Here is a 57,671-nt window from a genome sequence, read left to right as displayed (position 1 = left end):
TCTCGAAGAAGCTGCTCTGCCTCATTTACATCTGCCACATAAATACGCTTCTGTCCCTCGCCGCTTATATTCACGATCACAGAACCTGTTGGAACCTCACTGTTCTGATGGATCGTGGCACTGGTCACCTTTCCGTCTGTCACTGCCTGCTCCAGCTGTCCATAAGTATAATCACTCTGGACAGCTACCTGATTGTTCAGATACAGGTAACCTGCGATCAAAGCTACGATCAGGACAAGATACAAGCCAATTCTGCCTGACTGCTTATTCACTTGTATAATTCTCCTTTCATTCGAACTCTACCACTCCGATGTATGGCAGATTTCTGTATTTCTGGGCATAGTCAAGACCATAGCCCACAACAAACTCATCTGGAATATTGAAGCAGCAATAATCCACATCAACCCCTTTTACCACTCTGCGGTCCGGTTTGTCCAACAAGGTGCAAAGTCTCACGCTGTTTGGATTACGTCTCTTCAGAACATCCAGCAGATAGCTTAAGGTTCTTCCGGAATCAATAATATCCTCCACAACAAGAACTTCTTTATCTTCAAGAGGCTGATCCAGATCCTTGACGATCTTTACAACTCCGCTTGATTTGGTGTCATCTCCATAACTGGAAACAGACATGAAATCAAGAGTTACCGGCACTGTGATTCTCTTGGCAAGCTCACACATGAAAAATACTCCGCCCTTAAGAACGCAGATCATGTGGATTTCTTTTCCCTTGTACTCTTCGCTGATCTGGGCTGCTACTTCGCAGATACGCTTCTCCACAGTCTCCTCATCCAGTAAAACTCTGATTTTTTCACTCATGATTATCTTTTCCTCCTTGGTATTGTATTTCCAATATTCTCCTGGTTCTGGGAGCTATTTTATAATTCTCATTTATTCTGCCTCCCACCACCCACAAAACCTCAGAGCCGGTACATAGAAGCAAGATGCTGTCTCTTTCCTCTGATGGGATCTTCTCATCTATAAAATAACGGTTCAGCTTCTTGCTGCTCCCTTTGTCATCTACAATGAGAAAATCTCCCGGCTGTCTGGTCCGGATGGACAGTTCCTGTTTTATTTTATCATAATCCAGCCATTTCGTATACTTTTTTTCTTCAATCTTCTGGCCTTCATTAGAAAATATTTTCAGATAAAAAACATTATCTGTAAAAAGTACCTGTTCACAAGCAGTTTCCAGCTCCTTTTTACTCAACTGGACACTTTTTTGCAGTGCATTCCTCTCCTGATTTTTTTCAGCTTTCACTGGATCGTACTCTTTTGGACTCAGATTTCTATCTGACATTCCCAGTAATTGTCTTTCTCCCAGTAAAATTCCTCCATAAGTTCGAAGCGCCGCCAGATCATAAGGCAGATTGATCCGTCGTCCTACCTGAAGCTTCAGAAGGCTCTCCACACTTTTTACATGAGCAGCTGTAAAATCCTTACGTTTCCCAGCCAGCTCTTCAAAAACCTGAAGCACTCCGTAAGAAGCTATGGCAGGCTCATCCCGCCAGAATGCTTCTGACAGGAAAATTCCCCGCTCCCTGTTTTCCCCATACTTTTTCACAAGGCGTTCTCCCTGACGGGACAAATACTCCTCTGCCTGACTAACAAGACTGGCCGTCTCCGCCATATGGCGGACAGCAGAAGCATTCACCTGTTCTTCCAGAATAGGCAATATCTGATGTCTGATCTTATTTCTTGTATAATCATCTGTAAGATTGGTACTGTCTGTTACATAGGGAATCTGTTCTTTTATTAAATAATTGACAATTTCCTGTTTATTTAAACACAAAATGGGCCGAATAATTTCATCCCGCACCGGCAAAATAGAAGCCAGACCTTTCAGCCCCGTTCCTCTGCAAAGATTGTGGAGCAAAGTTTCCGCCACATCATTTTCATTGTGGGCCAGAGCAATACGGATCCGTAATTTTCCTTCTCTGGCGGCAGAGACTCTTCCCCCACCCTGGAGGTCAGCCGTTTCTGATTTTCCAAAATAATCAGCTTCTGCCCTGGAAAACGCATCCTGTCTGACTTTTCTTCCTGTCTCTTCCAGTCCCATTTTCCATTTCTTTGCAAGCTCCGGTACCGGGTAATGATAGGATAAAAAAGGAATCGTCCATTTTTCGCAGGTCTCTCTTACTACTCTTTCATCCCGGTCAGCTTCCTCGCCGCGGATTCCATGATGCACATGTACCGCACACAGCGAAAAAGTTGCTTCAGCCTGATATCTTTTTAACATTTCCAGCATAGCCATGGAGTCTCCTCCTCCGGAAACTCCGGCAAGGACCACATCCCCATCCACTACCATGCCATGTTCTTTCATATATGCTTTCACTTTCTGATACATACTAGCTCTGCCTCTGATACGTTACTGATTCTTTCGTGAACCGTAACAATATTACTTCTTTCAAACATATTCATATGCTCATATGATTCCATATCTGTTTTTTACTCAAAAATAATCATTCTATTTCTTCCACATTCCAGCTACAAGAACCGTCATATCATCCCTGGCGCAGTAATCGCTGTATCCCAGCACCCGCTCCAGAATCCCCCGGCTCATCTCCTTGGGAGTCTCTTCATGGATATCCATAATGATTTCTTTCATGGTCTCCTCCTCCCGCATGGCAGGCAGCGCATCCAAGACGCCATCTGTCATCATGATCAGATAATCCCCGTGATACAGCTTCCTTGAAGATGTTTCAAAATCCACCTGCTGTATCAGCCCTGCCGCCAGACTCTCTGAAGAAATGGCCTCCACCCAGTGATCCCTTTTGATAAAAGTGGCGGAAGCCCCCGCTTTCAGGAAGTTACAGATTCCCGTATATAAATCCACTGCGCAGATGTCCACTGTTGAAAAAATCCCTTCCTGTCCCTTCATCACAAGAGCAGAGTTCACCATTTTCGCCGCCGTCTCCTGGGTAAAACCGGATTCCAGAAATTGTTCCAGAAGTTCTACCACTTCCTCGCTTTCCCGGCATGCCTCCACCCCGGAGCCCATTCCATCGGAAAGACACATTACAAAACGGCCTGCCTCTTCCTGTCTGCAAATATAATTGTCTCCGGAAACCTTCTCCATTTCCTTGGTCAGCTTTGCCACTCCGTAAAGTACCTGATAACTTACATCCTCCACAAAATGAACCGTATGGTATTCTCCATTTACAATTCTTCTTCCTCCTGCTGCCGCCATGGGAGTTCCGAATTCCTGAGACAAAAGCTGTGCCACCTCATTAACAGAAATGCACTGCCCGCTTCTGGCACGCATGGTAAGAAAAATCTCACGTCTTCCTTCCACCTTATCCATCACCCAGACCTGCTTCACCACAATATGACGCTTCCTGAGAATCTTCTGCAATTCCGTCATAAGCTGAGGATCCGCAATGGAAATGTCGTACAGGTCTTCTGCCACCATATCCATGATTCTGGACATCTCCTGGAGTTGCTGTGCCACGGCAAGGCGGCTTTCGATCATCCGGTTGTCCCATATCAGCTTCTGCCGCTCCCTCATATAAGAGTTACCAAGTGTCTCATAATACTGGGAAAAACGACTGCATACACTCATCCAGTCGCTTTTTGTCTCCTGTATTTTCTCCTGATTTCCCTCCTCCATGGAACGAATCATCCGCTCGCTTCCTCTGTACATTTCCTGCGACTGGGTGCCCCAGCAGATTTCCCGCTGATAACAGTGGCTGCATATCTCATCACAGGTCTCCCTTATGATTCCATCCACCTGGCCGTTGCTTAAATAGTCTTTTCGGTAGGGTAATCCATAAAAGCTGTCTGCAAGCTTCCGAAAAGAAGCCGCATACCGCTCCACCTTCTCCTTCTGGGGATTTTTCTCTTCGGCCGGCTGCTCTGCCTTAAGGAAACTTCTTCCCCTGAAAAAAACTTTTGCCATGTCCCGCAGCACCAGCAGCACACTGATCACGAGCATGGCAATTATCCATTCCTGCATATTCTCCCCTCCCCTTTACAGCCTTACAGTGCCAGAGCCTGTTTGAAAAAGCATTCCCGCAAGCTGCACGCCCCACTGTTCATGTAGTCTTTAACTGCTGCCCTTGTTTTTGCAAAGGAATGCTGCATTCACATCATCTTCGGCAGCACCTTATGCCTATTATAGGGGACAGGTATGAAAATATATGTCAAACAAAGACGACCATATTGAAAAATATATCGTCAGAAACTTCCAAACTTCGTTTTTCCCAGAACCTTACTTCTCCTCCTGAAAAATAATCTCATTCTCCTTCACAAGACCCAGCTTCTCTCTGGCGGCCTGCTCTGCGTACTCATCCGTGAGCATATACTGCTTCAGATCTTCAATCTCCTGAGTGCGCGCCTGCTCTTCCTCAATCTGCTGGCTTAATGCCTCTGCCCTGGTCTCATAGCCGGCAAGAGATTCCTTAAGGTCCCGGCTCTGTGCCATAAGCGTCAGAATCAGAATCAGAACGATCAGAGAAATACCGAACATCCCGAGATGATTATACCCTATTGTCTTTTTTCTTCGTTTTTTCCCTGATTTTCCCAAACTTCCTGCCTCTTCTCATCTGCAAACGATTTCTGGTACTATTTTTGTACTGATTTGCAGATTGCTTAACTAAAATTTTACAACGTTTACAAAAAAATAGCAACCAATTTATATATTTTTTTGAAGTTTTTTTTACGAATCTGACAGGAACCTCCAGGATTATATAACAAATTTTTTCAAATAAAGGTTTTATTGTCAGATATGTAAGAAATGCCCCTGATATAATTCCCAAAAACAGAAAACTACGCAGGATTCCCTGGTTGATCCGGTAAATTCCTGCAAATACCAGAAGTCCTGCGCACACCCAATAAAGAAGGTCCAAAATCCCTCCTGCTGCCGGACTGCAGAAAATGAGTCTTCTTATTTCCTGAAGCAGGCTGTAGCAAAGGATCAGCACCGCACCCCCTGCAAAAGCCCGGACGAAAAGCCAGATCTCATTGTAGATATATATGCTCATAGCTTAACGGAACAGCCTTGTAAATAATGGTTCTTCTTTTCGTGGGGAATCTTTAGACAAATAGACAAGAGAATCCACATGTCCGGCAAGAGCAGCTTCTCCTTTTTCCAGGTTTAGTCCTTTTACATGAAGCCCGCTGCCGCGAATCTGCAGCTTCCCGTCAGCAGTCTGAAGAAGGATTTCCTTTTCATCAAAAGAAATCACATCCTTCACACCTGTGACAGATGCTTCTTTCCTGTTATCCAGTATCAGCTTATGGGAAATGTTCACAACCTTTTCTTCCAAATCCCTCTCTCCCAAATATGTGGGTTCACAGATAATCTATGAAATTTTCTTTAAAATTAGAACCTGCTTAAGTAATACTGTTTCCTTCGTTCACAAAACTCTTAAACATACCTGTACAGATTCTCAACTTCTTCCTTCTTCACAGTCTCTTTCACATCCAGCACTTCCACCTTCACATTGCGGCTTCCAAACTGAATCTCAATAGTATCTCCTGTCTTCACCTGGACAGAAGCCTTGGCCGGCTTATCATTTACAAGCACTCTTCCTGCATCACATGCCTCATTTGCCACAGTTCTTCTCTTAATAAGGCGGGATACTTTCAAAAATTTATCTAATCTCATAATACTCTCCTATATCAGAGCGTGTTTAAAAAAGGAGGAACTATAAAGTTCCTCCTGTAAAAGCTTACGCGATTATGCGTTTACCATATCTTTTAAAGCTTTACCAGCTTTAAATTTCGGAGCCTTGGAAGCTTCGATCTTCATGGTCTCACCAGTCTGAGGATTTCTTCCCTCTCTGGCAGCTCTCTCGCTGACTTCAAATGTACCAAAGCCAACTAACTGAACTTTCTCACCTTTTTTCAGTTCTTCTGATACAACGTCGATGAATGATTTTAAAACAGCTTCAACGTCCTTCTTGGACAGATTGGTTTCTTTCGCCATAGCTGCTACTAATTCAGTCTTATTCATGGTGTTTCCTCCTCTAAAGATTCTTCTATCTATATATATACCTTTTGCCCTGTATTGTCAAGGTTTTTGCGCTAGAAAGGGGATTTTCTGCGCTAGAAAGGGGATTTTCCAAAGCAATTTTCAGGGAAATCCCCCCATATTTTCTTCTGGGCAATTACCTTTTCCAGCTTTTCTGTATTCTTACCGGAAATCCATGCTTTGTTATGAGAAAAGTAGTAATTTGCCAGTTTCCAGTATTTTTCCGGATATGTGAAACGGATTTGCAGGTTTTCCCATTCTTCCGAAGAAATAGGACGTATTTTGTCATATTGCTCCAGCATCCGTCTGGCCAGAAATACATCCCAGTTATATTTTTCCAGGATTTTTCGCATAAAACAATACAAGTCGCTGATCTGCACATCAAAGCTGAAGTGACCAAAATTTGTCACAGCAGCCTGATTTTTACAAAGAAGAACATTGTGCTGGTTATATTCGCCATGACATAGAAGCCCCTCTTCGCCCGCCTTGTCCCTTAGTTTTTCATAGTCCGACTTTACAAGCATTTCCAGTGCTTTTTCCCCTTTTTCCAGAAACCACTGTACACTGCCCAGAAATTCCTTTTCAAATCTGGCACTGGCACCTTTCTGGCGGATAAATTTACGGATCTTGCGGATTTCCTGATTATGCCTTGCATACTCATCTGCAAGGGAACGCGCCATGTAGGCTTTTTCCACAGGCATATTCATAAATTTATGTACCCTTGCCAGAATCTGCACACTTCTTATAATATCTTCCCTGGACTTGGTGTCACACTCTCTGCCTTCATACCAGTTCTGAAGGGTATAGGGAATATTATCCTTATCTCTGGTAACCAAAGAGCCTTCCTGATTTTCAATAAAAGTATCAACCAGACAGCCTTCCTGGGAAAGTTTTTTTAACACTTCCTGCTGAAAAAGCAGTTTTTTTTCGGAGCCGTGAAACTCTCTGAGGAGCAGAATTCCCTGTTCTGTACGACATACCAATGCTCCCCGGGTCCTGGACGAAGATTTCACTTCAATTCCATACTGGGTCAGGGTGCTAAGACCATAATCATACAATAAAAATCCCCCCGTCACTCACATATGCCAAATGTCTTCAGATACCTTCTATCTTATGAGTGGGAGGGATATGTTATTCTAAAGAAGTTTTTTATCGGCTGCAAAAGCAAGGGAAAGAAGTGCTTCTTTCTTGTTCAGTTCCGGATTCTCCAGAACAGCATCCAAAAGCTCATGGAGCACACTTCCCATTTCTTTTCCAGGCTTCATTCCGGCTGCGATCAGGTCACTGCCAGTAATTGCAAGACCTTTCATGGAAACACATTCGCCTTTTTCCATAATTTCTTCCCAGGTCATTCGAACTCCGGCCTGACGGGCAGCTTTTTCTTCCCCACGGTAATCACTTTTCGCTTTGTTATCCGCATACTGGACTTCCATCCACATGGGAAAAAGGTCTTCCCCAACTACATTGATGGCTTTCCGCACCTCAGCCGGTGCCGGAGTCGGGCGCAGATCATGCCAGCGGATCAGACGGCTCACTCTGGAAATGGTGTCATTGTCAAACTTCAGACGGCGCAAAATTTCCTTGGACATTTTTTCTCCCACAGAAGCATGTGTTTTGAAATGATCCCTGCCATTTTCGTCTGTTTTTCGTACAACAGGTTTGGCAATGTCGTGAAGGAGCATGGTCAGCCTTAGCACCTTATCCTCCCTCACATACAAAAGGCTGTGGAGAATGTGTTCTCCCACATTATAGCAGTGGTGTGGAGTGTTCTGAGGTGTCTCCATACAGCGGTCAAATTCCGGCAGAAATTCACTGGTAACTCCTGCTTCATAGGCAATCCGCAGATAATCCGGATGAGGGGACACCAGAAGTTTTACAAGTTCCACCTGGATCCGCTCTGCGCTTACATGTTTTAAATTTGGTGCAAGCACAGAAAGAACTTTTCTGGTCTCTTCTTCCAGGGAAAAGCCAAGCTGCGCAGAAAAACGTACAGCACGCATAATGCGAAGAGCGTCTTCTGTAAAACGCTCCAGAGGATCACCAACACAGCGGATCACCTTGTTTTCCAGGTCTTTCTGCCCTTCAAAAAGGTCCACCAGCCCTTTCCTGGGATTGTAGGCCATGGCGTTGATGGTAAAATCCCGACGCTTCAAATCTTCTTCCAAGCAGGCCGTAAAGGTTACTTCTTTCGGGTGACGGCCATCTTCATACTCGCCATCCACCCGGTAGGTGGTAACCTCGAATCCCTCTTTTTCAAGCAGCACTGTTACGGTTCCGTGAGCGATTCCTGTATCTACGGTTCTGTGAAACAGGGCTTTGACCTGCTCTGGCTTGGCTGAGGTTGTGATGTCCCAGTCATTTGGAGTTCTTCCAAGAAGGGCATCGCGGACACAGCCACCTACTGCATAGGCCTCATAACCAGCTTTTTCCAGAATATTTATAATTATTTCAACTTTTTGTGGAATTTCAAATACCATCTTTATCACCTGCCTCTAATTTAAAACAAAATTTCTCCTCATACACTTCTCTGCCCTGAAAAACAAAGCGGGGCAAAATAATTTTGCCCCTTTTTGACTACTGATTGCAAAATAAACAGCAATCCCTTTTGTTATTAATAAGCACGTCCCCAGTATACCATTTTCTTGGCAGGTTTTCCACAGCATACACAGACATCGCTTAAATGTTCCTGCTCAAACGGCATACATCTGGATGTTGCCTGAACGTCTTCTTTGATCTTATCTTCGCACTCACGGTTGCCGCACCACATAGCTTTTACAAAACCAGGTTTTGTGTTGATGGTCTCCTTGAATTCTTCGTAGTTTGTTGCTACATAGGTGTGAGCATCTCTGTGAGCTCTTGCACGCTCCAGCATTTCCTTCTGCATTGTGTCCAGAACTTCCTGAACCTTAGCAGCAAGTTCTTCGAACTTCACAATATATTTCTCTCTGGTATCTCTTCGGCAGATAACAGCCTGTCCGCTCTCGATGTCCTTCGGACCGCACTCGATTCTTACCGGAATACCACGCATTTCCTGCTCTGCGAATTTGAATCCCGGGCTCTTGTCTGTAACGTCTGCTTTTACACGGATTCCAGCTGCTTTCAAAATCTGTGTCAGCTCCTCTGTTTTCTCCAGAACGCCCTCTTTTCTCTGCTGGATCGGGATTACAACAGCCTGGACCGGAGCAATTCTTGGTGGAAGAACAAGTCCGCTGTTGTCTCCATGAACCATGATCAGCGCGCCGATCATACGTGTTGTCATTCCCCAGGATGTCTGGTGTACATACTGAAGCTGGTTGTTTTTATCTGTGTACTGGATGCCGAATGCTCTTGCAAATCCATCGCCAAAGTTATGGCTGGTTCCAGACTGAAGTGCTTTTCCATCATGCATCAGAGACTCGATTGTGTAAGTAGCCTCTGCACCCGCAAATTTCTCTTTCTCTGTCTTCTGACCTTTAATAACCGGGATTGCAAGTACTTCCTCGCAGAAGTCTGCATACAGGTTCAGCATCTGGATGGTACGTTCTTTTGCTTCCTCAGCTGTAGCGTGGGCAGTATGTCCTTCCTGCCATAAAAACTCACGGGAACGAAGGAACGGACGGGTTGTTTTCTCCCAGCGAACTACTGAGCACCACTGATTATATACTTTCGGAAGATCTCTGTGGGACTGGATCTCTTTCTGATAAAAATCACAGAACAGAGTCTCGGATGTAGGACGTACGCAAAGGCGCTCCTGAAGAGGATCAAGTCCGCCGTGTGTTACCCATGCAACTTCCGGTGCAAATCCCTCTACGTGATCCTTCTCTTTGTCCAGAAGGGATTCCGGAATGAACATTGGCATGTATACATTCTCTACGCCTGTCTCTTTGAATCTGCGGTCAAGCTCTTTCTGGATATTCTCCCAGATTGCATATCCTGCTGGTTTGATTGCCATACATCCCTTTACACTTGTATAGCCGCAAAGTTCCGCTTTTTTTACAACATCGGTATACCACTGTGCAAAATCCACATCCATGGATGTGATAGCTTCTACCATTTTCTTTTCTTTTGCCATGATTTTTCTCCTTTTTGATTTTCTAATATTTAAACGCCAGGGAAATCTGGTAAATTCCATGTATTATTTGAAAAACACATAAAAAAAGACCTTCCATCCCTGCAAAAGGGACCGAAAGGCTTCGGCGGTACCACCCTGATTAACACTGGAAATGACTGCTCCACTGCTCACTCAATTATCCTGATAACGTAGGACAGACGCCGCACTTCAATTGTGCGGAGCTCTGAGGCCGGTTCCATGACTTGCGCACAAAATCCTCACACCATTGCCTGTCGGCCTGGATTTCTCTCTGAGATTGCTCCTCATGTACTATTCTCTTCATTGCCACTTCATTTATTTAATTTGCTCGTTAAGTCTTGTTTATTTTATGCGAAATTTTCCCATATGTCAAGTGGCGAAACAGAAAATACCCAGACAAAAAACAGCCAGAGGTTACTGTTCACTCCGTTCACAGTAACAGCCAGAGTTACCATCCACCGCATCTGTTTTGTCCGGGTACTTTTTTATTACTTCAATGTAAACAAGCTCTCTATTACATCTTTTTTCTCAAACTGGTTGTTATATTCCAGGATATTGTAATCCGTCATCAGTTTTTTGTAATCATCCGGAAGCGCATCATTTGCATACCAGTTTCCATCTTTGTCGCAAACAGCACCAACTCCGATGATTGGAAGCTGCTCTTTCAGATTCATAAGGAACTGGTTGTAGCCTGGCATTTCAAGACCAGCCAGCTGAAGCATATAGCTTCCCAGATAATTAGCACTGAAATCTTCCTCTACTGTCTCAGATGGATAATTTGTCCAGATTACATAGGGAGTTGTATAGGACTGCTGGCTTTCAACAAGTCCCAGGCTCTGCCTGTTGCCGCCTAAAAGTTTCGCCATAAATTCTTCTTCAATCTTAGGCCAGTGATCCCCAAACATAACAATCATGGTAGGCTCATCTACTTTTTCAAAGTACTCCAGCAATTCCTTAAATGCTGAATCAGATTCTCTTGCCAACGATAAATACGTTTCAGCCAGAGGATACTCTGTATCATATCCAAGCTTTACAGTAGGTTCAAATCCAGCTCTGTCTTCTACTGTATAACCGCCATGATTCTGCATGGTTACACAGAATGTAAATAATTTTTCATCCGCATCCTTCTCTTCATAAAGGCTGATGATCTTTTCAAATGTTGCTTTGTCACTTACATAATTTCGAAGAAGCTCTCTGTGTTCATCTCCCCAGTTCTCCAGGCTGATAAATTCATCAAATCCCATGCATGGATAAACAGAGGCCCGGTTCCAGTTATGAGCCTTGTTGGGATGCATGGCAATTGTGTAATATCCCTGGGATTTCAGGATATCTGCCAGACCATACTCCGGATCCCGCACATAAAGCTGATAAGGAACACTTCCGGATGGCAAAAAGCTCATACTGTTTCCTGTAAGAGCCTCGTATTCAGAACGGGCAGTTCCGGCTCCGAATGTAGGTACATGAAGCTGTCCATGTTTTACATTTTTGTTAAGGCTTCTTATGTATGGCAAAATTTCTACATTTGACTTTATTTTCCCTACACTTTCAAAATCTGTAAGACTTTCATTCATAATCAGGATAATATTTTTCGGTGTTACTGTTTCAGAAGTATCTGCAGCTGTATTATCAACACTTTCTTCAGACTCACCCTTGTCTGTCTCTGAAACAATATTTTCCCCATCTTCAATTTCCTGTGCCAGTTCTACGGTTTTTCCAACAGAATAGCCTTCTGGCTGCTCGATATAAAAATACTTGATTTCCTTAACAAGAGAGGAAATGTAGCCCTGTTCTTTATAAATACGGTTAATCTGCCATAAAGTAACAGCGTCAAGCTTCTGGAGGATAGGTCTTATAGTAAAACATAATGTAATCACGATCACAGCCAGTACACTAAACCGGGCAGCTGTATTCTTTCTGCTCTTTTTTCCAAGCTCCAGTTTCTGGAATTTCAGTACAAACTCACCAAATACCAGGGCATAGATCAGTGGAATTCCAAGCATCAGTTTGATTTTGAAGCTATATTCTCCAACAACTTCTGCTGCCGTTCCCATTCCTACAATGTCAAGAAGCTGGAATGGTTCTCCACGGAATTCCATTACATAATAGTTTACCATTGCAAGGATTATAAAAAGGTAACACAACGTAGAAGAAGCAATATTGATTTTCCTGAATAAAATAATAAGTATTATAAAAAATATTGCATAAATAATAAGATTCAGTGTCAAATAAGGCTGCTCCATCAGTAATGACATCTTAACCAGGCCTTTAAATGTTGACACTGCCTTATTCTTATATCCCGACACCCAGGTGACCATCTGGACAAGCATAAATACAATTCCAGGAGTTACCAGCAGCAATATGACATCTGCTATTCTCAAAAAAGTGGTATTTTTTATTGCACTGCAGATTTTCTCTCCCCAGAACAGAAGAACAAGAAACAAAATATTTCCTGTAACAATTAGTAATATTTTAATGATTGTTCCTTTATATATACGATTTTCTTCGTTAATAAAAGTATATACCAACAATCCATCTATAAGCAGAAGCAAAGCAATGTTCAGAATGATTCCCAGTATCTTTTTCCATCTGTCATTCTTCGCTCTGCCCATATTCAAATCTGTATTTTCTTTCGTATTTTTCACAACAAACCTCTTTAACTTACACCGTCAGCGAAATCTCGCGTCCGGTTCTCTTGTATTGATAATAGCGTACACCGGCGGAGTCCAGCATTCTCTTGGAAGCAAGGACTGACGGAGTGCTTGCATATTTGTCACAATCATAGACCAGAGTCTTGATTCCTGCCTGGATGATTGCCTTGGCACACTCATTGCATGGAAAAAGGGTCACATACATTTTCGCTCCCTCAAGGCTCCCTCCACGGTAGTTTAAAATTGCATTGAGCTCGCTATGGGTCACATACAGATATTTGGTATCCAGAGGCTCCCCCTCTCTTGCCCAGGGAAATTCATCATCGGAACAGCCTTTTGGGAAACCATTATATCCCATGGAAAGAATTTTATTATCGTCGCTGACAATACACGCTCCTACCTGTGAATTGGGATCCTTGGAGCGCATACCGGAAAGCATGGCAACTCCCATGAAATATTCGTCCCAGGTAAGGTAACCTTCTCTTTTGTGGTTCAGATCTGATGCAGCACTTACAGGCGCGATCTGTATATTCCCGGTGTTTTTCTGATTTGTGTTCTCCATAGAAGAGCTCTCCTTCCTATTCCGTCTCGATCTGAGCAATTCGGCGAATATGTCTCTCATCTCCTGAAAATGGTGTATTCAGGAAAGTATCCACAATCTTAACTGCAAGTCCAGGTCCAACTACACGTCCTCCAAGCGCAAGGATGTTTGCGTCATTGTGAAGTCTGGTTGCTTCAGCAGTAAAGCAGTCTGTACATACTGCTGCACGAATTCCCTTAATTTTGTTTGCAGTGATAGAAATACCAATACCTGTTCCGCATACAAGGATTCCAAGCTCACACTCTCCGTCCAGAATCCCATGTGCAACTTTCTTTGCATAGATCGGATAGTCTGTGGACTCTGTGCTGTAGCAGCCGTAATCCTTATACTCAATATTCTTTTCTTCCAGATATTTGATAATCTCCTGTTTCAGTTCAAATCCGCCATGATCACTACCTAATGCTACTCTCATTGTTCTTCTCTCCTTATATTGATTATTTTGTGACCGGCTGCTTTTAGAAGCCGGTTCATAATTGCCTGTCCCATTTTGGGGGTATAAAAAGCTTCGGAATAAATTTTGCTTACCTGGCACTGATCGAATTCACGCAACACCTCATAAAGGTTATGAGCAATGGTTTCCTCTGCCTCTCTGCTTCCAATACACTTCACAGTTCCACAGGGATATCTGGAAATAGTCTCTTCTGTGGCAATAATCCCCGCCTGAAGTCCATTTGCCTGATCTTCCTTTACAAACTGATTAATGGCATTTATTACTTCTTCTGTGGGGCCCTCCACAATTGCAAGATCTGCTTTCGGTGCATAATGCCGATATTTCATTCCCGGCGCCTTGGGATGAACTTTACTATCAGGCTTTATAAGACCTTTGTCCATTCTCACATCACCAAGAACCTCCTGGAGCATTTCCAGTGAAATATAACCGGGTCTTAAAACCACCGGCACGTCCTCGGTAAAATCTACAATCGTTGATTCCAGGCCAATTCCCACAGGACCTCCATCAATGATCATCTCAATGGCATCCCCTAAGTCCTCCTCAACATGCTGTGCTGTAGTCGGGCTTGGCCGTCCGGAAGTATTTGCACTTGGCGCTGCCACGTATCCCCCTGCCTGCAAAATAAGCTCCGCTGCAATGGGATCACTTGGAAAACGCACAGCTACACTGTTGAGACCACCAGTTGTCTCCAATGGAACCAGGTCTGATTTCTCAAAAATCATAGTCAGGGGACCAGGCCAGAATTTCTCTGCCAGTATCTTCGCCTTCTCCGGTACTTCCTTTACAATTGGAACCAGCGCATTTAAATCTGCAATATGAACGATCAACGGGTTATCCGAAGGACGTCCCTTGGCTGCATATATCTTCTTCGAAGCCATAGGATCCAGTGCATTTCCTCCAAGACCGTAAACAGTTTCTGTAGGGAATGCCACCAGTCCTCCCTGTTTCAATATCTCTCCGCCTCTGGCAAGTGCCGCATGGTCGATAGCATCTGCCGTCATAGCTACAATTTCTGCTTTCATTTTAGTCCAGCTTTCTATTAATTTTTCAGTATTCTTTAATATAACACCTGTTTAAAAACCTTGTCAATCCACCTTAACAATATAAGTGCCGGAATCTTCATCCATAAATACAATTTCTCCAAGTGACTGAAGAAGTGCATTATTCAGGCTGTCCTCATATTTTTCTCTTTCTTTAGAGCCCACAAAGATATAGGAAACACCATATTCCGTAAGAAGAGCTCTTACCTGGGTCTCATCCTGTGAAGTATAAATACTCATAATATCTGCCTGTTTCCGGTTCAGATCATCTGTATCATTCCTCCAGAGCCATTCGTGTACATACCAGCCAAGAATTGTTGGAAGACCTGTAGCTGCAGAAACACGCTCATAACCGCTGTAGCTGTCACCGTTTGCCTCCAGCACTACCGGAGCCCCTTTAATATTCTCCTTTAGCCATTGGATTGCAGACACATCCTCTGAAAAATCCGTATCCAGATAGCCCAGAGCATAAAGCCCCTGATAGCCTGACGGATTCAAAACCTTTCCAAACCAGGAATCCACACTTTTTCCAAAATATCCTACCGTCCAGATCAGGAAAAACAGACAGATTCCGGAAATGATCTTAAATACTTTCTGTCTGCTAACAGCCAGAAGTCTGTAAATTCCATATCCCATAGTCAGTGCAAACATAATATATGCCTGATAAGTAAGCTTGAACATAGTGTTTGCCCTGGCATTTCCATTTTCATAAATATCACGCACGTAAACAAATTCCGGGATTACCACCAGACCAATAGCGCAAAGTCCCATAATAATGGCAAAAAGATCTGCCGTGCGGATAGCTTTCATAAGACGGTACAGGCTCTTGTGCTCCATCCCCCGCAGCTTTTCCCAGAGAATAGAAATTACAAATGTAATGGTAAGAACTGCCGGAAGTCCCCAGAGAACCAGCAGCTGGTAGAAATAGGAATGGTACTTGGCAATTCCTATTCCATCCACCATAGTGTCAAACTGTAAGGTAAATGGCAGGATCACAAGATAGGCAATCAGATAGATTTCTGCCATTTGTGCAAAAGTTACAACAATGATTTTCTTTATTTTTCCCTGGAAACGGATAATATTGGCAAAAAGCACCGTTCCAAGAGTTACTACATAATAAATTACAAAATCCCAGAAATTTGTCCACTGAAACATTCCGAGAAGCACACTGATTACCAGAAGATGAGGCATAAGAAGCTGCTCTTTCCAGAATTTTCCATCTTTCATGGAAGTCTCAACCGGTACTGTTTTCTTGCGCACACCCCTTAGCCATACATAAAGAAGTGCTATTACAAGAAGTACAAACATAATATTTACCACATGAGCATGAAGATCTCCCAGTACAAAAGAATAGCAGGGAAATTCATGTATCGTCCGGTCTTCCTCACGATATGGATTATATCCTATATAGCGGGTAGCATCCGGAAACCAGTAGCTGCTCACTTCCTTACCTGTCAGCTTCTCAATCAGGGGAATGATCTGCGCATAAATTACGTAATGCATATTTCCTGCAATGGAAACAGCTGTACCAGCTGTAAATCCAGCTGCAAAAGGAAGTCCTTTTATTACTTTTTCGCTTTTTTGCAGTCCCTTCATACGGTCTGACATCATCTGGTAAACAAGGGAAAATGGCATTGCAAAAGCCAGTCCGGCTACAAAGGTACGCATAAGATTGTAAGTCAGTTCCACCTTTGTATGGGAAAGCTTGGTAAGAAAAACAGCAAAATACTGACCGCCATAATAATAATTAATATGTCCTTCTGAATACCACAGATCTCTTGCCGGAAGTGTGGTGCTTCTCATCATAGCTTCCATAAAACCATAATCCATGAACTTCTCGGTTCCATATGCAGCAGGGCGGAATCCTGCCAGATATGTCCACATAAGAAATGCAAGGAAAAACAATAATTCTTCCCAGTAAATCAGAGAAATCCTGTCAACTGGAAAACATTCTGTCTTTTCTTTTGATTCCTTTCGAAGAAGGAAAAAACAGATAACTGCGCATAGGATTGTTACAGCAGCACAAGTCAGGGCATTAAAAGGGATTAGTCTGATAGCTGTCAGAAACCAGGTAAGAAAACCTGTTGCAGCAATCGCCAGTACCTTAGAAAAAATCCATCCTTTGTCCTCAAAACGCCAGAACAGTCTTCCTGTAACAGGCATTGCAGCAAATCCCATCACTCCCGCCAGAAGCCACCAAGTCCAGAAAGTCCACACATCACCTTTCAGTAAAAATGCAGATAGGCCAAGCAGCACCACCGCCAGCAGAAGTTTAATTATTGTTTGTGTACTGATTTTTTTCTTATTCTTTTGTTCCATAAATTCTTATTCTCCCGTCATCTGACTGATACACCAGAGGATATGTATCCGCAATCACATCTTCGCGGCATTCCTTCTCCTCAAATTTCATACCTTCCTCAAAAAGGATATATGTAATTTGTTCTTCCTCAACTGTTTCCTTTAGTACCTGTGCGCTGGCTGTTGTATAGATCTCTACCGCCCTGGCAGCCCTGTAATAAGTATCATAGCCTGCGGACCATGCATAATAAGGCCATCCCAGATACATCATAACCCCTGACATAGTGACTTCATTTATACTGTATTCCGGTGTCAAAATCAGATCGTCTTTTTTCAGATTTTCTGCAAGCCAGCTGGTCAGTCCACTGTTCAGGTTCACAGAAACCCGATGTCCTGAATCATTATCTTTTAGGATTACTGCAAAATCATAAATTCCTGTTATGGTCAGACTAAGTGCCAGAATCAAACTCAAAATTTTCCCAACAGCACCTTTCCAATGGAACAATCTGCTTACAGCTCCACCCCAGAAAACAGCAAGGAATGCATAAGATATTATAATATATTTATGATTCACGTTTATATCTGGTGTAAGAGACGCCACAAATGCAAAGATTGTTGGGAAAAGTATACTCACTGCAACTGCTCTTTCCATTTTTTTCAGAAAAAACAGCAGTACTAAAACGCCAAGGAAAACAATGCCGCTTATTTCAAATAAATATACAGCTATGCCTGGAAGTGATTTCTTTTCTGCCAGAAATCCAAAATATACAGAAGGTGATACAACACTTCCCCATACAAACATTTTAGATTGAATTTCCGAGAACACAACTGTCACGATTGCCAGAATCAGATAGTCAAGTTTTCCATCAGAAAAAAAGGCAAATCCCATAAGAATCAGAAGACATGCAATTACAGCAGCTCCATTCCAAAATGAACACAGACCCAATAGCATTCCGGCAAAAAGAGCTGTATCAGGTTTCTTAAACATCCATGCTTTTTTTGTAAGAAATCTGTTCTTCAGCCACAATATTCCCTTATCTTTCTCTGCACAGCTTTCTTCCACCCAGTCCAGGAAAATCCATAATACCAGCGCAGCCATCAAAAGACCAAATCCCAAGTGCCGCTGATTCAAATATACATTAAAATTCCAAAGTCCCCAGTTCTCATTGGGGGTATATCCAATAAAAGCAGTATTCCCGGCCAGAGTCTCCCACAAATCACCAGCCTGTAAATGTTCATATGCAAATCTGAAAAAAGCAGTTCCACTTCGAAATACAACAAACAAAACAGAAAGCACTCCGGCACTCATACTGCCAAAGAACCTTTTCGCCATAGAATACAGCATGATAAAGAAGCACCAGAGTGACAGACTGCTTACGGCATTGTACGCTATATCAATTCTCATTCCAAGATATTCCAGGTTTCCTGTCAGAAACTGAAACATAAAATGGTATTTTACATCTTCACCACCAAAATGAGGATACTGCGTGGGGAAATTATTTCCCAGCGAAAATGATCTCATCATCGCTGTATGAGGGGCATAATCTCCAAATACAGTAAATCCGGAATACAAATATCCGTCACTAACATGAAATACAAATACCATGATCCAGGTAATTCCCGCCAGTAAAATCAATAAGAACACGATTTCTTTCGCTGGAGGAACCTCGCCGGAAAGTCTTTTAATAAATTTCCCAAAAGAACCTTTTCTTCTATAACAGCACAAGAGCAAAAATATCCCCACAGCTGCCATCACCATCAGATTTGCTCCAAAGAGGGGGTTCTCCGCTTCAGAGTACACGCTTAGCAGCCATGCTGCTATATAGACAGCCCAGGTCATAAGCAGCACACCACTTCCAAATGACGCTGCAAAAGTCACCCACAAGGGCGTGATTCCTTTTTCTCTCATTCTTTGTTCCGGCAAAAAATTATGGGTAATTTCCCTACCCAATAATGCTGCCAGAATCAGATAAACACATCCTAACATGGTATTTTCCCTCGCTTATTTTTTCCAGTCCAGTATAGCAGAATCCACAGCTTCTGAAAAGTGTATAGTTTTTGATAAACTGAAATGTTTTTTCATTAACAGAGGATTCTCATTGTTCATTATTTTTTATGTATTCTTCCACACCGTCAGCCACTGCTGCCGCTACTTTTTCCTGATAATCATCCTGTAACAGTTTTCCGGCTTCTTCCGGGTTCGTAAGGAATCCACACTCCACAATATTCAATATCCCCGGGCTTCGTTTCAAAAGATAATAAGTAGTATTTCCTTTCGCCTGCCTTGGCCGCTCCACCTCAAGATAATCATTCAGTTTCTCCTGAATTATTTCCGCCAGTTCTTCTCCCTTAACAGAGTCCCGATAATAAAAAACCTGAGGACCCTTCACCCCAGAATCTTCGTAACTGTTCTGATGGATACTTACTGCAAGTACAGGCTTTACTTCCTGAATAAGAAAAATCCTTTTTTGCATATCCTGTACTTTCTTATTATTAGAGTCTTCATCGTATAATCCCACGTCTGTTTCCCTGGTCATAACCACCTGAAAATCTTTCTTTTCCAATGCACTTTTCACTTTCAGGCCAATGGCAAGATTTACATCCTTCTCCTTCAGACCGTCTATCCCGATCATACCTGGATCCATTCCTCCATGACCACAATCCACCACAATTACCTGCTTCTGATTCATCTCTACCGATACTGCTGCCGCCTCGCGGGAAAGATAATAAAAGCATATCAGCAAAAGACATCCCATAATCAGCTCCACTATATGCTTTTTCAATATAAAACACCCCCTGGCATATAATATATAATGTTATCGTTAAACTTTCGTCTTTTGTCGCTGTTCACGACCTTCACATTATTTATATGTCTCAGAGAGTGTTTTTATCATTCGTGTATTAGAGCATGTTTGAAAAAGGCGTAACTGTTCAGTACCCTCACAGCAATATGCTTCGTAAAATAGTACCTGTTTTAATTAGACGCAGACAGATTATCTGTGATCACCTGCCAGATACTGCTATTCTCAAATCCCAATTTCCATGCTGCCACACCGGCAAGATTATATTTCTGTATCAGCTGTACCTTCGCTGCAATAGACTGAGAATCCTCAATCCAGATCTGGTAAGTGCATCCATCCTTCTCAAAGCTTCCATAATTCTGACTTACATCGCTGTCCCAGTATACCTGGGCATTATTTGTATTTACTACTTCCTGGGCAGTATCCATGCCAATTGCCTCACTAGATAAGCTGCCAGCTTCTGTTTTCCATAATCTTGTGTAAAATGGAACTGCATTAATCACACGCTGCGCCGGAACTTCAGCGATAGTATCCTGAATTCCCTTCTCCACCCATGGAAGAGACGCTACTGAGCCCGCTTCCTCGGATCCAACGTAGTGCTCGTCATATCCCATAATAATGACATAATCTACTACCTTGCCCTGTTCAGCCCTGTCATAATGACTGGTGAAATCCTCTGGAACCGGATTGTCTACGGAAAGAACAAGATTGTTCTTATGACATTCTATAGAAAGCTCCCGGAGGAACTCCAGGAAATGAACGCCCACGTCCTCACTAAGCTGCTCGAAATCCACATTAATTCCATCAATTCCAGCTCCAACAGCTGCATTCACTAGCTGTGAAATCAGATTCTGTCTGGAACTTGTTCTGGACAATACCTCATAAGTACTGATGTCCTGCGTAAAATTGTCCACAAGTCCCCATACCTTCAGCCCTTTTTCATGGGCAAGAGATACATAATCAGCTGTAGCATTGTTGATAATATTACCATTGTTGTCAGTTACATAGAACCAGGTTGGTGAAATTACATTCACTCCGGTCATATTCTGAATAGCCTCCGAAAGTCCTGCATTGGCATCTGTGGACATTACCTGATGCCATACCAGATTCACTGGCTGGTCCATGGTAAGATAAGTATAAGATTCCCCAACTGCTTTTCTGTCCATATTCAGATTCTGAACATCACTTACACTGCTCTTCTCTATATATCCGATATAACCGTCCCATGTGGCTACCTGATCCCAGTTCTCCAGTTCTTCCATAAGGATCAGATTATCTCCTTTGTTTACCTTGGATAGTACTTCTGATTTGATTCCTCCACGGTAGCGCACATATGTATCCTTAGTTGCTGTGACAACTGATACGCCTGAAAAATCCTTCTGAATCGCTATACGGTTTGGCTGCTGGTACACATAAGTATCCAGATCTGTATATCTCTTTATAAAATCAAGGCTCAGATAAGCGGTTCCGTCCTTCAGCCATACATCACCGCCCGCCTCAGTGGAAGCAGGTGTATAAATCAGCTCCGACGGAGTAGCGTACAGAATCTGCTGACCTTCTTCATCCCAGTAATATCTCTGGTTCAGATAACTATCCACCACATCTACAGGAAGATATGGCTGTTCGCCAGACATAACTGCCTTCTGCTCCAGAATCTGGGTACCTACTATAATTACGGCTTCTGAATCGTCTGTCTGTCCATAATATTCAGTCAAATCCATCTGTTTCCTGGTAGGAATGCGGCGCATGATCAGGGTTGTAACAATTCCGATCAGGGTAACTGCTGCGATCAGCATGCACACCACTACTACAGGATTAATTCTTCTCTTCATAAAATATTTATCCTCTCAGTGAACGTCTAATTGATATCTGCTGCGGACTTTTCCACAGTCGATTATCATTATAACATATTTTTTTTCAGGATTGTATTACATAATTCGACTTTTTACAATTTGTTTACATTATTGAATGTTGGTATCTAGTACATCGAAAATTAAGTATCTGCTATATTGACGTAGGATGATTTTCTCATATACAAGGCGGAGGAAGGAGGCGTAGCGGTAGCTACTGCGACTGACGACAACGCAGCAGATGAAAAATCAGACAAGTCAATATGGCAGTTACTTAATATTCGATGTACTAGAATCATTCCTGCAATCAGCAGCACCGGAAATTTCTTCCTGCCAAAGCATGAGTAGGGGGAAACTGCTGGTCTTGAAGAAATTCCGGTATGTACTGAATATTCATGGCTTACAACTGCTGATCATCGATTACAAAATCGAAATCCACACGGGCTATATGCCCATTCTCGTCCTCTGTATAATCCCGCATATATCCTCCGCCATCTGCAATCTGACAGGCTTTTGCAATGGCTCTGGCATCACTGGGCAGCCCTTCCAGATAAAGAGCAATTCCCAGTTCTTCATACTGATTCAGCTCACCCTCCAGCGATCTGCAGGATTCTTCCTTTCCTGATCGTGATATACGCTTCGTGTCCTAACCTCCTTTCCTCCTTTATGGATTCAGAAAACACCTGAATCATTTTGCAGAAAAAAGAGACGGAATGTGAACTCATTTCATCTTCAGGGAATGCAAACACCGCCCCAGCTGATACGCTGCATGATAAATCGACGCTGTTTTTAGAAAAAATAGATGTTAATGTTAATATTTAATACGAATCTGTGTTATCTCTGTTCTCAATTGCTTGTGAGTCACAGATCCATTTCTTTTTTCTTGTTCCCCATTATACGGATTCATTTTCCATTATGCAATAGATTTTTACCAGTTTATTCTTTTTTTCCATTCTGTTTCGAAAAATTTAATAAGTTGCAACTGAAATTTACAAACTGAATTTACCTGTTTTTTTCCTATTGCACTTTTGAAACATATATTATACAATGAGGAATCAAGATAGCTGATTGTTACTGTTCACTGGTAGTGTTCCGCGAGGTGTTTTTGTGAATATAGTTCACAGAAAACCTGGGAAACCCGGCGCGAAATAATGCGAATGCATGATTTCTGTGCATCGCGAAGTGTGTTGTTATTCGCGAAGTGAGCATTAACAACTGATTATGGTAATCTTTTAATAATAAACACTATTTCCAAGAACAGGATGTGATCATATGAAAATAGAAAAAATCAGTGACAATCAAATCCGCTGTACTCTTACAAAGGAAGATCTGGACAGCCACCAGATCCGTATCAGCGAGCTTGCCTACGGCACAGATAAAGCCAAGAAGCTTTTCCGTGAAATGATGCAGCAGGCTCAGATTGAATTTGGCTTTGAAGCTGATAACATCCCGCTGATGATCGAGGCAATTCCCGTAAACGGTGAAAGTGTCATTCTGATTGTCACCAAGGTAGAGGATCCCGAAGAACTTGACACTCGTTTCTCCAAATTTTCACCATATAAAAAAACCAAGCAGGATACCCTTCATTTCGATGGTGCTGATAATATCATCGATATCTTCCAGAAATTATATGAGGAGACACAGAAAGCAGCCTCTCAGGGAGCTTCTTCCAGTAACAAGGAGGTCAAAGAATCTGGAGCTTCCAGGACTTCCAGAAGTACGGAAGCTTCTGAATCTGTTTCCAATACCCGGAAAGTTTCGGTAAACCTGATACGGCTCTATACTTTCCATACTCTGGATGATGTCATTGCTGCCGCACATGGACTGGATGGATTCTATAAAGGCATCAATACCCTTTACAAGGATGAGAATTCCCTTTACCAGCTGATTGTACATCAATCCTCCTGCACAGCAGAAGAATTCAATAAAGTATGCAATATTCTTTCTGAATACGGCAGCGGACGCGCTTTTACTGCTGCCGGAGAGGCTCATTTAAAGGAACATGGTGAGCTCATTTCCCGCAAAGCCTTGCAGCAGCTTGCAAAAATCTGAAATAAAAAGAATCCTGCCTGCAGGATTCTCCGCCTGACAATTCCAAAATGCCTGCACGCTGCGCAGACATTTTGAACAGGCTAAAACCGTATTAAAAAGGACTGGCAAATCGCCAGTCCTTTTTATTATAAGTTCGTATATACTCTGTCGGGGTTACCTTCTCAACCGGAACAGCCCGTCAAGAAACTATATACTAACGGCCTGCAAGATAATCGTTCAGCTGCTGGATTAAAACATCAGCATCAATTCCGTGTACCATAGCAGCCTCCTCCAGAGATTCCATCTGTGCGGATGGGCATCCTACACATCCCATACCGGATGCCATAAGAATACCAGCCATATTAGGATCTAACTGAAGAAGCTGACCAATCAGCATATCTTTTGTCACCTGTGCCATGATCTGTTTCCTCCTTTTTTATATCGAGCCACTGTTCAAGCCTGATCAGTAGCTGCTTCTCTCGTAAAAAATTCCCTGCCAGTACATCAAAACCGGCAGTAACTCTCCACGTTCCACTATTATAATACCAAATACACATTTGCGCAACCGTCACAATTCTAAAATTTTGTTTATAATTTTGTACTTGATATCCTTTGACATATATATTAGAATAGACTCATATCCCAGAAAGGGTTTCTGTTCACTCTGTGAACAGTAATCATAAGGGAACTAAAGAGATTAAAGGAGGATATAACAATGGCATATGTAATTTCTGACGAGTGCGTAAGCTGTGGAACATGCGAGAGCGAGTGCCCAGCAGGTGCTATTTCTCAGGGAGATGATCATTACGTAATCGATGCAGATTCCTGCATGGACTGCGGAACTTGTGCTGATGCCTGTCCTACAGGCGCTATCAGCGAGGGTTGATTTTCCCACATAAGTGATGATAGCATGAAGGGGAGCTTCCTATGGAGCTCCCCTTTTTCAAACACATTCTACACTCCGTTTTTCTTTTTTCCCTTCTTCTCCGAAGATGCAGCTGCTTCTCTTCTTGCCATCTGCTGTCTCCTGATGGCTGCATCCAGAGTGCGCCACCTGTCTTCTCCTTCTTTTTTGGCATGAAGCTCCTGAGTAATCAGACGTTCTAATATCTCCTGAAACTCCAGAATCTTTTTATCTGGCTCCGCTTTAAAATTCTGAACATTCTCCAGCAGTTCTTCCCGAAGTGTATCTCTTGTTTCATTCTCTTCTTTTTCTATACTCTCAGATTCCAGTAAATGTATTTTATCCTTTTCTTCCGGCACGATTACTTCCATTCCTTCTTTTTTTGTAAGTTTTGGAAGAAGATCATGTATCGCCCGAAGCTGCAAGCCTCTGTTCTTTAGTTCTTTAATGTTCAAAAACAGTTGAATATCATCCTGGGTGTAGCAGCGATGCCCCAGCTCATTTCTGCGAATAGGAAGGGAAAGTTCATCCTCCCAGTAACGAAGGACATAAGATTTCACCCCTGTCAGCTTCACAGTCTCAGCCACGGTATAGCATTTTTCCATACTACCCCTCCTCATGAAATTGTTGCTGTCCACAAAACAAATCGGTCTGGCTGCCAGACAGCATCCGTATGGACAATAGCATAATTCACTGTTTTTATTATAACAAAAGGTCTTTCAAATGCAAGAAAAAAAGGTCGACATAACATGCCGGCCTTTTCGAAGAAATACCATAATCAATCAGCATTTCCTTATTTTTTCATATTTACAAACTGTGTATACTGAGGCAGCCATACCAGCTCAACGGTACCAATAGGACCGTTTCTCTGTTTCGCTATAATGATCTCAGCAATTCCCTTTTTCTCCGTATCCTTATGATAATAATCATCACGGTAGATAAACATTACCATATCAGCATCCTGCTCAATAGCTCCCGACTCTCGCAGGTCAGAAAGCATAGGTCTGTGATCCGGGCGCTGCTCTACAGCTCGACTGAGCTGTGAAAGTGCAATGACCGGAACGCTGATCTCACGGGCAAGTGCTTTCAGGGAACGTGAAATATCGGAAATCTCCTGCTGTCTGGAATCAGAATGTCCGCTTCCACTCATCAGCTGAAGATAATCGATCATAATAATTCCAAGATTGTGCTCTAATTTGTATTTTCGGCACTTGGAACGCAGCTCGGAAATGGAAATACCGGGGGTATCATCAATAATAAGATTGGAGCGTCCGATAATATCTGCACCCTCCACCAGCTTGGTCCAATCCTCATCTTTCAGATTACCAGTTCTCATATTCTGGGAATCCACATGAGATTCCATGGCAAGGAGACGGTTTACAAGCTGCTCCTTGGACATCTCCAGACTGAATATCGCTACCGTAACGTCCTTACGAAATGCCATATACTGGGCAATATTAAGAACGAAAGCCGTTTTTCCCATAGACGGACGGGCTGCGATCAGCACCAGGTCTGAAGCATGCATTCCGGAGGTCTTGTAATCCAGATCCACGAAACCGGTAGGAATACCAGTTACCGTTCCCTTCATCTTGGAAGCTTTCTCAATATTGTTCACCGCATTCAAAACCACCTGCTGGATAGGCACAAACTCATCACTGGAGCGTCTCTGAAGAACATTAAACAATTTCTTCTCCGCTTCCTCCAGGATCATTTGTGTGCCTTCTTTCTCCATATAGCAGGCATTTTCCACTTCCTCATTCACTTTGATCAGTCTTCGAAGGACAGCCTTTTCGCTGACAATATTGGCATAATACTTTACGTTGGCAGAAGTGGGAACTGCAGAAATCAGATCTCTTACATATTCCATACTGCTGATATCTGGTGGAAGTTCCTTCTCCTTCAGACGGTTCTGAAGAGTGATCAGATCCACCGGCTTTCCTTCATTACATAACTCCACCATGGCATCAAAAATAATACCATACTGGCTCTGGTAAAAGTCATCACTTGTAAGAATCTCTGATGCTACCAGAATGGCATCACGGTCCAGGATCATGGAACCAATAACGGACTGTTCCGCTTCAATGCTGTGAGGAAGTATCCTCTTGATCAATGCTTCTTCCATTTCGTAAAAAACATCCTCTCCTGCAGCTTTATGCATTACTGTTTACACTTCTTCACAGTAACCCTTATGCCTCTTCCTTTACCCATACTTTCAGGCTTCCGGTCACCTTAGGATGAAGCTTGACCGGTACATTTGTTACGCCAAGATTGCGGATCGGGTTTGGAAGTACCAGTTTCTTTTTCTCTATATCGAGATTCAGCTGTTTCTTGGCGGCTTCTGAAATTTCTTTTGTGGAAACAGAGCCAAATGTTCTTCCGCCCTCTCCCACTTTAAGAGTAAGAATAACCTCTTTATCTTCAAGATTCTTGGCAAAAGCTCTGGCAGCTTCTAAATTCTCCTGGGCAACCTTCTCTTCATTTGCCTTCTGAAGCTTCAGGTCATTTAAGTTCTTTGGAGTTGCCTCAAGTCCAAGCTTCTTCGGCAGGATCATGTTTCTTGCATATCCGTCACTGACGTTTACAATCTCTCCCTTTTTTCCAAGGGCTTTTACATCTTCCAGTAAAATTACTTTCATTCTTTGAATTCTCCTTCCTGGTATAACTGATCTATAATATCTTTGATCATTTTCTCTGTCTCATCTTCTGTAGCCTTCACCTGGGCTCCGGCAATGTTCAGATGACCTCCGCCGCCCATTCTCTCCATCATAACCTGCACATTGACCTCATCAATGGCACGGGCACTTACATACACCTCATTATTATATGGAGTAAGAACAAAAGAAGCCTTCACACCTGCAATATTCAGAAGTTCATTTGCGGCCTGGGCTCCTACTACTGTAGGACTTTCCAACCCCTCGCTGGGGCATCTTCCTATTGCAAAACAATTTCTGTAAATCTGGGCAGTGCGGACAACTTCCGCTCTTGCCTTATATGCATCAATGTTATCCCGAAGCATTTTGCGGACTCTTGTAATATCTGCGCCATTTCTCCGAAGATAAGCAGCTGCTTCGAAAGTACGCACGCCGGAGCGTGTAGTAAAATTATTGGTATCAATTACCATACCTGCATACAGACAATCCGCCTCCAGGCTGCGAAGACGCAGATCCTCGTCAAAATACTGAAGGATCTCGGCAACCATCTCACATGTGGAGGATGCATATGGCTCCACATAGGAAAGTACTGCGTTCTGTATCACTTCACTGCCTCTTCTGTGATGATCCAGCACCACGATCGTCCTGGTCAGATAAAGAAGATCCTGACACTCTGTATAACTTGGTTTGTTTGTGTCCACCACAACCACAACTGTATTATTATCCACAAGATCCTTTGCCTGGGCACAATCTACAAACATGGAAGGCTCATAATCCGGATTATTGATATACCCCGCCATCAACGGACGGATGGATGTGGTCGGATCATTTACTACAATATGGACCGGCTTGCCAAGGGTCTTTCCTGCGCGATAAATACCGATTGCAGCCCCAAGGGCATCTACGTCTGTGATCTTATGTCCCATAACCACAACACGATCCTTGGTGCTCATAAACTCTTTCAGAGCCTGTGCCTTCACTCGGGCCTTTACGCGGGTATTTTTCTCCACCTGCTGGGATTTTCCGCCAAAATAGGCGATGGAATCTCCATTCTTAATTACTACCTGGTCACCGCCGCGTCCAAGAGCCATCTCAATGGCAATACGGCAATATTCATAATTCTGCAGATAGTTTGCGCCGTTCAGACCAATACCGATACTTAGGGTGACTGCCATTTCATTACCAATATTGACCGTCTTAACTTCATCCAGAATATGAAAACGCTGTTCTTTCAATGCTTCCAGGGAACTCTGACGCATGATCAGGAAGTATTTATCCCGCTCCAGCTTGCGTACAAGTCCGTCAAAATTGGAAAAATACTTGGTGATTTTCCTGTCGATCAGTGCGATCAGAAGGGATCTTCTGACTTCTTCCACACCTTCCAGAGCTTCTTCATAATTGTCCAGATATGCCAGGGCAACTACCAGCTTATCATCCTCATTCTTCTGAATATATTCCTGAAGCTCTGTCTCATCATAGAAAAACATTGCCACAAGATTAATGTCTGCATCCACATTTTCCAGAATACGGGCTTCATTTACCACATCTTTCATAGTAACCAGCTGCATGGAAACACGATAGATCCTGTCACCAAAGTTGGTGCTCATCTCTGTGATCTCCTGTTTCTCAGGTACAGGAAGTTTATCCGGTGTGATCTCCGGAAAAATAGTGGTAATGTGCTTGTTATACAGCTGTTCTTTCCCGGTAAGCTCTGCAAATACCTTGTTGGACCAGATCATTCTTCCATTGGTGTCCATAATGGCATAAGGAAGAGCCAGATCATCCAGAAGACGCTTCTCAAGAGATTCATACTGATTGGCAAACGCGATCAGATCATTGAGAATCAGCGGCCTGTGAAAGCGGGTAAGCAGAAGTGCGGCCACAATATATACCACAATTCCAAGTGTAGCAAGAATTCCTGCTTTCACACTTACCATAAAAATAAGAATATCCAGCCATATAAGAAGAATGGTCAGATACAGTGGCCACCTCATGAACTGCTTCATGGATCCCTTGAATTTCAGTTTTTTATTCATAAGTTTATCCTCACTTACAAATCCTCAGGTACCTTTTACATAGTGACAGGCAAAATACGCCTTTGCCAGATAGTATAACAGATTTCTGAGTATTTTTCCATAGAAGATTAGAGCGTGTTTGAAAAAGGCTTTCTGCAAGATGTGCGTTACAATTTGTGGGAGATTTTGCCCGGATGAGGGCGCCGTAGTGGGCTACGGCAACCGAATTCGGGTGAAATATACCGCAAAGTGGGGCGTGCAGATTGCGGAAATGGTTTTTCAAACACGCTCTAGATAGAAAAACCGCCATCCTTCCGGATGGCGGTAAACACTTCCAAATTAGTCCTGGATGTATGGCATCATAGCAAGATGACGTGCTCTCTTAACAGCAACAGTCAGAGCTCTCTGATGTTTCGCGCAGTTTCCTGTGATTCTTCTAGGAAGGATTTTTCCTCTCTCGGAAACATATTTTCTTAATTTTGCTACATCCTTGTAATCGATCTCGTTATTCTCTTTACCACAGAATACGCAAACTTTTTTTCTTCTGCGGCCGCCTCTTCTCTTCATTGGAGAATCTGGTCTTTCGCTTCTATTATTGTAAGCCATGTTGGTTTTCCTCCTGTTTTATTCAGTTCTAAGAGCTAAGCTCTAGTTAAATGGCAATTCCTCGTCAATGCCATCCGGAATGTTCATAAAGCCCTCTGCAGCGGTTCCCGGGTTCGGCATAGATGCCTCCGGTGCACTTGTGCGCGGATGGGAAGCAGCATAACTGTCGCTGGAAGCCTTGCTCTCAGCAAACTCCTGATCTTCCACAACAACCTCTGTAGTGTAAACCTTCTGTCCATCACGGTTGGTATAGCTTCCGGTCTGAATACGACCTGTAACGGCAATCTTCAGTCCCTGACGGAAATACTTCTCAGCAAACTCTGCCGTACGTCCAAAAGAAACACACTGAATGAAATCAGCACTTGCTTCTCCATCGCGACGGAATCTTCTGTCTACCGCTAATGTGTATCTGGCAATTGCCAGTGCATTCTCTCCTGCGGAATATCTCACCTCAGGATCTCTTGTTAAGCGTCCCATTAAAATTACTTTGTTCATTCTTCTTACCTCTCTTAATATACTAAGTGAACGGGCTCTTAATGGTGCTTTCTAAATCCGATTATGCAAAAAGATTATGCGTCTTTTCTGACAACTAAGTATCTTAATACGTTGTCCATAATACGTACATGTCTTTCTACTTCTGCCGGACACTGTGCGTCTGCCTCAAACTGAATAAAGTAGTAGAAGCCTTCATGCATTTTCTGAATCTCGTAAGCTAATTTCTTCTTACCCCATTCTTCAACGTCTGTGATAACGCCATTGTAACGAGTGATGTATCCTTTAGCTTTCTCAACTACTGCATCACGTACTTCGTCTTCAACTTTTGCGCTAACAACTAATGCTAACTCGTACTTGTTCATGCTTGTCTTACCTCCTTATGGTCTGTTGGCCCTTTGCCTGTCAAAGAGCAAGGATATTTTATATATCACGATTTTTGATTCTAACATACTTTTTTCAGGCTGTAAAGCATTATTTTTCCTTTTTTTGAAGATTTTTTGTGTTTTTCTCCACCATCTTCCGCGGTACCATGATCTGGTGTCCACAGCCCATACATTTCAGGCGAAAATCTGCACCTACTCTTAAGATTTCCCATTCTTTGCTGCCGCATGGATGACCCTTCTTCAATGTAACAATATCTCCAACTTCATAAACAACTGCTGCCATATATAAACTCCTTATTTACCTGCTTCATTTCTGCTTTAGAACCTTTTTCAGCACACTATTTTTTTACTTTTATCTGGGAAAACACCTGTCCGATAGGCTCCTTGATCAAAAGATCTGCATACCGATCTCTTGGTGTCGGGGACTTGTTGATCACTACCAGATGTTCTCCGGAAAAGTAATCGATCAATCCTGCCGCAGGATAAACAGCCAGGGACGTCCCTCCTATAATAAGAACCTGCGCCTGGGAAATGGCACGCACAGACTCATTGATGGTGCGGTCATTCAGTCCTTCTTCATAAAGAACCACATCCGGCTTGATAATTCCACCGCAGGAACACCTTGGAACCCCTTCCGCTGCTTTCATATATTTGAAGTCATAGGATTTCCCACATCTCATACAGTAATTCCGGTATACACTTCCGTGAAGCTCCAGTACATGTTTACTGCCTGCCATCTGATGCAGATTATCAATATTCTGGGTGATAACTGCTTTCAGCTTTCCGGCTTCTTCCAGCTCTGCCAGCTTCAGATGAGCTGCATTCGGCTTCGCTGTATCGCATAGCATCTTGTCCTGATAAAAACGATAAAATTCCTCAGGATGACCCATGAAAAAGGTATGACTTAAAATAGTTTCCGGCGGATAATCATACTTCTGATTATAAAGTCCGTCCTGGCTTCGAAAATCCGGGATCCCGCTCTCCGTAGAAACTCCTGCTCCTCCGAAAAATACAATATTATCGTACTGGTCGATCAGCTCCTGAAGCCTTTCCACTTCCTTACTCATGTCCATTCCTCCAATCATTATACGGTACACATTTTTCAGTAATATGCTTTCCGATATCTCTCTCAAAATCCCTCTGCAGCCCTGCAGAAATTTCCCGGCCGTTTACAGGTCTGCATGCTTTTTTCAAGAAGATCCGATTCTAATTATCACCTGTCTGCTTCGTGCTGTCTGATTTCTTCACAACATCCAAAGTATCCACTCTTTTTCCCTGAACCACATAACGGGTAGACTCATTACCGGTACATGTGGAAAGGGTAACGATCTTGTCGTCTACGCCCAACTCACCTGGTGTAGTCTTAACATCAGAATAGGAGACTATTTTATTCATATAATCCACAAACTCCTGTCCAGGTCCCTTAAACAGTGTATATGTATCACTGTTTACCGCTGTGGTATACGCAGAAATAATCTCATACCGGTAAGTCTTCTCCGGGGTAAATATCCAGAAATATTTGCTCTTATTGTAAGCAGAATCATCCTTACTGAAATTCTTCAGCTGTCCAAACATAGTCCCGTTCTTCATATTGTGACCGTATACCAGCGTATTGCAGTCACTGAAATCTGCCTTATTCTCATAATCAATGAAAATAGTTCCGGCAAAATTATAATTCTTCTCATAAGTCATATGAAGATACTGGTCATTGTCAGTTCCCTTTACCACCGGATAGCTGACACCTTCAAGTGCCTCCACATAGATCCAGCCGATCACATCTGTATTAATGCTTCGAAGAGAATCAAAATCAATATCCAGCGGGGCCTTCAGAGCCGGTCCGTCTGGTCCTGCTGCTTCCTCACTTTCACTGGTACTGTCCTGATCCGGATCACGCTCTGTCACCGCCATCTGGGCAATCGCATTATACTCATCTGAGCCTTTCTTATACTCTGTATAAATGTGATAAAGATTGTATGCCGCGTAGCAAAATATACAGATTGCAGCAATCAGTACAATTGTGAGAAATATATCTCCTGCTTTTTTCTTCTTTTTGGGTTTCTTATCTTCGCTCATGGCAACCTCCTTCTACCAATATCATTCACATAATCTGAAGTTTCGCATATATAAAACTTTTAAAGTCTCTCTATATTATATAGGCTATAAAATTTTCCTGCAACCTCTGTCTCAGGATATATTACCAGTGAACAGCAACAGTTCCTGTTCACCGGTAACATTCCGTGAGGTGTTTTTTGTGAACAAAGTTCACAGAAAACCCGAGAATTACGGCACGAGATCATGCAAAGCATGATTTCGTGCTCAGAGTATTATACACGTCATACCTTCAGCATCAGTAATTCCTACATTCTTCACTTATTCTTCCAGCAAATCCCTGCACTCTTTCCTTAGCTCATTTTCTTTTTTGCTGTAAAGCAAAAGTTCACAATGTTTAAAATAAGAAGGACAGCCATACTGAGAGATGAAAATACTGCATCTGTCATCTCCTGTCAGTCCGGTTTCAAACAACAGCAATTCCTGCCCTTCCCCAAAGCACTCTTCCAGAAAAGAAAAGGCTTGTTCCAGCATCTTCTTCGTTTCCTCAAGTTTCTCGTTTCGTAATCTGCAAACATTGCCAAACCTTTCGCCGATTTGTTCTATTCCTTCTGCCACGTCAGAAATATGCAGCTCTTTCAACTGAAAAAAATACTCTTCCAGAATTCTGATCTGTTCCTCTTCCCTGGCAGCTTCTTCTGCTGTCAGAAGCTCTGAACAGATTTTCGCATCTAGTGCTTTTCTTCTGGAAGCAACAAACTGTTCCATAGCTTCTACGCTGTTCTTTTCCTGCAAAAAAATCTTCAGCAATTTAAGATTTTCGTATAGTTTTTCTGTCTTTTCATCTATTTTCTGAAAAACTGAAATTCTTTCTGTCACAGCTTCAAGAAGCATTTCAGTTACAGCAAAGCGTTCTTCAAAAGATGCTTTTTTTCCCATATCGCAACAAGTCTTCAATTGCCCGGAAATTACATTTCCATCAAGAATTTCCTGTATCTGATAATCAGATTTATACTTCTCATACAGTCTGTAATAACCGGCAAAATCTCTTGCAATTTCCTCTTTTTGAAGGAATTCTCCAATCAGTTCCTCTCCGATTTCCACCTGCAGTTCCTCATAACTTTTCAGGATTTCGGAAAGGTCCTCCCAACCTCTGGCAGTCACAAAAAACTTGCCATCTACTGTATTTTCCACCATATAAAAATTCTCTTTTTTAAGAGAAAGATAGGACAAAATTGCGCCATGTATGCCCTTTTCCCCCGCATATTCCAGCCATACATCTGTATCTGCCTGTATGGAAATCTTTCTTACACGATCCAGCGTAACAATGTCAAATTCCCGGACAGATTTGTTGTATGCAGGCGGATTGCCAGCAGCTACAATAATCCATCCCTGCGGTACCTTATGGGTTCCAAAGGTCTTGTTCTGCAAAAACTGCAGCATAGCCGGGGCCAACGTCTCTGACACGCAATTGATCTCATCTATGAAGAGGATTCCCTCCTTTTTTCCCGTTTGTTCTATGTACTCATACACAGAAGCAATAATTTCGCTCATGGTGTATTCTGTTATATTTGTTTCCATACCACCGTAATTCCTGGTCACAATTTTGGGAAGTCCCACTGCACTCTGACGAGTATGATGCGTGATGGTGTAAGCCACCAAGCCCACCTTGCATTCGGCTGCAACCTGCTCCATAACAGCAGTTTTCCCGATTCCCGGCGGACCGATCAGAAGGATCGGGCGCTGCCGTACCAAAGGATAGGTATAAACTCCATTCCCGTCCTTTTTCAGATAAGCAGCAAGGGTATGGATAATCTCATTTTTTGCGTCTTTGATATTCATATTTTTATCCTTTCGCCGATAACCAGTTTATAAGCCCAGTCCGGCACAAGTTTCATATTTTCCGTCTTTTTCACAAATACAAAGGCCGTTTCATAATCCGGTTTCTGTCTCGGATAAATCCCATCTCCGTCAGTAAAGTAGATCAAAGCCTTCAGATTCTGCAATTCCCGCTTCTCCTGTTCCTTTCTGATCAGTTCAAAAACAGGCCTGAAATCGGTTCCGCCCCGTCCCTGTATGGTTATCTTCTGCATATATTCTTTCCATTCTTCCTCTGAATGGATCACCTGGTACCACTGAATACAACAGTCACATTGGACAATATATACTTTCATTTTCTTAAAAAAATTCTCCCGGGTGCTGAGGATCTGGTAAGTCTCTCCAAGGAATCTCCGGACCAGCTCCTTGGAACAGGAACCAGAGGTATCAATGGCGATCACCAATTCCTCCAGACGATTCACTTCTTTGTATTCCAACGGCTCGATCAGCGGCAGATTTCCATACTGCTCCATTCCAAAATTATAAAAAATATAATCAAAGCTATCCTCATCCAATTGGATTTCTTCCCTTGGAAAAGCAAATTTTCGGAGAAATTTCCGATAATCATATCGGCTTTTGTACAGTTCCTCCAATTCCTCTTCTTTACTTCCAGAACTTGCTCCGATCCGATGCTTCTGCCGCTCCCTTCCAAGAGTGGTATATGTAAGAATCTTTTCCCACCTGCTCCGTTTTTGTTCCCTTTTCCATGGATTTACACTCCATAGGGAATGATCATCAAAGGAAAAAAGAGATTCCAGCTCTTCAATATTAAACGGGAATTTTTCCTGTTTCAGAAGCTGATAAAGTACCTGAGCAGAGCAATTTCTGCCTTTAAAAAATTTAAAAATCTGTCTTCTTTTTTGCAGTTCTTCTGACGAATATTGCCATAAATTTTCCGGAATATTCTTCCAGATCAGAAGCTCCACAGCCAGATCACAGGCCACATTCCACAATCTTGCTTCCATCTTTTTATCAGAAAAAGGATGCTGATAAAGACAGTGAAACAACATGTGCAGGCAGCCTCTTTTCAGCCTTTCCGGCTTCTCTGCCCAGATATAGATCAGGAATACAGGGTCTGCTATTATCCTCTCACCGTCAGTTCCAATTCCATGGATCCAGGACTGCGAAGAGTTCTCATTTTCCATGCTGTTCGGAAACATTTTTGTCTCCACAACCGCCGAAAGGGCTGCTGATGCATAAGAAAAAAATGGAAATCTTGCACAGATTTCACTCCTGCAGGTATGCAGGATTTTCATTCCCATTTCCTGGTATTGCCTTTTTTTCTTTATGAAACTGCCTGTATTTTCAGACATTTTTCTTTCTTTATTGTCCTGCATAGTTTCGCTTTCTTTCCTGCTAAAGGTCAAATTATTTCTCTTTATATCCGTATTTCTGATCCTTTAACCTCATCAGCCACACCAGGCTCTCCAGCTTTCGCTCTCTTCTGGCAGTACAGATAAAATTCTCCAGTTCTTCTGCTCCAAACCAGCCAAAACTCTCCAAGAGCTCCATTTTTCCCACGTTCTCTTCCCGGATCAAAGCTTCCATAGCAGGACGGATTCTTCGCTTCAGATACTGGCCATAGGCAGTTTTTTTCTCTTCTTCGCACTCATTTGTTAAAAAAAATCCTTCCAAAGCGCAGGCAAGCCGAATCCGCTCCTGTCCTGTTGTCTGGAATTTTTCATACCGCATATCACGCTCTTCTTCCATATATAATCCCAGCTTTCTTGCAGTTTCCCTGCTTCTTATTATAATCCATCCTGCCTTTTCCCACAATCGTATTTTTCTCATTTGCCACATACGCTCTCTCCTGTTATAATAAAAATACCAAAGCGTGTTTTTGAAAAATCATTCCAGCAAGATGCGCGTCACAATTTGCGGTATATTTTGCAGAAGACCTTTTTCAAACAGGCGCTAAGAACAACAGGAGGTTTCATTAAAATGGAAAAAAAGAACTTGATCGTCGGACAATCCGGCGGACCTACTGCAGTTATCAACAGCAGCCTTTATGGTGTAGTTTCTGAGGGCATAAAACAGGAAGAAATTGGACATGTTTATGGCATGGTAAACGGTATTGAAGGATTTCTGAAGGGCACCATCCTTGACTTTGAAGAAGCACTTCCCGGGGAAAAGCTGGAATATCTTACCTACACTCCAGGCGCTTACCTGGGCTCCTGCCGCTATAAGCTTCCGGAATCTCTGGAAGATCCGGTATACCCAGAGCTTTTCCGCAAATTTGAGGAGATGAATATCGGCTGGTTTTTCTACATCGGCGGCAACGATTCCATGGATACTGTGAGCAAGCTTTCCCGCTACGCAGCCATGATTGGCAGTGACATCCGCATTATCGGAGAGCCGAAGACCATTGACAATGATCTTGTGCATACTGACCACACTCCTGGATTTGGCAGTGCTGCCAGATATGTGGCTTCCACAGTTCGTGAAATCACCCTGGATGCCAATGTTTATGAGAAAAAATCCGTGACCATCGTAGAAATCATGGGACGTCATGCCGGATGGCTCACAGCAGCCAGCGCTCTCGCCCGCAAATATACCGGCGATAACCCGCTTCTTATTTATCTTCCTGAAACAGCCTTCGATACAGAAGAATTTTTGAAAAAAACAGAAACCTGCTTCGAAAAAAACTGTAATGTTGTTGTCTGCGTTTCCGAAGGCATTCATGATAATAAGGGAACTTTTATCTGCGAATATGACAATTCTGTAGGCACCGATACTTTTGGTCATAAAATGCTGGCAGGCTGCGGCAAATATCTGGAAAACCTGGTGCGAAGCCGACTTGGCGTGAAAGCCCGCTCCATTGAACTGAATGTAAGCCAGCGCTGCAGTGCCTCCATGCTCTCTGACACGGATCGCCAGGAGGCCATTACAGCCGGTATTTTCGGCGTTCAGGCTGCGCTGAAAGGCGAAACTGGGAAAATGGTATCTTTCATCCGTCAGGAGACCTCTAAGGGCGTTTACCAGATGAGATGTGGACTTGAGGATGTCAATGAAATCTGTAATGAGGAGAAAACCGTTCCCCTTTCCTGGATCAGCCAGGACGGTTCTGACGTGACAGAGGATTTCATCCATTATGCACGTCCGCTGATTCAGGGAAATGTAGAACTGCCTATGGGCGAAGACGGACTTCCGGTCTGCGTATACAGAAAATAACGTTACCAGTGGACAGTAACAAAATAACCTCGCCGTTCTGAGTTCAAACCCTGCAGAGAATCTCCCTATACGGTATCATGATTTAAACAGGGCGAAACATATTCTACATGTTTTTCTTGTGGCTCACGAAAAAGAAAAGAACTCCTTTCTCTATAAGATCAGTTAGAGCGTGTTTAAAAAAGGCTCTAACTGATCTTACAGAACAAAGGAGTTCTTACTTTTTTTATTTTTCACACAATCAGCAAAAATCCATGATTTCTTCTGCCTTATTCCTGATCATTTCCAAACATCTTATGATCTTCTTCCAGTTTCTCCTGAACCTGGCTGTCATAAATTTTCTCTTCTTTCTCCTCATCCCTTGACTTGGGCAGGATCAGGTTCAGACAGACTGCTATGATCGTTGCCAGCACAACCGGAGATTTCCCGAAAATGGTAGTCACCCATGCAGGAAGTGTGGCAAGTGCTGCATTTGCCTGGGAAACGCCCACACCAAGTGCTGCAGCCAGACCTACAATGGAGGAATTACGGTAATCCATCTCTGCAGAAGCCACCAGCTTCATACCTGTCATAGCAATAGATGCAAATACGGAAACTGTGGCACCACCCAATACGCACTGGGGAATCGTGGTCAGAAGTGCTGAAAATTTCGGCACAAATCCGGCAATTCCAAGGAACGCAGCTGCCAGTCCCAGAACCCAGCGGTTGATAACCTTGGTCGTGGTAACAATACCAACGTTCTGGCTGTATGTTGCAGTTGGAAGTCCTCCGAACAGGGCTCCAAGAATATTGGTAATACCATAAGCTACAATACCACCCTGAAGCTCTGAATCCTTGGGAGTCCGGTTCATAGCACCGATGGTAGTTGCAGAGTAGTCACCAATTGCCTGAATCGAGTTAATTGCAAAAAGCAGTCCGATGGCTACACATGCAGAAATCTCAAAATGCACTCCGAAGTGCAACGGCTGTGGTACCTGGAACACACTTGCCTTACCCACGCTTGAAAGATCCACCATTCCGAATGGAATGGATACCACATATCCGGCCAGCATACCAATCAGAATAGAAGAAAGCTTCCAGATTCCTTTTCCAAAGTGGTTCAGGACCGTTACCACTGCAAGGGTAAAGAAAGCCACCAGCCAGTTCTGCCAGGAGCCATAATCCGGATTAGAGGTTCCACCAGCCATGTAGTTGATCGCAGTGGGATACAGGGAAAGTCCGATGGTAAATACCACTGTTCCTGTGATCAGAGGTGGAAAAAATACCCTGATCTTTTTTACCATAATTCCCATGATAACGGCAACAACACCGCCTACAATCTGGGCTCCCAAAATGGTGTCGATTCCGTACCCGTCCGCAATGGCCTGCATACTTGGTACATATGCGAAGCTGACACCCATAATGATGGGAAGTCCTGAACCAATCCTGTACTTCTTCCCAATGGGAAAAAGCTGGAGCAAGGTAGACAACGCAGCAACTACCAGAGCTGCCTGAATAAGAATGACCTGATCCTTATTCTCAAGCCCTGCTGCGCCTGCCACAATAATGGCAGGGGTGACACATCCCACGATCATTGCAACAACATGCTGCAACGCAAGAGGAAGGGCTTCCTGTATCCGCGGGATACCATCCGTTTCAAAAATACTGCCTCTCTTCATAATATTTTCCTGCTTTCTTTTGTTTTATACAGTATACCAAATAAGGTGTACAAAAACAATTAGGTTGGCTTAAAATATTTGTATTTAATATTCACAAAAAAGTCAGTCTATTTTTGTAAACATTTATCTTTTTTGTTTTTAATCTTATACCAGTTCTTTTTTCATGGTTAAAATATTCTGTCCGTCAGCGTATTCATAAGAAAGCTCATCCATGGTTTTCTTTACCAGAAAAATTCCAAGCCCTCCAATTTCTCTGTCTTCAATGTCCAGTGTAATGTCCGGATCTTTGTTTTCCAGTGGATTATAAGGAATTCCCTGGTCTATGAAAGTCAATGTGATTTTCGGCGGATTATCTTCCATTTCAATTTGTATTGTGGCATTTCCGCTGCCCTTCCCATAAGCATAATAAGCAATGTTTCCAAATATCTCATCTATGGCAACATCCAGCTGCATCTGAACCTTCAACGGACATTCCTTTTCTTCCAACACTTCATTTACAAATTCCGTAACTTTATCCACATTCTCTATCTTTGCTTCCACTGTAATACTTTTCAAATTTCACAGCTCCTTTCCCATACGCTACCAAGGCTTCTGTTGCCATCCCGCCTGGTAACCATACCTTTTTTCCTGCACTATGTAAAAAAGAATCCTGCACAAAATACAGAATTCCTTTATTAAATGCGCGCTGAACCGGTTCCTCACATGGTAAGTTCTCTGACCACTCCTAAAACCTGCCAGACCTGCAGCGCGTGTCACTCTATTGTTAAAATATCCGTAAACCCTGTAATCTCAAAGACTTCCTTTACAACATCTCCCACATGGATCAGTTTCATACTTCCTTTTTTATTCATAACCTTCTGCAATTTCAAAAGCACACGCAGACCAGCAGATGAAATGTACTCAAGATCTGCAAAGTCAAGCACCAGTTCCTGTGTATCTTCCAGTTCCTTCTCTGCAAAAACATCCAATTCAGGAGCTGTGGTTGTGTCCAGTCTTCCTGACAGCATTACAGTATCTTTTGTTCCTTCATTTTTCTTTTCAATCTTCAGGCTCATATTCTTCTCCTTTTAAATCGGATTATTTTCACAGCTTTTCTCTTATGTCTATCAATTACTCTGATAAAACATTCTTCGTAAGGTTTTCACCGTATTTTATGGGTTTATTATACAAAGAATCAATATTTTGTGTCAAGTTTTATCAAGGATTTTTATCACGCCAATAACTCAAATGTATGATAAAGATCCATTCTCCCGAATCCCCAGTCCCGATTGGGATACTGCATCCGTTCTTCACGCTCCGCACCTCGTGTAATATAATTTTTCACGCTCGAGCCGGTAAAATAGGGTTGATTCCCACGTATCACCGCCCATTCGAACAAAAGTGCAGCCGCACCGGCAGTCTGAGCGGCAGAAAGGCTGGTGCCGGAGGCATTTCCGTAAAGACCGTTTAACAGGGGTACCCGGATCTGGACACCTGGGGCTGCTACCTGTGGAACTACATTTCCATCTGGCATAAAGCCTCTGCTTGCCTGGACATACAGGCTGTTGTCACGATACTGGTAAGCAGTCACGGTAATACTCTCCAGTGAATCTCCAGGTGCCGTCACTGTATTATAAGGCGATGGTTCCAGAAAATAGGTTTCCTCCGAAATCAGCCCCTGAACCGGCAGCCACATATGAAATCCTACATTCTGCCCATCTCTTCCTCTAACAAAAATACGCCAGATTCCAGGTACCGGCTGGATAAATTGAAAATATACCAGCGTATATCCGGTCTGCCTCTCAATAGAAACATAATTTACCTTCACCCTTGTTTCCACAAAGACAAAAGATAATTCCTGCGTCACCGCCCCCAGTGAAGCGCTGATATCCAGAGTTTCCCCTGTAGGAGACTGCAAAGAAAGATTATAAATTTCTGGCGGCTCGCCCCAGAATTCCATGGTAAATCCTGGCTCCTTGTTTCCAACGCGAAGCTCCGCCAATGCCTGGTTTTCTCTCTCTGTAAGGCGGCCTGCGTAATGATGTCTTGCCGCTCCCTCATTTCCAGCTGCAACAGAAACTGAGATCAGCGAATACTGGGAAATATAATCCACATAAAGACTCAGTGGATTTTTCCCGATATGTGCTCCCTGGCTGCTGCCAATTCCAAGGCACAGAGAAAGAGGTATTCTTCTGTCATTCGCAATTCGCACTGCAAAATCCATTCCCATCATAATGTCATTTTCCTGGAAAAGCTCCGCTTCTGCAGGGAAAAGATAGAACTCCCGGAGATATTTTTTCGCAGGCTTCACTTTCACAATGATCAGTATGGCTTCTGGTGCGGCTCCAGAAAAATTCTCCTCAGGAAAATAATTTCCAGCCGCAATAGCAGCCATTCTGGTTCCATGGCCATCCGTATCCACAGAGGGCACAATTTCCAGAGGATTTCCGGAAGCCAGTGCCTGATCAATATCCTTTTTCCAGAAGACACGACCATAAGGCACTTCTTTCCCATCTCCCTCTAAGGTCTGGTCCCAGATGCAAAGGATTCTGCTGCCCATTTCGTTCTGAAAAACCGGATTCCGATAGTCAATTCCGGAATTCACAACCGCAACAGCTGTTCCGCTTCCTTTCAGCTGAAGGTAGGGATGTTCCTGAAGCCGGGTAATTCCGGAAGCACTAAGGCCTCCAAGATCCATATGCGTATAACATTTTGGAATAGAACTGTAGGAATACGTATTGATATTCCACCTTCCAATTTCTGTCAAGGGTGCATAAACCACCCCGTAAATTCCGTTTATTTTCTGAAAACTAAAACCTGGGACATCACCCAGGTCTTCCTGAAAATCGTCCATATATTTTACAATAAAATCCGCATACATCTCGTTCTGTGCCGGTGAAACTGACTCCTGCATACTCAAATTGCCCGCGTCTTTATTTCCCATAACTGCCCCTTAAAGCTTTTTCATTTAAGAGTATGCTTTATTTTTCATTTCAATGACTTAAAGCCTGTTTGAAAAATCATTCCTGCAATCTGCACGCCCCACTTTGCGGTATATTTCACCCGAATTCGGTTGTCGTAGCCCGCTACTACGCCCTCATCCGGGCAAAATCTCCCACAAATTGTGACGCACATCTTGCAGAAAGCCTTTTTCAAACACGCTCTAGAGCGTGTTTCCTCTGTACCAGCAGCACAATTCCTGCAAAAAATGTAAAGACCGAAATAAACTGCGACGTAGAAAGCACTCCCACACTTCCTCTTGCCAGATCTCCGCGGAAAAACTCCAGCACAAATCTTCCTGCACTATAAAAAATCAGATATGCCGCCGCTGTCTCTCCATCTTTTTTCTGGCTTCTCAAAATCAAGAGCAGCAAACCATAATGAAGAAAGTCAAGAATACTGGAATAAATCTGCGTAGGAACCAGCGCCACCCCATTTGGTGCAAAAGCAGACGTATGAAACGTAATGGAAAAAGCACCTGACGTTTCTTTTCCGTAACAGCATCCTGCCAGCAGACACCCAATTCTTCCAAATCCCTGTGCAAGTGCTACAGAAGGCATTAACGTATCAAAAAACTTCAGAAAATTCAGTTTTTTTACCCTGCAATATACATACGCCGTGAAAATTCCACCAACAATTCCACCAAATACCACAAAGCCATCGGTCAGAGTAGCACTCAGAAACCCAGGATTTTCCAGGATACTTTTCCATTCTGTAATCCAATACAGGATCTTGGCGCCCAGGAATCCTCCCACTACGCACCATACCACCAGATAAAAAACGTGTTCATAGGGCAGTTTCCGCTTTTTTGCCCTGTATTCTCCGGTAAAATAAGCTGCCAGAATTCCAATGGCGATCATCAGTCCGTACCCATAGACCGTAAATGGACCAATCCGCAGAAGTTCATTTTTCATAAATTATTCTCTCCACTCAAAACCATTTTTTCCAGAACCTTAAAAGTTCCTTGTTTGCATGATCATTTTTAGGACTTTCCATACTCTTATCCGGATCACATTCCCCGCAGATATCCACCTGCAGGATTTTTCCATTCTCTTTTTCAAAATGAGAGCACAATGCCAGAAGTACTTTCAACATCTCTTCTAAAGTCATATCTCCTTGGCTCCAGGTAGTGGCTGCCTCCTCCGGACAGAGCACATCCTTATCAATGGAAATATACAGCGGTATATTGGCAGGAATTTCCAAGCTTCTGATCAATTCTTCCTCAGAACCTTTTTTCTCAGCCATATACGGCCTTGCCTCAGCCAGCCTCTCCCTGGACAAAAAATGCACTCTGTCCTTAAAGGGTTCTTCCACCTCCCCGTACGCTTCCTCATCCGGCCCGATCAGCCAGACCTCCTGAAGCTTTTCTACCTCTTCCAGTGCACTTGCAATCCACCCCCCGCAGGACAAAAGCCCTCCGAAAGCAGGAAGCTGCATGTCTGTATGATTGTCAAATACCAGCAGGTTGAAGGGCTCTTTCAACCGCCCGGTCCCGATTCTGCTCATATAATGATAATTTCCAGAATCAATAAAATAAATTCCGGAGACCGGATATTTTTCCATTCGTTCCAGAATCTGCGCCTGGGCATCTCCATCGCAATAGCAGTTGGTTCCTGAAATATCACTCAGGTCTATCCAGGAAATCTGCTCTCCCTCATAGAACTGCTCTTCCTGGTAAATTCCAGAAAAATCCATGATCACAATGTTCCGCTTCAATCCTTCCATTCCTCCAGAATTTCCTCTTCTTCCTGCTTCTGATCCGCCTGCTTTTCTAGATCGGTCTGATCTGTCTGATCTTCCTGATTTGTCTGTTCTTTCTGATTTGCCTGTTCTTCCAGAGCACCTGTATTTTCAGCACCAGATTCGACTGTCTCAGTGTCAACCTTCTTCGCAGGTTCAAAACCTAAGTCCGGTGTTTCAGCATCTTTCACAGCCACATCAATATCTGTCACTTTATCCTCTTTCTTTCCATCACCAGCTGATCCATCCTGAATCTCTTTTTTCAGCCCGTGTTTCAGAATCAGATAAAAAATAATATCCAGCACTCCGTTCGCTACAAAAATACATCCTGAAATCTGTACGGTCATCCTGATTTCAGAAAATGGATTTACAAGGATCAGCATTCCAAGTCCTATAAAAATCAGACTTTCAACCAGAAATGCCTTCCAAACGCCCTGCCCGCGCTTCTTCAGTTTCATACTGCCGCGCATCATCCAGATGCTGTCCACCAGAATAAAAGCTCCCAGCATAAGAGTCAGCAGTTTCACAACCACAGTTGGATTCATAAACAAAAAGATACCGATCACCAACACGATCACACCGGAAAAAAGATCCAATATGGTAGAATTATCCTTTTCCAGAACAAAGATCAGAATGTGATAAACACCGGCCCCGATCAGAACCAGCCCAAATACCACCTTGCACAGAACATTCACCGTTTCTACAGGCATCAATGCCAGACACAGTCCAAAAAGAATATAAAATACAGATGTTGGAATCTGTCCTCTTAAAATTTTGCTTTTCTTCTCTTCCATCATTTAACCTCCTGTTATCCTCCGGTTCTTTTTGGACAGTATAAACCTTTTCGTGAAATTCGTCCACAAAAAGCCGGAAAAAGAGTATAATTTCCTATATAAAAAATCCATTTTTATACTTGAAGTTTTTCCCTGTGGTATTATAATGAATGTCGAAGGAAAATGAATTATGTCGTAACTGTTCAAACAGGGAACAGTTCCATTATATCTAATTTTTTATCGGAGAATTAAATTTTGAAAAATATTAAAAACAACAAAACCATTCTTGCCGTTATCCCAGCTGTCGTAGTGCTGGCTGCAGGGGTAGCTTTTTTTTGCTCTCGTTCAGGCAATACTGACAAACAATGTCAGGAAACAGTTGAACGTCTTCAGAAGCTTGAAACAGCCGATATCTCCAGTATAGAGGATGCGATCCGTGCACTTTCCGAGAAAGAAAAGCCCACCGGATCGGACTCAGAGGAGGGTGTTCTTGGCGATATTCTCACAGATGTACAAATTAAACAGGCATTTCAGGGAACTGTTATTGTAGGGGACTCTATTACAGAATCAATTGCAGAATATGGTTTTCTTGACACCAGTATTGTAGTTGCCAAGCTGGGACTTCGTATTGACGATGCAGATGACCAGATCAATACCGCCATCAGTCTGAATCCAAGCGTATTTTTCCTGTCCTTTGGAGCAAATGACCTGGAAATTTACAATGGTGATTCCTCTGCTTTTATTGACGCCTACCGTGTGAAAGTGAAACAGATCCAGAATGCTCTTCCGGATACTGCCATTTACATCAACAGCATTCTTCCCATCCAGCAAAGCGCCATCGACCAAAGTCCTGCCCTTGCTTATTATGACAGCTTTAATCAGGCACTCAGGGACTTTTGTGACGAAATGGGATGCACTTTTATAGACGATACATTCCTTGTAGACGAAAGCATGTATGAGCCGGATGGTGAGCATATGGTTTACAACTACTACCCCAAATGGCTTACTTATATGGCAGAAAGGGCAGGTCTTGTATGAAGCTGAATACCAAACGAAATATCCTCTCAGATTTTTCCGGCAAACTGAGCGGCAATCTGAAGAAAAATAAAAATCAGGGAACCAGCATCCTTTCTGATTTCAAGCTTACCGGTTCCCTTATCATAAAATCCGTCATGGTAATTTTCCTGGTTGTCTATCTGGGACGCCTCTATGTGTCCGACTACGCAGCAGACATATCCATGGACAAAATATCTGCATCCCTTGAACAGGTTTCCGGTGTTACGGACCTTAGTGAGCCAGGGGTTTCCGGTCTTCGCCGTTTTTATCAGATTGATGAGAATGACATAGACAGCTACTTTTTCCGTAAAGCAGCCTCCCCAATGTCTGTAGACGAAGTTCTGGTAGTTAAGGCTAATTCTTCTTCTGAGGCAGGCGCCTATTTAGAAGCAGCTCAGGCTCATCTTGAAAGTCAGAAGAACATTTTCGAAGGCTATGGAACTGATCAGATGGCACTTCTCGGAGAAGCTTCTGTAGAAAAGCGCGGTGCCTATGTCTGGTATTTCTGCGGTGAAAACGCCCAGGAACTTCGCCAGGCTTTATTATCCATGATATAGGAGAATTGACGTTATGGTATTTAACAGTGTAATTTTTATATTTTGTTTTCTTCCCATATTTCTGCTGATCTACTATTTCGTGCCGGCCAGGGCCCGTAATCCGGTACTTTTCGCAGGAAGCCTTTTCTTTTATGCATGGGGAGATCCTACCTATCTGGTTCTTATGCTGTTTTCCAGCTTTTTCAATTATTACATGGGCAAAGAGCTTGGGAAAATAACCGATGAAGATCCGTCCCGCAAGCGAAACCTTATTTTCGCAGTAGTGATCAACCTTCTGATCCTGGGATTTTTCAAATACTGGGGATTTCTTCTTGATACCGTCAGCGGTGTCACAGGACTGAAGCTTACCTATCCGCAGCTTGCATTGCCCATCGGACTTTCTTTCTATACCTTTAAGAATCTGTCCTACATCCTGGACATCTATATGGGAAAAACAGAACCCTGTAAAGGATTTTTTCCATATGCCGTATACAGCACCATGTTTCCGCACATGACAGCCGGACCCATTGTCCGCTACACTGACATTTCGGAATCCATCAGCCGCCGCAGTATAAACACAACGCGCCTCGGTGCAGGTGCAGAGCTCTTTATCAAGGGGCTTTCCAAGAAGGTTCTCCTTGCAGACAATCTTTCCGCTCTGTACACCACCCTTCAGTCTTCCGGTACTACCTCTTTTGTGGGAACCTGGCTTGCCATTGGCGCATATACACTGGAGCTGTATTTCGATTTCAGCGGATATTCCGATATGGCCATCGGTCTTGGACAAATGCTGGGCTTCAATTTCAACAAGAACTTTGATTATCCTTACATTTCCACCAGCGTCTCTGAATTCTGGCGCCGCTGGCATATTTCTCTTGGAAGCTGGTTCCGTGATTACATCTACATCCCACTGGGAGGCAACCGTGTTTCCACAGGCCGACATATCCGCAACATCCTTGTGGTATGGGCACTTACCGGTCTCTGGCATGGCGCCAGCTGGAACTTTGTGTTCTGGGGTGTTTACTACGGTCTCCTTCTTCTGGCAGAGAAATTCCTTCTTGGACGTTTTCTTGAGAAAGCACCTGTCTGGCTTCGCAATTTATATACCATGTTTGCCGTGATCATCGGCTGGGTATTTTTCAGCCAGACCACACCTGCAGCCATAGGAAAAATGCTGGGAGCCATGTTTGGATTGGGAGCTTCCTGCTTCGCAGACCGTGCCTCCCTGTATGCACTGAAATCCGGACTGATCCTGATGATCATTTCCGTGATCAGCTGCCGTCCGGGGCTTTATCAGTATTTCAAGCGCCTTGCAAGACGCAATACTTACCTTGCCGCAGTGATAAACGCAATCCTGTTTTTCCTCTGTATTGCGTATATGATCTACAGTTCCTACACACCATTTATGTATCAGCAGTTCTAGAGTAAATTTGAAAAAGCCCTGAACTGGTACCATATTAATTGGAGGACCCATGAAAAAGAAACCAAACGGATACCGCTATTTTTGTCACCTGACCGGATGCCTTTTCGGAATCTTCATCCTGGCAGTACTGATAATCAATTTTTTAGTTCCGGACCGGGGCTTTTCCCAGAAGGAAAACCGTGTGCTGGCCTCCCGTCCGGCTATCAGCGTTTCACAGCTCACATCTGGCAAATTTGCTGACGGTTATGAAACCTATGTAAATGACCAGTTTTTTCTTCGTGACTGGTGGATCACACTGCGCGCCACAGCTCAGCGTATCCTTGGAAATACGGAAGAAAACGGCGTTTTTCTTGGCAAAAACGGTTACCTGATGGAGGATTTTACAGCGCCCTCCCAGGAGCGTCTGAACCGTACTGTAAACGCTATGACAGATTTTGCAGCAAGGCATTCTGATCTTCCCCAGTATGCGCTGATCGCGCCAAATGCCGTGAATATCCTTTCAGATAAGCTCCCTGCCCTGGCTGCTGCCACTGACCAGAATCCTTATCTGGACGCAACTGCCGCTGCTCTTGAAAAGGCAGGTGTCACTTTCGTGGATGTGCGTGACACCCTTTCCCAGCACAAGGATGACGGAATTTATTACCACACAGACCATCACTGGACTACTCAGGGAGCTTACTTTGCTTATATGCAGCTTGCAAAGGTACTTGGAATCGATTCTTCTTCCATCTCCTACGACAAGCTCCCGGTTTCCATGAGCTTCCAGGGAACCCTTTCCGCCAAAAGCGGTTTCCGTGCTTCTGAGAAAGAAGAAATGGATGTCTTTCTTCCAAGAGATGACTCGGTTCCTTCCTCTGTTGTAAATTATGTAGACGAACAGAAAAAAACAGCCAGCTTTTACGATACCAGCAAGCTGGAAACCAGAGACAAATACGCCATGTTCTTTAACGGAAACCATGGCAAGGTTGTGATCACCACCCCTACAGAAGAAAACCGTACCTTACTTGTGATCAAAGACTCCTACGCAAACAGCCTGATCCCTTTCCTGGCGCCTTACTACCGCAAGATTGTTATGGTAGACCCTCGTTATTTCTATGACGATCTGGAAGAACTGATGCAGGTAGAGGAAATTCAGGAAGTACTTTATCTGTATAATGCAAATACATTCTATTCAGATACTTCCCTGGAGCTTGCACTTATGCCTCAGAGCAGTACAGATTCCACACCTGACAGCATTGAAACGGATAACACAGATACTGCTTCTGCTTCTTCTGACAACGCTTCTGCTGACAATCCAGAAGCTTAAAGCGTATCTGAAAAAGGCTTTCTGCAAGATATGCGTCACAATTTGTGGGAATGATTTTTCAGACATACTTTAGTCTTATTTCCTTCTGCCAGACAGGCAGGAGGATTTTTTTTCCAAATTTCATTGTACAACTCATGCAAATTCGCTATAATTACTTTATTAAGCAGCTATTTTCTGCAAAGTGTTTTTTGGAACGCAGTTCGCAGAAATCCCAATAAAACAGAATCCTGCAAGCAGGATTCTCCGCCTGCGGCTGGTCGCCTCCAGCGACATCCAGCGCATGTTTGAAAAAGGCTTTCCGCTGCAGTGCGAAGCGGGTAACTGTGAAGGTACTGGACAGTTACCTTTATTAAACATTTAGGAGCGAAATTATGAAAATAGTATTAGAACATCTCACAAAGCAGTTTCCGCCCCGTGGAAGAAAGGCTCAGGAGCCGGTCACAGCTGTAAGCGATTTCAATTTCGAAATTCCTGACGGTCAGCTGATCGGACTTCTAGGTCCCTCCGGCTGCGGGAAAAGTACTACCCTGAATATGATCTGCGGTCTGGAGAAACCAACCAGCGGCAGAATCCTTTTCGGCGATGATGATGTGACTTCATTTCCCCCAGAGCGGCGCGGCGTTGGTATGGTATTTCAGAATTATGCACTTTACCCCCACCTCACAGTGAAGCAGAACATCCTCTTTCCTCTTCAGAATCTGAAAGGAAAGGACAAGCTTTCCAGATCCCAGATGGATGAGCGGGCTCAGAATGCAGCCCGTCTGGTGCAGATCACAGAGCTTATGGACCGACGTCCTTCCGAGCTCTCCGGCGGTCAGCAGCAGCGCGTAGCCATTGCCCGTGCACTTGTAAAAATGCCCCGCGTACTGCTTCTCGACGAACCACTCTCCAATCTGGATGCCAGACTCCGCCTCCAGACCCGGGAAGAGATCCGCAAGATCCAGCGGGCAACAAAGATCACAACTGTCTTTGTCACCCATGACCAGGAGGAGGCCATGAGCATTTCCGACATGATCGTAGTCATGAAGGATGGTGTGGTACAACAGATCGGGAAGCCCCAGAACGTTTACGACAGCCCTGTAAATCTGTTTGTAGCCAAATTCCTTGGTACCCCTCCCATCAATGTATTCGAGGGACAGATCCGTGGCGGAAGCCTTTACATCGGTGAAAATGCAGTTCTTCTCACACCTGGGATCTCCGACCAGCCGGTTTCTGTGGGAATCCGTCCGGAGGGATTTATCCCCGATGAGAAGGGAGCGCTCTGCTGCCAGCTTGGCGGCATGGAAGTAATGGGCCGTGACATCTCCGTTGTCTCCACCCATGCATCCTCCGTAAATCCTGTGATCCGCTCCATCATCAGCTCTGACACCCAGATCCGGCTTGATGCAAAAACCATCCGTTTTTCTATCAAGCCAAACAAGATCTTCCTGTTCCGGCATGATACCGGTGAACGGATCAACCTTTAAAGGGAGGCTCCTATGAACAAACGAAACTTCAAAGGCTGGCTGTACCTTCTGCCGGCTATGCTTTTTCTGGGTATTTTCATGGTCTACCCTCTTATCGATGTTTTTATCTATTCCTTTGAAGAGGGCTATAATTCCGCTTCCCAGACTTACTATGGGACAGGTATGTACAACTATTCCTACGTCCTTCATGACCCATATTTTCTCCAGGCGATCCGGAATACCTTTATCCTGGTTGTGATCACAGTGCCCCTTTCCACTTTGCTGGCACTTCTGATTTCCGTTGCCTTAAGTTCTGTGAAGGCTCTGAAAAAACTTTTCCAGACCATTTACTTTCTGCCATATGTAACCAACACACTGGCCGTTGGACTGGTATTCATGATTCTTTTCAAAAAAACCGCTTATTCCGACGGACTGATCAACCTGGTGCTGAAGCTGTTTGGACAGGGACCTGTAGATTTTATTGATGGACCATACTGGGCGAAGATGCTGGTATTATGTATTTATACCATCTGGATCGTTATGCCATTTAAGGTACTGATCCTTACCAGTGCCCTGGCTTCTGTAAACCAGAATTATTACAATGCAGCCCGGGTAGACGGTACCTCCAGATTCCGTATTTTTATCCGGATCACCCTACCGATGATCTCTCCCACTGTTTTCTATCTGATCATCACTGGTTTTATCGGTGCATTCAAGGCTTACAGCGATTCAGTTGCCCTTTTTGGCACAGACTTAAACGCAGCTGGCATGAACACCATCGTAGGCTATGTTTACGACATGCTTTACGGAAATGGCGGCGGCTACCCGTCCTATGCCTCAGCAGCAGCGATCCTGCTGTTTGTTATTGTTTTGACAATCACCTGCATAAACCTGCTTGTAAGCAAAAAACATGTATACTACTCGTAACGGTGAAGGTTCACCCTCTTTATCTGAAAGGTATTTTCGGGCAAAATCTCTCACAAATTGTGACGTACATTTTACAGAAAGCCTTTTTCAAACACGCTCTAGTACATCGTTTCGTAAATAACTACACCAATCGCGTAGGATGTGGATTCGAGTGTGCAGGCATAAAAACGCAGGCGTAGCGGGCTACGCCGAGGCTTTTATGCCTGTGCAATCGGATTCCCAGACAAGTGAGTGGTATAGTTATTTCGAAAACGATGTACTAGTCTTCATAAAGGAGAAAACATGGAAAAAGATACCACTCAGTTTACAAAATCGGAGCATACTGCCGCCAGACGGCATTCCCTAGGAAACATCCTTGTCTACCTGCTGCTTACCATCTGGGCTCTGGTCGTACTGTTTCCTTTTTACTGGATGCTTCTTACCTCTGTAAAAAGCTACAGTTCCTACAACGCAGAGCACATTCCCACCTTCTTTACACTGACGCCCACCCTGCAGAATTATGCAGATGCCTTTACAGCAGTGCCTCTGGGAAAATATCTGCTGAACACACTGATTTTCACAGTTGCCACCACTGCTATTATGATGGTTGTGATCACACTGTCCGCCTTTGCTTTCGCAAGGCTTGAATTCAGAGGGAAAAATCTGGCTTTCACTTTATTCCTTTCCCTGATGATGATTCCAAACGAACTTGTGATCATTACCAATTTTGTGACCATCACCAACCTGGATATGCGGAACACCTTCCTTGGGCTAATCCTGCCATCTGTCACCTCTGTATTTTATATTTATCTTCTGAAAGAGAATTTCGAACAGGTACCGGATGAGCTTTACCGTGCAGCCAAAGTGGACGGAACCTCAGATCTGAAATACCTTTGCAAGGTGATGATTCCCATCTGTAAGCCTACCATGGTCACCATTGCTATCCTGAAGGTAATCGAATGTTGGAATTCCTACATTTGGCCAAGACTGATCACCGATGACCAGAACTACTATCTAGTTTCCAACGGAATCCAGGAGATTCGCGAAAACGGTTTCGGTCGTGAAAATGTCCCTGCTATGATGGCGGCGGTAGTTGTGATTTCCCTGCCCCTGATCATTTTGTTCCTGCTTTTCAGAAACAAGATTATGTCAGGAGTTTCAAGAGGAGGTACAAAAGGATGAGACTATTCAGACAAAAACATCCTGGAGCGTTCCACCAAAAGCCTTTCCTGCTTTTTTCCCTGGCTGCCCTTTCTTCTGTGACTCTGCTTACAGGCTGTCATGGCGCGAAGGACCAAAGTGCCTTTACCATTCCCGGGGAATTTGACACCTCCAGAGATTACGAAATCACTTTCTGGGCCAAAAACGACACAAACAAAACCCAGACCGAAATCTATAAAAAGGCAATATCCGATTTTGAAGCCCTGTACCCCAATATCACTGTAGATCTTCGGCTTTACACGGACTACGGCAAAATCTACAACGATGTAATCACCAACATCGCCACAGGCACCACTCCGAACGTATGTATCACCTACCCGGACCATATTGCCACCTACCTTACGGGAAACGATACCGTTGTCCCTCTGGACGATCTGATGGCAGATTCCAGCTACGGACTTGGCGGTGATAAGCTTGAATTCGCCTCAGTGAAAAAAGATGAGATCATTCCCCGTTTTTTACAGGAGTGTTCTTTTTCCGGTCACTATTATGCACTGCCTTTCATGCGCTCCACAGAAGCCTGCTATGTAAATAAAACCTATGTGGAAAAGCTTGGATACACCCTTCCAGAAACCCTCACATGGGATTTTGTGTGGGAAGTAAGTGAAGCCGCTATGGCGCAAAATGCAGATGGAACCTACAAGGTCAACGATCAGAATGTGCTGATTCCATTTATTGACAAGTCCACAGACAATATGATGATTGAAATGCTAAAGCAGAAAAATGCAGGATATTCCACTGACAGCGGAGAGATCCAGCTTTTTAACGACACCACGGCAAGTCTGCTGGATACCATCGCGGAGCATGTAAAAACCGGTGCTTTTTCCACTTTTAAAATTTCCAGTTATCCGGCTAACTTCCTGAATGCAGGGCAATGTATCTTTGCCATTGATTCCACAGCAGGCTCCACCTGGATGGGTACAAATGCCCCTCTTGTGGACATCAGTTCTGATGCTCTGGTGGATTTTGAAACAGAGGTTATGACCATTCCGCAGTTTGATCCGGATAATCCGCAGATGATTTCACAGGGACCTTCTGTATGTATCTTCAATAAGAAAGACCCTCAGAAAGTGCTGGCCTCCTGGCTCTTTACACAGTATCTGCTCACAAATGACGTACAGACCGCTTATTCTGAAACGGAAGGTTATGTGCCAGTTACCAGCAAAGCCCAGGAATCCGACCAGTATCAGGATTATCTTTCCAGGGAAGGGGAAGACAATTCCACTTACTACGATGTAAAAATAAAAGCGTCCAGGCTGCTCCTTGACAATATGGAGCACACTTTTGTCACCCCTGTATTTAACGGCTCCGCTTCTTTACGTGATGCAGCAGGACAGCTGATTGAAAGCGTGACCAAATCTGTCCGAAGAAAACAGGAGATTGATGATGCCTATATTGATAAACTTTACAGCGATGTTACCTCCCTGTATCACCTGGATCAGATTTCTTCTGAGCAGTCCTCCGGGAAAAAAGAGCTTGGACCTCTTCCCGCAGAATCCAGAATTCTTCTTGGAAGTCTGGCAGTAGTCTGGGGTCTGATTCTTCTTTATCTTTTACTTGAACGATTAAAGAAGAAAAAAGGTTACTGTTCACTCCGTTCACAGTAACGCGCTTCGCGATGCACAGAAATCATGCATTCGCATGATTTCGCGCCGCAATTCTCGGGTTTTCTGTGAACTTTGTTCACAAAAAACGCCTCGCGGAACGTTACCAGTGAACAGTAACGAAAAAAGCGTAATATTTAAGCTTGATTTCCCCATAATTTTGTTTATAATAAAAGTGATTGTGTACAATCGTTTTTGACAGATGACTTTACACTCACCTTGTCAGACATCTGAATTTACGTACCCAGAAAGGAGATACTATGAAAAAAAGACTTGTATTACTGATGGCGCTCTCTCTTACATTTGCATTCCCGGCAGCTGTTATGGCTGAGGATACCACTGCTGCAGAGGAAACTGCTGATGACACAGAAGCAGCTGACAGCACTGCAGAAGATGCAGATGTGAAATCCGAAGGTGTTATGACCCATGACGAATACCTTGCAGCAGCTGTTGATGACGAAGTTACCATCGAGACCTATGTACAGGCAAAGCAGTCCTGGTGGGAAGATAAAGCTACCTTCTATACCCAGGACAAAGATGGTGCATACTTCATTTATAATATGCCATGCTCCGAAGAAGACTATGAGAAGCTGGTTCCGGGAACCAAGATCAAAGTAACCGGATATAAGGCAGAATGGTCTGGCGAGATTGAGGTTGCAGATGTTTCCTCTTTCGAGATTGAGGATGGCGAATACATCGCAGAGCCGCTTGATGTAACAGATCTTCTTGGTAAGGACGAGCTGATCGATCATCAGAACGAGCTGGTATCTTTCAAGGGAATGACCGTAGAAGCTGCCGGACAGGATGCTGACGGAAACGATGTAGCTTACCTTTACAATTACGATGGATCCGGTTCTGAGGGAGATGACCTTTACTTCAACGTTTCCCTTAACGGCGAAACCTATACTTTCACAGTAGAGTCTTATCTCTGTGACAAAGACAGCGATGTTTACAAAGCCGTAGAAGCTCTGAACATTGGCGATAAGATCGATATGGAAGGCTTCCTGTACTGGTATGAGGGCGTAAACCCGCACATTACATCTGTTACAGCAGCTGAATAATTTCACATAATTCCAGACAAAAAAACACCCGGGCACAGCTTCCTTTATGAAGCACGTATGCCCGGGATTTTTTATCCGATTTTTGTGTTCCTGTATACATGTACCCAATATATAATTTCCACCACTGCCGTAATTCCCCATGAGAAAATGTACAGCAGATATAAAGACGGAATCGTCTTAAAGTGGGCAAACACCGTATTTACCCATACCATTCGGAAAATACAGGATCCTATAATTACAATAACCGTCGGAATAACACTCTTTCCAAGAGCACGGGAAGCCGCAATGGCACTGTCCATAAATGCAGAAAATCCATAACTAAATCCCATAATCGTAAGTCGTTTCATTCCGGCATCCACAACCGCAGGATCATTGGTAAAAAGACCCAGGAACTGTCTGCCGAAGATAACCAGTGCAATACCACCTATAGTTCCAATTCCAAAGGAATAAGCCAGGCTGACCAGATAACTGTTTCGCACTCTTTTTCTTTTCCCTGCACCGTAATTCTGCCCCATAAAGCTTCCGCAGGCTGTATAAAAAGCAGCCATGGAGTCATACAAAAGAGCATCTGCATTTGCCGCAGCGGAATTACCTGCCACCATTGTAGCATCAAAGGTATTGACGCCTGCCTGGATAAACAGATTTGCCACCTGAAAAATACCGTTTTGCAATCCTGCCGGAAGACCGATCTGGATAAGGTATCCTGCCATTCTCTTGTCAATCCTCAGTTTGGAAAGACGAAGTGCATAATCCCCGCCCACTTTTACCAGCGCCCGAAGGATCAGAAACGCAGATAAATACTGGGAAATAATACTTGCAGTTGCAACACCTGCCACATCCATTTTGCAGACAATTACAAAAAACAGATTCAATACTATATTTACAATACCAGCTGCACCCAGATAATACAAAGGCTTCTTCGTATCTCCAAAAGCACTGCACACCGCATTACCAAAATTATAAAGAGCCATTGCCGGCATTCCCAGAAAATAGATCCTTATATACAGTACTGCACCATCCAGAAGTTCTTCCTTGGTATTCAACAGCTCCAGAATTCCTTTTGAAAAGAGCAGTCCAAAGATCAGTACGATCATCCCCGCAGCCATACTTACCAAAAGAGCCGTATGTATCGTCTTGATCGTACTTTCTTTATCCTTCGCTCCGAAAAATCTTGCCACCAGAACATTGGTACCGCCGCCCATACCGATCAGAAAGCCCGTAAAAAGAGTTACAAGCGTAGTAGTGGATCCCACTGCCCCCAATGATAAAGAGCCCGCAAACTGACCAATAACCGCGATATCCGCCATATTAAACAACACCTGCAAAAAGTTGGTCAGCACCAGAGGGATACTAAAAAGCAGCATTTTCCCCCAGATAGAGCCTGTGGTCAGGTCCTGTCTGTCCTCTTTCATTTCAATTCTTCTCCTTCGTCAAATCCAAAATTTCTTCCGGCACTGCACCTCGAAACTGTTCAGAACTTTCAATGCAGCTCGCACCCCTTCAGATCAAGCCAAACCTATTTTGCACCGGAATTTTGTGCGCAAATAAAGCTCTTGAATAAATCAAGAGCTTTAAGAGGTGCCACCCAGATTTGAACTGGGGATAGAGGTGTTGCAGACCTTTGCCTTACCACTTGGCTATGGCACCATATTATTTAGTTCTTCGCCGAAGCGAATGACTCCAAGGGGATTTGAACCCCTGTTACCGCCGTGAAAGGGCGGTGTCTTAACCGCTTGACCATGGAGCCTTATCAAATCGGGCTTCATGCTCCGATTAAACTCCCCCTGTTGGACTCGAACCAACGACACTTCGGTTAACAGCCGAATGCTCTACCGACTGAGCTAAGGAGGAATATAAAGGTTTGCACCTTCAAAACTACATACATGTTACATCCTTGTGGAATATTTGTCAAGAATCTTTTTCAAAACCTTGCGATTTTTGGTCAAGCCCTCACCCTATTAGTAACAGTCAGCTCCGTGCATTACTGCACTTCCACCCCTGCCCTATCTACCTCGTCGTCTTCAAGGGGGTTTACTTCTTTCGAATGGGACATC

57 protein-coding genes, 3 tRNA genes, 1 rRNA gene and 2 pseudogenes (1 of these 63 running past the window's edge) are annotated in these 57,671 nt (G+C 43.6%); 13 read left to right on the top strand and 50 right to left on the bottom strand.

Going from position 1 to position 57,671, the window contains the following annotated elements; genetic code table 11:
- The 21 genes and pseudogenes from ftsH to ACESTK_RS14690 form a co-directional block, all read right to left on the bottom strand.
- A protein-coding gene (ftsH, locus tag ACESTK_RS14790) for an ATP-dependent zinc metalloprotease FtsH (protein ID WP_118581573.1) crosses the window boundary here: on the bottom strand, positions 1-272 show its start. The gene continues 1,579 nt to the left of window position 1, outside the view; the window shows 272 of its 1,851 coding nt (coding positions 1-272); it begins with the start codon at positions 270-272; the stop codon falls past the left edge of the window.
- A gap of 16 nt (positions 273-288) precedes the next feature.
- The gene (hpt, locus tag ACESTK_RS14785; protein ID WP_118581570.1) at positions 289-816 is read right to left on the bottom strand and encodes a hypoxanthine phosphoribosyltransferase; all 528 of its coding nucleotides are present in this window, start codon (positions 814-816) and stop codon (positions 289-291) included.
- On the bottom strand, positions 809-2,344 hold the full coding sequence (gene tilS, locus ACESTK_RS14780) for a tRNA lysidine(34) synthetase TilS (protein WP_173715658.1): 1,536 nt from the start codon (positions 2,342-2,344) through the stop codon (positions 809-811). Before tilS ends, hpt begins: the two co-directional genes overlap by 8 nt.
- Before the next feature lie 120 nt (positions 2,345-2,464).
- On the bottom strand, positions 2,465-3,952 hold the full coding sequence (locus ACESTK_RS14775; protein ID WP_118581564.1) for a SpoIIE family protein phosphatase: 1,488 nt from the start codon (positions 3,950-3,952) through the stop codon (positions 2,465-2,467).
- A 15-nt stretch (positions 3,953-3,967) separates the two neighbouring features.
- Positions 3,968-4,030 (bottom strand): annotated as a pseudogene (locus ACESTK_RS14770) (DUF6783 domain-containing protein); the annotation flags it as partial.
- A 177-nt stretch (positions 4,031-4,207) separates the two neighbouring features.
- Positions 4,208-4,522, bottom strand: a complete 315-nt coding sequence (locus ACESTK_RS14765) for a septum formation initiator family protein (RefSeq protein WP_226815895.1) — start codon at positions 4,520-4,522, stop codon at positions 4,208-4,210.
- Positions 4,476-4,979, bottom strand: coding sequence for a spore cortex biosynthesis protein YabQ (gene yabQ / locus ACESTK_RS14760; protein WP_118581558.1), 504 nt, complete (start codon positions 4,977-4,979; stop codon positions 4,476-4,478). The genes ACESTK_RS14765 and yabQ overlap by 47 nt, the downstream gene beginning before the upstream one ends.
- Before the next feature lie 3 nt (positions 4,980-4,982).
- Positions 4,983-5,264, bottom strand: coding sequence for a sporulation protein YabP (gene yabP / locus ACESTK_RS14755; RefSeq protein ID WP_118581555.1), 282 nt, complete (start codon positions 5,262-5,264; stop codon positions 4,983-4,985).
- Positions 5,265-5,365: 101 nt separating this feature from the next.
- Positions 5,366-5,605 (bottom strand): RNA-binding S4 domain-containing protein, encoded by a 240-nt coding sequence (locus tag ACESTK_RS14750; protein WP_173773275.1) that lies wholly within the window; start codon positions 5,603-5,605, stop codon positions 5,366-5,368.
- Between the two features lie 72 nt (positions 5,606-5,677).
- The gene (locus ACESTK_RS14745; RefSeq protein WP_117851504.1) at positions 5,678-5,953 is read right to left on the bottom strand and encodes an HU family DNA-binding protein; all 276 of its coding nucleotides are present in this window, start codon (positions 5,951-5,953) and stop codon (positions 5,678-5,680) included.
- 92 nt (positions 5,954-6,045) lie between these two features.
- Positions 6,046-7,029, bottom strand: coding sequence for a CotS family spore coat protein (locus ACESTK_RS14740; RefSeq protein WP_148463166.1), 984 nt, complete (start codon positions 7,027-7,029; stop codon positions 6,046-6,048).
- Positions 7,030-7,107: 78 nt separating this feature from the next.
- Positions 7,108-8,448 carry a CCA tRNA nucleotidyltransferase gene (locus ACESTK_RS14735; protein ID WP_226854347.1) on the bottom strand — a complete coding sequence of 447 codons (1,341 nt, stop codon included), beginning with the start codon at positions 8,446-8,448 and terminating at the stop codon, positions 7,108-7,110.
- A gap of 134 nt (positions 8,449-8,582) precedes the next feature.
- Positions 8,583-10,022 carry a proline--tRNA ligase gene (gene proS / locus ACESTK_RS14730; RefSeq protein WP_148463164.1) on the bottom strand — a complete coding sequence of 480 codons (1,440 nt, stop codon included), beginning with the start codon at positions 10,020-10,022 and terminating at the stop codon, positions 8,583-8,585.
- Between the two features lie 506 nt (positions 10,023-10,528).
- Positions 10,529-12,682, bottom strand: coding sequence for an LTA synthase family protein (locus ACESTK_RS14725; RefSeq protein ID WP_373120096.1), 2,154 nt, complete (start codon positions 12,680-12,682; stop codon positions 10,529-10,531).
- Positions 12,683-12,698: 16 nt separating this feature from the next.
- Positions 12,699-13,250, bottom strand: a complete 552-nt coding sequence (locus ACESTK_RS14720) for a dCMP deaminase family protein (RefSeq protein ID WP_173715661.1) — start codon at positions 13,248-13,250, stop codon at positions 12,699-12,701.
- A 16-nt stretch (positions 13,251-13,266) separates the two neighbouring features.
- The gene (gene rpiB, locus ACESTK_RS14715) at positions 13,267-13,701 is read right to left on the bottom strand and encodes a ribose 5-phosphate isomerase B (protein WP_118581537.1); all 435 of its coding nucleotides are present in this window, start codon (positions 13,699-13,701) and stop codon (positions 13,267-13,269) included.
- Positions 13,698-14,762, bottom strand: a complete 1,065-nt coding sequence (locus ACESTK_RS14710) for an L-threonylcarbamoyladenylate synthase (protein ID WP_148463160.1) — start codon at positions 14,760-14,762, stop codon at positions 13,698-13,700. The genes rpiB and ACESTK_RS14710 overlap by 4 nt, the downstream gene beginning before the upstream one ends.
- 63 nt (positions 14,763-14,825) lie before the next feature.
- The gene (locus tag ACESTK_RS14705) at positions 14,826-17,099 is read right to left on the bottom strand and encodes a DUF2298 domain-containing protein (protein WP_373120091.1); all 2,274 of its coding nucleotides are present in this window, start codon (positions 17,097-17,099) and stop codon (positions 14,826-14,828) included.
- Entirely contained in the window at positions 17,083-19,065 is a 1,983-nt protein-coding gene (locus ACESTK_RS14700; RefSeq protein WP_373120089.1) for a hypothetical protein, read from the bottom strand. The genes ACESTK_RS14705 and ACESTK_RS14700 overlap by 17 nt, the downstream gene beginning before the upstream one ends.
- Positions 19,066-19,174: 109 nt before the next feature.
- The gene (locus tag ACESTK_RS14695; protein WP_226815392.1) at positions 19,175-19,861 is read right to left on the bottom strand and encodes an N-acetylmuramoyl-L-alanine amidase; all 687 of its coding nucleotides are present in this window, start codon (positions 19,859-19,861) and stop codon (positions 19,175-19,177) included.
- Between the two features lie 191 nt (positions 19,862-20,052).
- Entirely contained in the window at positions 20,053-21,711 is a 1,659-nt protein-coding gene (locus ACESTK_RS14690) for a glycosyl hydrolase family 18 protein (protein WP_187565729.1), read from the bottom strand.
- Positions 21,712-23,001: 1,290 nt separating this feature from the next.
- On the opposite strand from ACESTK_RS14690, the gene ACESTK_RS14685 reads away from it, so the two are divergent.
- Positions 23,002-23,781, top strand: a complete 780-nt coding sequence (locus ACESTK_RS14685) for an adaptor protein MecA (protein WP_148463156.1) — start codon at positions 23,002-23,004, stop codon at positions 23,779-23,781.
- Positions 23,782-23,974: 193 nt separating this feature from the next.
- On the opposite strand, the gene ACESTK_RS14680 is transcribed toward ACESTK_RS14685, so the two are convergent.
- Complete coding sequence (locus ACESTK_RS14680; protein ID WP_117851487.1) at positions 23,975-24,178, bottom strand: DUF1858 domain-containing protein; 204 nt, start codon at positions 24,176-24,178, stop codon at positions 23,975-23,977.
- A 297-nt stretch (positions 24,179-24,475) separates the two neighbouring features.
- On the opposite strand from ACESTK_RS14680, the gene ACESTK_RS14675 reads away from it, so the two are divergent.
- Positions 24,476-24,646 carry a DUF362 domain-containing protein gene (locus ACESTK_RS14675; RefSeq protein WP_118583690.1) on the top strand — a complete coding sequence of 57 codons (171 nt, stop codon included), beginning with the start codon at positions 24,476-24,478 and terminating at the stop codon, positions 24,644-24,646.
- Positions 24,647-24,714: 68 nt separating this feature from the next.
- Here ACESTK_RS14675 and ACESTK_RS14670 read toward each other — a convergent pair whose 3' ends face one another.
- The 15 genes and pseudogenes from ACESTK_RS14670 to ACESTK_RS14600 form a co-directional block, all read right to left on the bottom strand.
- Entirely contained in the window at positions 24,715-25,269 is a 555-nt protein-coding gene (locus tag ACESTK_RS14670) for a helix-turn-helix domain-containing protein (protein WP_173715668.1), read from the bottom strand.
- A gap of 188 nt (positions 25,270-25,457) precedes the next feature.
- Entirely contained in the window at positions 25,458-26,786 is a 1,329-nt protein-coding gene (gene dnaB / locus ACESTK_RS14665; RefSeq protein WP_118583698.1) for a replicative DNA helicase, read from the bottom strand.
- A gap of 64 nt (positions 26,787-26,850) precedes the next feature.
- Positions 26,851-27,300, bottom strand: a complete 450-nt coding sequence (gene rplI, locus ACESTK_RS14660; RefSeq protein WP_118583688.1) for a 50S ribosomal protein L9 — start codon at positions 27,298-27,300, stop codon at positions 26,851-26,853.
- Positions 27,297-29,351, bottom strand: a complete 2,055-nt coding sequence (locus tag ACESTK_RS14655; RefSeq protein ID WP_118583686.1) for a DHH family phosphoesterase — start codon at positions 29,349-29,351, stop codon at positions 27,297-27,299. The genes rplI and ACESTK_RS14655 overlap by 4 nt, the downstream gene beginning before the upstream one ends.
- Positions 29,352-29,361: 10 nt before the next feature.
- The gene (locus ACESTK_RS14650) at positions 29,362-29,640 is read right to left on the bottom strand and encodes a DUF6783 domain-containing protein (RefSeq protein WP_118583684.1); all 279 of its coding nucleotides are present in this window, start codon (positions 29,638-29,640) and stop codon (positions 29,362-29,364) included.
- A gap of 29 nt (positions 29,641-29,669) precedes the next feature.
- On the bottom strand, positions 29,670-29,936 hold the full coding sequence (gene rpsR, locus ACESTK_RS14645) for a 30S ribosomal protein S18 (RefSeq protein WP_118583682.1): 267 nt from the start codon (positions 29,934-29,936) through the stop codon (positions 29,670-29,672).
- Between the two features lie 42 nt (positions 29,937-29,978).
- Positions 29,979-30,431 carry a single-stranded DNA-binding protein gene (locus ACESTK_RS14640; protein WP_118583680.1) on the bottom strand — a complete coding sequence of 151 codons (453 nt, stop codon included), beginning with the start codon at positions 30,429-30,431 and terminating at the stop codon, positions 29,979-29,981.
- 74 nt (positions 30,432-30,505) lie between these two features.
- Positions 30,506-30,793: a 30S ribosomal protein S6 gene (gene rpsF, locus ACESTK_RS14635; RefSeq protein ID WP_117851485.1), complete on the bottom strand. Its 288-nt coding sequence runs from the start codon at positions 30,791-30,793 to the stop codon at positions 30,506-30,508.
- Between the two features lie 109 nt (positions 30,794-30,902).
- Entirely contained in the window at positions 30,903-31,097 is a 195-nt protein-coding gene (locus ACESTK_RS14630) for a DUF951 domain-containing protein (RefSeq protein ID WP_173715669.1), read from the bottom strand.
- Positions 31,098-31,152: 55 nt separating this feature from the next.
- Positions 31,153-31,881 carry an NAD-dependent protein deacylase gene (locus tag ACESTK_RS14625; protein WP_118583678.1) on the bottom strand — a complete coding sequence of 243 codons (729 nt, stop codon included), beginning with the start codon at positions 31,879-31,881 and terminating at the stop codon, positions 31,153-31,155.
- A gap of 139 nt (positions 31,882-32,020) precedes the next feature.
- A complete protein-coding gene (gene srtB, locus ACESTK_RS14620) occupies positions 32,021-32,887 on the bottom strand; it encodes a class B sortase (RefSeq protein ID WP_373120084.1) in 867 nt (288 codons plus the stop codon).
- Positions 32,888-33,184: 297 nt separating this feature from the next.
- Positions 33,185-34,705 (bottom strand): ATP-binding protein, encoded by a 1,521-nt coding sequence (locus tag ACESTK_RS14615; protein ID WP_187565725.1) that lies wholly within the window; start codon positions 34,703-34,705, stop codon positions 33,185-33,187.
- Positions 34,702-35,997, bottom strand: coding sequence for a VWA-like domain-containing protein (locus tag ACESTK_RS14610; RefSeq protein ID WP_373120082.1), 1,296 nt, complete (start codon positions 35,995-35,997; stop codon positions 34,702-34,704). Before ACESTK_RS14610 ends, ACESTK_RS14615 begins: the two co-directional genes overlap by 4 nt.
- A 112-nt stretch (positions 35,998-36,109) precedes the next feature.
- Positions 36,110-36,541 carry a hypothetical protein gene (locus tag ACESTK_RS14605; protein ID WP_373120080.1) on the bottom strand — a complete coding sequence of 144 codons (432 nt, stop codon included), beginning with the start codon at positions 36,539-36,541 and terminating at the stop codon, positions 36,110-36,112.
- 13 nt (positions 36,542-36,554) lie between these two features.
- Positions 36,555-36,629 (bottom strand): annotated as a pseudogene (locus ACESTK_RS14600) (DUF6783 domain-containing protein); the annotation flags it as partial.
- Between the two features lie 53 nt (positions 36,630-36,682).
- On the opposite strand from ACESTK_RS14600, the gene ACESTK_RS14595 reads away from it, so the two are divergent.
- Positions 36,683-37,912, top strand: coding sequence for a 6-phosphofructokinase (locus tag ACESTK_RS14595; protein WP_373120079.1), 1,230 nt, complete (start codon positions 36,683-36,685; stop codon positions 37,910-37,912).
- 266 nt (positions 37,913-38,178) lie between these two features.
- On the opposite strand, the gene ACESTK_RS14590 is transcribed toward ACESTK_RS14595, so the two are convergent.
- From ACESTK_RS14590 to ACESTK_RS14555, 8 genes are all read right to left on the bottom strand, one after another.
- A complete protein-coding gene (locus ACESTK_RS14590) occupies positions 38,179-39,567 on the bottom strand; it encodes a uracil-xanthine permease family protein (RefSeq protein WP_118583668.1) in 1,389 nt (462 codons plus the stop codon).
- 144 nt (positions 39,568-39,711) lie between these two features.
- On the bottom strand, positions 39,712-40,122 hold the full coding sequence (locus ACESTK_RS14585; protein ID WP_373120078.1) for an ATP-binding protein: 411 nt from the start codon (positions 40,120-40,122) through the stop codon (positions 39,712-39,714).
- A gap of 197 nt (positions 40,123-40,319) precedes the next feature.
- Positions 40,320-40,622, bottom strand: coding sequence for an STAS domain-containing protein (locus tag ACESTK_RS14580; RefSeq protein WP_373120076.1), 303 nt, complete (start codon positions 40,620-40,622; stop codon positions 40,320-40,322).
- Between the two features lie 155 nt (positions 40,623-40,777).
- Positions 40,778-42,490: a S8 family peptidase gene (locus ACESTK_RS14575; RefSeq protein WP_373120074.1), complete on the bottom strand. Its 1,713-nt coding sequence runs from the start codon at positions 42,488-42,490 to the stop codon at positions 40,778-40,780.
- Between the two features lie 44 nt (positions 42,491-42,534).
- A complete protein-coding gene (locus tag ACESTK_RS14570) occupies positions 42,535-42,681 on the bottom strand; it encodes a DUF6783 domain-containing protein (RefSeq protein ID WP_334286099.1) in 147 nt (48 codons plus the stop codon).
- A 17-nt stretch (positions 42,682-42,698) separates the two neighbouring features.
- Positions 42,699-43,460 (bottom strand): prolipoprotein diacylglyceryl transferase, encoded by a 762-nt coding sequence (locus ACESTK_RS14565; RefSeq protein ID WP_373120072.1) that lies wholly within the window; start codon positions 43,458-43,460, stop codon positions 42,699-42,701.
- A gap of 16 nt (positions 43,461-43,476) precedes the next feature.
- Complete coding sequence (locus ACESTK_RS14560; RefSeq protein WP_373120071.1) at positions 43,477-44,271, bottom strand: arginase family protein; 795 nt, start codon at positions 44,269-44,271, stop codon at positions 43,477-43,479.
- Positions 44,259-45,083 (bottom strand): HdeD family acid-resistance protein, encoded by an 825-nt coding sequence (locus ACESTK_RS14555; protein WP_373120069.1) that lies wholly within the window; start codon positions 45,081-45,083, stop codon positions 44,259-44,261. The genes ACESTK_RS14560 and ACESTK_RS14555 overlap by 13 nt, the downstream gene beginning before the upstream one ends.
- Positions 45,084-45,314: 231 nt before the next feature.
- Here ACESTK_RS14555 and ACESTK_RS14550 point away from each other — a divergent pair, with 231 nt between their 5' ends.
- The 10 genes from ACESTK_RS14550 to ACESTK_RS14505 all read left to right on the top strand — a co-directional run bounded on the left by ACESTK_RS14550 (position 45,315) and on the right by ACESTK_RS14505 (position 55,617).
- Positions 45,315-46,097, top strand: a complete 783-nt coding sequence (locus tag ACESTK_RS14550) for a GDSL-type esterase/lipase family protein (protein ID WP_173718863.1) — start codon at positions 45,315-45,317, stop codon at positions 46,095-46,097.
- Positions 46,094-46,672, top strand: coding sequence for a DUF4358 domain-containing protein (locus ACESTK_RS14545; protein WP_237925921.1), 579 nt, complete (start codon positions 46,094-46,096; stop codon positions 46,670-46,672). The genes ACESTK_RS14550 and ACESTK_RS14545 overlap by 4 nt, the downstream gene beginning before the upstream one ends.
- A 13-nt stretch (positions 46,673-46,685) precedes the next feature.
- Positions 46,686-48,074: an MBOAT family protein gene (locus ACESTK_RS14540; RefSeq protein ID WP_195992546.1), complete on the top strand. Its 1,389-nt coding sequence runs from the start codon at positions 46,686-46,688 to the stop codon at positions 48,072-48,074.
- 49 nt (positions 48,075-48,123) lie between these two features.
- A complete protein-coding gene (locus tag ACESTK_RS14535) occupies positions 48,124-49,380 on the top strand; it encodes a DHHW family protein (RefSeq protein ID WP_148463142.1) in 1,257 nt (418 codons plus the stop codon).
- Between the two features lie 371 nt (positions 49,381-49,751).
- Positions 49,752-50,846: an ABC transporter ATP-binding protein gene (locus ACESTK_RS14530; RefSeq protein ID WP_173770163.1), complete on the top strand. Its 1,095-nt coding sequence runs from the start codon at positions 49,752-49,754 to the stop codon at positions 50,844-50,846.
- Between the two features lie 12 nt (positions 50,847-50,858).
- Positions 50,859-51,752: a carbohydrate ABC transporter permease gene (locus ACESTK_RS14525; protein ID WP_173735907.1), complete on the top strand. Its 894-nt coding sequence runs from the start codon at positions 50,859-50,861 to the stop codon at positions 51,750-51,752.
- Positions 51,736-51,873, top strand: coding sequence for a DUF6783 domain-containing protein (locus tag ACESTK_RS14520; RefSeq protein WP_368357454.1), 138 nt, complete (start codon positions 51,736-51,738; stop codon positions 51,871-51,873). Before ACESTK_RS14525 ends, ACESTK_RS14520 begins: the two co-directional genes overlap by 17 nt.
- A 161-nt stretch (positions 51,874-52,034) precedes the next feature.
- Positions 52,035-52,913 (top strand): carbohydrate ABC transporter permease, encoded by an 879-nt coding sequence (locus tag ACESTK_RS14515; protein ID WP_118583645.1) that lies wholly within the window; start codon positions 52,035-52,037, stop codon positions 52,911-52,913.
- Entirely contained in the window at positions 52,910-54,559 is a 1,650-nt protein-coding gene (locus ACESTK_RS14510; protein WP_373120065.1) for an ABC transporter substrate-binding protein, read from the top strand. The genes ACESTK_RS14515 and ACESTK_RS14510 overlap by 4 nt, the downstream gene beginning before the upstream one ends.
- A 257-nt stretch (positions 54,560-54,816) precedes the next feature.
- On the top strand, positions 54,817-55,617 hold the full coding sequence (locus tag ACESTK_RS14505; protein ID WP_173717580.1) for a hypothetical protein: 801 nt from the start codon (positions 54,817-54,819) through the stop codon (positions 55,615-55,617).
- Positions 55,618-55,688: 71 nt separating this feature from the next.
- Here the strand turns inward: ACESTK_RS14505 and ACESTK_RS14500 are convergent, their stop codons facing one another.
- From ACESTK_RS14500 to ACESTK_RS14480, 5 genes are all read right to left on the bottom strand, one after another.
- Positions 55,689-57,029, bottom strand: coding sequence for an MATE family efflux transporter (locus ACESTK_RS14500; protein ID WP_368361917.1), 1,341 nt, complete (start codon positions 57,027-57,029; stop codon positions 55,689-55,691).
- 164 nt (positions 57,030-57,193) lie between these two features.
- A tRNA-Cys gene (locus ACESTK_RS14495) sits at positions 57,194-57,264 on the bottom strand.
- Between the two features lie 28 nt (positions 57,265-57,292).
- Positions 57,293-57,364: transfer RNA gene (locus ACESTK_RS14490), tRNA-Glu, on the bottom strand.
- A gap of 31 nt (positions 57,365-57,395) precedes the next feature.
- A tRNA-Asn gene (locus ACESTK_RS14485) sits at positions 57,396-57,468 on the bottom strand.
- Between the two features lie 87 nt (positions 57,469-57,555).
- Positions 57,556-57,671 (bottom strand): 23S ribosomal RNA (locus ACESTK_RS14480); the annotation flags it as partial.

The sequence above is a fragment of the Ruminococcus sp. Marseille-P328 genome (assembly GCF_964249465.1).
Taxonomy (GTDB): Bacteria; Bacillota; Clostridia; order Lachnospirales; family Lachnospiraceae; genus Blautia_A; species Blautia_A faecis.
This window is presented reverse-complemented; position numbering and strand designations above follow the sequence as displayed.

Bases quoted from the DNA above. Each gene is read 5' to 3' on its own strand.
- hpt (WP_118581570.1), bottom strand. From the start codon at position 816: ATGAGTGAAAAAATCAGAGTTTTACTGGATGAGGAGACTGTGGAGAAG.
- tilS (WP_173715658.1), bottom strand. From the start codon at position 2,344: ATGTATCAGAAAGTGAAAGCATATATGAAAGAACATGGCATGGTAGTG.
- ACESTK_RS14775 (WP_118581564.1), bottom strand. From the start codon at position 3,952: ATGCAGGAATGGATAATTGCCATGCTCGTGATCAGTGTGCTGCTGGTG.
- yabQ (WP_118581558.1), bottom strand. From the start codon at position 4,979: ATGAGCATATATATCTACAATGAGATCTGGCTTTTCGTCCGGGCTTTT.
- ACESTK_RS14750 (WP_173773275.1), bottom strand. From the start codon at position 5,605: ATGAGATTAGATAAATTTTTGAAAGTATCCCGCCTTATTAAGAGAAGA.
- ACESTK_RS14745 (WP_117851504.1), bottom strand. From the start codon at position 5,953: ATGAATAAGACTGAATTAGTAGCAGCTATGGCGAAAGAAACCAATCTG.
- ACESTK_RS14735 (WP_226854347.1), bottom strand. From the start codon at position 8,448: ATGGTATTTGAAATTCCACAAAAAGTTGAAATAATTATAAATATTCTG.
- proS (WP_148463164.1), bottom strand. From the start codon at position 10,022: ATGGCAAAAGAAAAGAAAATGGTAGAAGCTATCACATCCATGGATGTG.
- ACESTK_RS14720 (WP_173715661.1), bottom strand. From the start codon at position 13,250: ATGGAGAACACAAATCAGAAAAACACCGGGAATATACAGATCGCGCCT.
- rpiB (WP_118581537.1), bottom strand. From the start codon at position 13,701: ATGAGAGTAGCATTAGGTAGTGATCATGGCGGATTTGAACTGAAACAG.
- ACESTK_RS14710 (WP_148463160.1), bottom strand. From the start codon at position 14,762: ATGAAAGCAGAAATTGTAGCTATGACGGCAGATGCTATCGACCATGCG.
- ACESTK_RS14705 (WP_373120091.1), bottom strand. From the start codon at position 17,099: ATGGAACAAAAGAATAAGAAAAAAATCAGTACACAAACAATAATTAAA.
- ACESTK_RS14700 (WP_373120089.1), bottom strand. From the start codon at position 19,065: ATGTTAGGATGTGTTTATCTGATTCTGGCAGCATTATTGGGTAGGGAA.
- ACESTK_RS14690 (WP_187565729.1), bottom strand. From the start codon at position 21,711: ATGAAGAGAAGAATTAATCCTGTAGTAGTGGTGTGCATGCTGATCGCA.
- ACESTK_RS14685 (WP_148463156.1), top strand. From the start codon at position 23,002: ATGAAAATAGAAAAAATCAGTGACAATCAAATCCGCTGTACTCTTACA.
- ACESTK_RS14680 (WP_117851487.1), bottom strand. From the start codon at position 24,178: ATGGCACAGGTGACAAAAGATATGCTGATTGGTCAGCTTCTTCAGTTA.
- ACESTK_RS14675 (WP_118583690.1), top strand. From the start codon at position 24,476: ATGGCATATGTAATTTCTGACGAGTGCGTAAGCTGTGGAACATGCGAG.
- ACESTK_RS14670 (WP_173715668.1), bottom strand. From the start codon at position 25,269: ATGGAAAAATGCTATACCGTGGCTGAGACTGTGAAGCTGACAGGGGTG.
- dnaB (WP_118583698.1), bottom strand. From the start codon at position 26,786: ATGGAAGAAGCATTGATCAAGAGGATACTTCCTCACAGCATTGAAGCG.
- rplI (WP_118583688.1), bottom strand. From the start codon at position 27,300: ATGAAAGTAATTTTACTGGAAGATGTAAAAGCCCTTGGAAAAAAGGGA.
- ACESTK_RS14655 (WP_118583686.1), bottom strand. From the start codon at position 29,351: ATGAATAAAAAACTGAAATTCAAGGGATCCATGAAGCAGTTCATGAGG.
- ACESTK_RS14650 (WP_118583684.1), bottom strand. From the start codon at position 29,640: ATGGCGGTTTTTCTATCTAGAGCGTGTTTGAAAAACCATTTCCGCAAT.
- rpsR (WP_118583682.1), bottom strand. From the start codon at position 29,936: ATGGCTTACAATAATAGAAGCGAAAGACCAGATTCTCCAATGAAGAGA.
- ACESTK_RS14640 (WP_118583680.1), bottom strand. From the start codon at position 30,431: ATGAACAAAGTAATTTTAATGGGACGCTTAACAAGAGATCCTGAGGTG.
- rpsF (WP_117851485.1), bottom strand. From the start codon at position 30,793: ATGAACAAGTACGAGTTAGCATTAGTTGTTAGCGCAAAAGTTGAAGAC.
- ACESTK_RS14630 (WP_173715669.1), bottom strand. From the start codon at position 31,097: ATGGCAGCAGTTGTTTATGAAGTTGGAGATATTGTTACATTGAAGAAG.
- ACESTK_RS14625 (WP_118583678.1), bottom strand. From the start codon at position 31,881: ATGAGTAAGGAAGTGGAAAGGCTTCAGGAGCTGATCGACCAGTACGAT.
- srtB (WP_373120084.1), bottom strand. From the start codon at position 32,887: ATGAGCGAAGATAAGAAACCCAAAAAGAAGAAAAAAGCAGGAGATATA.
- ACESTK_RS14615 (WP_187565725.1), bottom strand. From the start codon at position 34,705: ATGAATATCAAAGACGCAAAAAATGAGATTATCCATACCCTTGCTGCT.
- ACESTK_RS14610 (WP_373120082.1), bottom strand. From the start codon at position 35,997: ATGAAAATCCTGCATACCTGCAGGAGTGAAATCTGTGCAAGATTTCCA.
- ACESTK_RS14605 (WP_373120080.1), bottom strand. From the start codon at position 36,541: ATGTGGCAAATGAGAAAAATACGATTGTGGGAAAAGGCAGGATGGATT.
- ACESTK_RS14595 (WP_373120079.1), top strand. From the start codon at position 36,683: ATGGAAAAAAAGAACTTGATCGTCGGACAATCCGGCGGACCTACTGCA.
- ACESTK_RS14590 (WP_118583668.1), bottom strand. From the start codon at position 39,567: ATGAAGAGAGGCAGTATTTTTGAAACGGATGGTATCCCGCGGATACAG.
- ACESTK_RS14580 (WP_373120076.1), bottom strand. From the start codon at position 40,622: ATGAGCCTGAAGATTGAAAAGAAAAATGAAGGAACAAAAGATACTGTA.
- ACESTK_RS14575 (WP_373120074.1), bottom strand. From the start codon at position 42,490: ATGGGAAATAAAGACGCGGGCAATTTGAGTATGCAGGAGTCAGTTTCA.
- ACESTK_RS14570 (WP_334286099.1), bottom strand. From the start codon at position 42,681: ATGTGCGTCACAATTTGTGGGAGATTTTGCCCGGATGAGGGCGTAGTA.
- ACESTK_RS14565 (WP_373120072.1), bottom strand. From the start codon at position 43,460: ATGAAAAATGAACTTCTGCGGATTGGTCCATTTACGGTCTATGGGTAC.
- ACESTK_RS14560 (WP_373120071.1), bottom strand. From the start codon at position 44,271: ATGGAAGGATTGAAGCGGAACATTGTGATCATGGATTTTTCTGGAATT.
- ACESTK_RS14555 (WP_373120069.1), bottom strand. From the start codon at position 45,083: ATGATGGAAGAGAAGAAAAGCAAAATTTTAAGAGGACAGATTCCAACA.
- ACESTK_RS14545 (WP_237925921.1), top strand. From the start codon at position 46,094: ATGAAGCTGAATACCAAACGAAATATCCTCTCAGATTTTTCCGGCAAA.
- ACESTK_RS14540 (WP_195992546.1), top strand. From the start codon at position 46,686: ATGGTATTTAACAGTGTAATTTTTATATTTTGTTTTCTTCCCATATTT.
- ACESTK_RS14535 (WP_148463142.1), top strand. From the start codon at position 48,124: ATGAAAAAGAAACCAAACGGATACCGCTATTTTTGTCACCTGACCGGA.
- ACESTK_RS14530 (WP_173770163.1), top strand. From the start codon at position 49,752: ATGAAAATAGTATTAGAACATCTCACAAAGCAGTTTCCGCCCCGTGGA.
- ACESTK_RS14525 (WP_173735907.1), top strand. From the start codon at position 50,859: ATGAACAAACGAAACTTCAAAGGCTGGCTGTACCTTCTGCCGGCTATG.
- ACESTK_RS14520 (WP_368357454.1), top strand. From the start codon at position 51,736: ATGTATACTACTCGTAACGGTGAAGGTTCACCCTCTTTATCTGAAAGG.
- ACESTK_RS14515 (WP_118583645.1), top strand. From the start codon at position 52,035: ATGGAAAAAGATACCACTCAGTTTACAAAATCGGAGCATACTGCCGCC.
- ACESTK_RS14510 (WP_373120065.1), top strand. From the start codon at position 52,910: ATGAGACTATTCAGACAAAAACATCCTGGAGCGTTCCACCAAAAGCCT.
- ACESTK_RS14505 (WP_173717580.1), top strand. From the start codon at position 54,817: ATGAAAAAAAGACTTGTATTACTGATGGCGCTCTCTCTTACATTTGCA.
- ACESTK_RS14500 (WP_368361917.1), bottom strand. From the start codon at position 57,029: ATGAAAGAGGACAGACAGGACCTGACCACAGGCTCTATCTGGGGGAAA.